We start from the raw sequence: 56,333 nt of genomic DNA on the forward strand, positions 1-56,333 counted from the left end.
ATTCTCTTCTTGAACCAAGGCTCTCAATTTTTTTAACGCGGCGTTCTCCATCTCGAGGTACTCCACCCGTTCCTTGAGCTTCTCGACCTCCGTCATCTCTTCAGGGTCCTTCTTCTTGCGTCTCGCCATCGGGGCACGTCCTTTCGGTCTGGCGGCCAGCCCCTCGATCCCTTCCCGTTCGTAAGCAGATCGCCATCTGGAGATCATGCCCGGGGAGGAAAGACGGTATTTCAGGGCCGCATCGATGCAGGACAGCCCGTTGGTCGCCATGTCGTTTAGTACCTCCAGTTTAAACGCCGGCGAGTGGGCTGTATAGGAACGATCGAAGATCGCCTCCCCCCAACGCTCATAGAGACGCGCCCAATTACGGACCTGTCCATGGGCCAACCCGAACTCTTTTCCTAACGCCTCGTACCCGTCTCGTCCCATCAGATAGCGCTCGGCGATCTGTATTTTGAACGCCTTCGTATGTTTGGCCATAAAAAACACCCCATAAAAGTTGGATTTTCATGTCCAACTTTTATGGGGCAGTTCAATCCCCTAGCCTTCTTTTTTTAGGATAATAAATTAGAAATTAATCCTTTTTTTAAAGGAAATTGGCATTGAGTTCGACCGCCTCGAAGAAGTATATTAGAGGTGGTGAATGCGCTTACATTCGCCGACCGTCTTGCAGAAGAAACAGTCATCCTAAGGAGGAAAAGAGCGTATGTACAAATCGAAGTCGTTCTACGCAGCAACCATCGCAACAGCACTAGCGGTCAGTGTCTTACCGGCAGGCATGTCAGCAGAAGCACATCAGCAGTCGAAGCATCAGCAGGTGAAAGAGAAGCACTATAAGCTGTCTGCGATCAAACTTGATGATCAGACGGTAGTGCTGAACGGAACGCTCGACCTCCCGAAGACGATCGAAGTCGAGGTGAAGAAGGGGCGCGTCGAGACGAAGAGCATCACTTGGGAAAAACCAGCGACGGACAAGGAAGGGACATTCGTCGTCAAAGGATATTACACACATGACAAGAAGAAATTCATGGTCATCCTGAAATACAAGGTCGTCAAGAAATCGGAGTTCAACCTGTCACTCATGCACACGAACGATACACACGCAAGTCTCGACAATGCACCGAGACGCGTCACGGCGATCGACGAGTATCGCGCAGCGCATCCTGGCGCGCTGTTGATCGACGCGGGTGACGTCTTCTCGGGCTCACTCTACTTCAACGAGTTCAAGGGACAGGCGGACCTCGCGCTGATGAACCTGATGGAGTATGATTTGATGACGTTCGGCAACCATGAGTTCGATCTCGGGGATAAGGACGGGCATGCGGCACTCGCGGCATTCGTCAAAGGGGCGAAGTTCCCGTTCATCACGGCGAACGTCGACTTCAGCGAAAATGATCTGTTCGACGGTCTGCAGAAGAAGGACGTCACGAAGAAGGCGGAAGACGGAAAGATCTACGAAGGCGTCATCAAGGAAATCGACGGGGAGAAGGTCGGCTTCTTCGGCTTGACGACGGAAGAGACGAAGGACATCTCGAGTCCGGGGACGATCGCGTTCAAGAACTACATCGACAGCGCGAAGCGGGCGGTCGCGAAGTTCGAACACCATGGCGTCAACAAGGTCGTCGCCGTCACGCATATCGGGTACGATGACAATCCGGCGGTCGACAACGACCAGCTCCTCGCCCAATATGTCGACGGAATCGATATCATCATCGGCGGCCATTCGCATACGCGGCTGGACGCACCGGTCGTCGTCGACAAGGAAGAACCGACGTTGATCGTGCAGGCATATCAGTACGGAGATTTCCTTGGTACGCTCGATGCGAAGTTCGACCGCACAGGCAAAATCATCGCACACTCGGGCAAGCTGATCGACGTCAAGACGAAAGCTCCTGACGCCGAGGCGGCAGCCCTCCTGAAACCGTACGCCGATAAGGTGAACGTACTCAAGAACGAACAAGTCGGGGCGACGGTCGTAAACGCGCTGCCGAACCCGCGGACGAGCGATGCTGGAAATACGGCTGGCGTCAGCGTCCGAAACAGCGAGACGGCGCTCGGGAATCTGATCACGGACGCGATGCTCGACAAGGCGAAAGAGTACAATGCCGAGACATCGATCGCCATGCAGAACGGCGGCGGAATCCGTGCAGCGATTCCGGCCGGTCAGCTGACGGTCGGACAGGTGTTGACGACGTTGCCGTTCGGCAACACACTCGCGACGGTCTCGCTGACGGGGGCTGAAGTGAAGGAACTGCTCGAACTCAGCGTCGGCGTCGCCCCGATCGAGAACGGCGGATTCCTCCACGTCTCTGGGTTGAAGTTCACGTATGACAGCTCGAAGGCGAAAGGTTCGCGCGTCGGGACGGTCCAAGTCAAGACGGGTGCCGCATACGTCGAGCTCGACTTGGCGAAGACATATGTCGTCGCGACGAACGCCTTCACGGCTAAGGGCGGAGACGGGCTGACGACGTTCGAGAAAGCTTACAAGGAAGGCCGCGTGACGGATCTCGGTCTCTCGGACTGGGAGAACCTGCGTGACTACGCTAAGAAGCTCGGCACGATCGATTACAAGATCGAAGGCCGGATCGTCGACGTGAAACAATAATTCAGTTGAACAAGACAGCCCTTCATCCCGGGAGACGTTTCTCTAAGGGTGAAGGGCTGTCTTTTCTTTTGTCAGACGTTCGTCCGAACGGAAGTCGTCTTGCGGGAGACGAGCTCGAACGGCAGGATGATCCGTTCCGTCTTATCGGACTCCGTGACGAGGCGAAACGCCTCGCCGCCGATCTCTTCGCAAGGGATGGAGATCGTCGTCAGTTCCATTACGGCAGACAGCGGGTGACCGTCGAAGCCGATCAGTGAAATGTCTTCCGGGACGCGTATCCCTGCTTTCCTCAGCGTCATGTATACGCCGGAAGCGACATAGTCGCTCGCGATCAGCAGGGCGGTCGGCCGTTCATTTGAAGCGAGCCAGCGCGACGCGATGCGTGCGCCGTCCTCGACCGTCAGCGCCGGGGTGTCAATCCATTCCTGCCTCGCATCCGGTACGAGATCGAAGTAGGCCTTTTTCCTGGCGATGCTGTTGACGCTGTGCTCACGGCTCAGGCAGATGCCGATTTTCTCATGCCCGAGCCGGATCAGCTCCTCGAGGCCGCTCCTGAATCCGGCATAATGGTCGACATAGACGGTCGAGACGTTCGGGTGGTTCTCGCAGAAGACGATTCGGCCATAGTCCTCGAACTTCAGGAATTCCTCGGGCGCAAGCGCGTGCGAGACGACGATCAGTCCTTCGACCTCACGTTGCGAGAGAGCTTGGAGCGCCAGGCGCTCTCGCTCCTCCTCATAGTTCGTCTGCCACATCAGAAAGCGGTACTCGGCGTCGAAGGCGCGGCGGGCGATACCTTGCAGGATGGCAGAATAATACGGATGGTCGACGTACGGCAACACGACGCCGATCGTCTTCGTCCGTCCGCGTGCGAGATGGACGGCAGTCTGGTTTCGAATGTAACCGAGTTCAAGAATCGCTTGCTGGACGGCTTGGCGCTTGTCGTCCGCGACGTAAGGATGATCGTTCAACACGCGCGACACAGTGCTGACGGATACGCCCGCAACACGTGCGAGGTCACGGATGTTCGTCATGAATCCGCCTCCTTGTTGATTAGTTGGCGCTGAGTGCGCGCTCGAGCTGAAGCCAGCCCTGCTTGGCGTCGGCATCACCCTCGAGTTCGGTCCGCTCGATCTGTTCAGCGATCTTCTCGAGCAGGCGTGTCTTCTCGATCGGTGTCAACTGGTCGTATTGCTCGACGATCGTATGCTTGCAGAGGTAATAGCCGACCGGGGAGTACATCTGTTCGATGGCGAGATCGTAGGCGACGTTCCGTTTAAAGAGATGATGCAGGCGTTCGTTCCAAGTCATGGTGATGACCTCCTTTTAATTGTATAGGACAACCGTAAAGTATGAAACGCGTTTCATCGCAAGAACAATTTTTTTGGTGAAAAAAGGGATTTTTTTCTAAGCAGTCATTCTGTTAAGATAGAGAAGGACAGATGGGGCGGGTATTGACATTCAGGGTCCCGCACTCCATCCTAAACATGACTTAGACAGAGAGAGGCGAGACGAGATGGAAACGACTGACTCGAAATTGGCGCTCAAACTGCTCGTTGTTCTCTCACGAACAATGCATGCTGTATCTGAACGGGTGAAGGCGGACATCAAGAGCTACGAATTGAACCCGTCGGAATTCGGAGTGCTGGAGTTGCTCTATCATAAGGGAGACACTCCGCTTCAGCAGATCGGGGATAAAATCCTGTTGACGAGCGGAAGCGTGACGTACGTGATCGATAAGCTCGAGAAACGCGGATTGATCGAACGGCGTTCATGCCCGACGGACCGTCGTGTCACGTTCGGGACATTGACTCCGGCCGGGGAACGGCTGATGGCAGAGATTTTCCCGAAGCACGAAGCGTTCCTGGCTGAGCTGTTCAGCGATCTGTCAGAAGGAGAGAAGCAACAATTGATCGATCAATTGAAGCGGGTAGGCTACAAGATGCTCACCCCGTGATCCGGTGAACCCGAATCGAGAAGGAAACGATGCCCTCCTGCCCTGCTGATGCCGGGTGGGGGGGCATTGGTGTATCGGGGAAGAACGGATGACAGAAAACATTTATCTTGAATTCAAAGTAATTGACATAGGAGAAAAACACTGGTATGTTTAGTTACATGAATTACTTTAAATAAAGGGGACTAACAAAAATGACTAAATTACTTTATGTAACTGCTAACCCGAAATCAACGGAACATTCATTCAGCCTGCAAGCCGGTGAAGCTTTCCTCGAGAGCTATAAGGCTGCGAACCCGAACGCGGAGATCGAAGTCGTCGATCTCTACAACGAGCAAGTGCAAGAAATCGACGCTGACGTCCTCAGCGCATGGGGCAAGTTCGCGACTGGCGAAGAGCTTTCAGAAGTCGAGCTCGCGAAAGTCGGGATCATGTCTGCGCACCTCGAAAAATACATGACGGCTGACGAGTACGTCTTCGTCACGCCGATGTGGAACTTCTCGTTCCCAGCACGTCTCAAAATGTTCCTCGACAGCGTCCTGCTCGCAGGCAAGACGTTCGCATACACGGCTGAAGGTCCGAAGGGTCTCATGGAAGGCAAGAAGGCTCTCCACATCCAGGCGACTGGCGGCGTATACACAGGAACAGGGCTCAACTTCGGAGACGACTATCTCCGCCAAGCGCTCGCTTTCACAGGAGTGACTGACTACGATGCGCTCTTCATCGAAGGTATGGCGATGTTCCCTGAAAAAGCTGAAGAGATCAAACAAGAAGGACTTGCGAAAGCACGTGAACTCGGTCGCGCTTTCGGAAAAGTCAACGCTTGATTTGAGAAAATGGTTCTTTAAGCCCGAATAAGACGAGTGCTCCGTTTCCGCAGGATGACTGCTGAACCGGAGCACTTTTTCGTCTGTCAAGTCGAATCAGTTTTGTCTTCTGCGGACGACCATCAGGGCGAAAGCCGCGAGGTCAAGCGCTTTCTCGAGACCACGCGGATGGGTCGATATCCGGTAGAGCCACTCGAGGCGCAACTTGCGGAACAGCTTCGGCGCACGTTTGCTGTGACCTGACCAGACATCGAACGAGCCGCCGACACCGATGAAGATGCCATGCGACACGAGCCCGTAGACGCGGGCGATCCATTCCTCCTGCTTCGGTGCGCCGAGAGCGACGAGGACGAGGTCGGCCCCTGATGAGGCAAGAGCCTTCGTCGCCTCTCCCTCCTGGCCATAGCCATGATAGGCACCGACGATCTGGAGGCGCGGGAAACGAATCGTCAATTCGTTGACGAGCGCCTTCATCACTTCTGGTTTCCCTCCATAAAGGAAGACGCTTTTCCCTGCCTTGTCGGCAGCGCGCAGCAGCTCCCGCGATGTCTCGATGCCGGGAAGCGTCGCCTGGAGTGGACGACCTAGTCTGCCGCTTGCGAGCGTGATGCCGATTCCGTCCGGCGTGATGTAGGTCGCATCGGTCAGTAGTTTCTTATAGCCCGGGTCCCGCAGTGAACGGAGCACGAGCTCGGGATTCGCCGTGACGAGGAACGCCTTTCCGTTTTGGCGCAGGATTGTTTTAATATGGGTATACCACTCAGTAGGAGTGGCGTTGACGAACGACAGTCCGAATAGATCTGTTTTGTTGACCATGTTTTCCACCTCTATCCCATCTTAGCAGAGTGGGACGGGTCGCGAACAGGGACGCAAGTCGGAAAAAGGGGGAATCGCAATGCAGGATTCATGGAAACCATTACTTACAGCAGAGAAGGAGAAGCCGTATTTCCAGTCGCTTTGGGCATTCGTCCAGACAGCTTACGCTGAAACGACGGTCTATCCGCCGAAAGAGCGGATCTTCCACGCCTTCGATGCCGTCGGACCGTCCGACGTCCGATGCGTCATCCTCGGACAGGATCCTTATCACGGACCGGACCAGGCGAACGGATTGAGCTTTTCGGTCAATGACGGTGTGATGTTTCCGCCGTCATTACGGAACATGTTCAAAGAGCTTGAATCGGATATCGGCTGTCCGCGACCGGAATCCGGCAACCTCGAGAAATGGGCGAAGCAGGGGGTCTTCCTCTTGAATGCCGTTCTGACCGTCGAGGCGGGGAAGGCCGGCTCACACGGCAAGAAGGGTTGGGAGACGTTCACGGACCGGGTGATCGAGATCCTGAGCGACCAGGATGAACCGATCGCCTTCATCCTGTGGGGCAATTATGCGAAGAGCAAGAAGGCGCTGATCGACACGGACAAGCACCTGGTCCTCGAATCGGTCCATCCGAGTCCGCTGTCGGCGAGCCGCGGCTTCTTCGGCAGCCGTCCGTATTCAAAGGTCAACGCATGGCTTGAGGAGACGGGGCGGAAACCGATCGATTGGTGTCTCTGAAAAAGAGGGTGACTCATAAGTCGCTCCACAATCAATCCTTGTGACGGGCAGTTCCGTCGCACTCGCTTTCCGCGGGCGGGACGCAAGCCGCGGCCGGACCGCACTCCCTGCGGCCGTGCCGGGTCTCGCCTGTCCCTGACTGAAGCGCTGGCCGCGCTTCATCTACCCGTCGGAGTCGAGCGGCGACTGTGTGTCTGCCCTGTCCGAGCAAAAAATCCGATCGGCCGATTTTTTCTCGGCTGATCGGATTTTTTCTATGAAGGGCCCACCCTGGAGTTCGGACTGGTAGCCACCGCACATAACCTCCGGAAATTAGTGGAAACATATCCTCCGATCAGGGGAATGGATTGAAAAAGAAGCAAGGCAAGGAAAAAGACAGCGAGGAGACCATTCTACTTTTGAGTCAACCTCTTTTTCGTTTCAATCCATCATGAAGCGTTCGACGACGAGCGCGATTCCATCCTCGTCGTTCGATGCCGTCATATGATCTGCCTTCCGTTTGACCTCGTCCTGCGCGTTCGCCATCGCGACGCCAAGACCGGCCCACTCGATCATCGTCAAGTCATTGTTGCCGTCACCGCACGCGATGACGTCACTTTGCGCGATGCCGAGCTTCTCGGCAAGAAAGGCGAGGCTCGTCCCTTTCGTCACGCCGGCTTCGGTGAATTCAAGGAAGAACGGCTTCGAACGGGCGACGGCGAGCTCGCCGGCCAGTTCGACACGGAGCTTCTCCTCGACCTGTGCGAGGCGTGCAGGGTCTGCGAGCATCAGACATTTGACGACGGGCTCCTTGATGCTCTCCTTGAAGTCGTCGACCTTTATGACCGGCATGCCGGTCAGCTCGCCTTCGATCGTCGTGTATTCGTTCGGCGTCTCCGTGAAGATTTCATGGCCGACGTACGTATGGATATAGACGTCCTCCCGGATGCTCAAGTCGTGGAGCATGTGCACCGTCTCGGGGGCGAGGGTGCTTGAGAACCAGTACTCGTTCGTCCGGCAATCGATGATCGACGCACCGTTGAAACTTAGGATGAAGCTGCCATACTTCGCGAGCTCCAGTTCCTCGGCAAGGGCGGTCATCGCATAGGTCGGACGGCCGCTTGCGAGGACGACCTTCTTGCCGCGTTCCTGCGCATCGAGAAGAGCCGCTTTCGTCTTCGGGGAAATCGTATGGTCGCTCGTCAGGAGCGTATCGTCAAGGTCGAGCACGATCATTTCATAAGGCATGGGGGAAAACTCCTTTCAGTTGTCCGTTCCATCGTACCAACTGCCGTGCATTTCGACAATATACTCTCCTTCGGGAGATTATGATACAGTTTGGGTAGCTTGTATGGAAAGGATTTTCGAGAATGAGATATATGTTAGTGGGGATCGCGGCCATCCTCTTTTTATCAGGATGCAGCACGGTGCTGCCGCATCCGGCCGAACTGCTTGAGCATCCGTCCCTGCCGAAACGGGAACGTTCGCTCAAGGAAAGGATCACGGCAGACCTTCCGAAAAAGGCGGAAATCGTCGCACCGGAGCGTCAGCACATATCGCGTCTTTACGAATCGATTGATTTGAATGGCGACGGGGAACGGGAGGCTGTCGCTTTCTATCGCGAAGTCGGGAAGGGTGACTTTTCAATCGGACTTCTTGTCTATGAGATGGAGGACGGACGCTGGAAGATGCGGGAAAGACGAAGTGTCGGTTCTGGAGAATCGCTTGATCAGGTGAATTTCATACCTCACGGCAAAGACGGCCATGTCGATATCCTCGTCGGTATAAGGAAGCAGGAAGACAGTACGCTCTACTCGATTTCAGGTGTCCTTAAGAAAATCGATATCAGCATGATCGATACATACCGCCGACTCGTCGTCGAGGACTTGGATCAAGACGGAAACAAGGATATCGCTGTCCTGCAGGAGGGAAGACCCTACCGGATCATCCTTCATGAAAGAAGCGGGGATCGATGGGGCAGACAGGAAGTAAAGCTGGACAGCAGGGAGAGCGACCTGTTCGCGGACAGTGACCTGTTCGAGGCGACGGGAGTCGATGCGAGCCGAACGCCTGGACTGCTCGTCTCGTACACACGTGCGGCGCAGATGCATCTTGCCGTCTTCCGGATGACGCGTGGGAAACTGGTTCCCCAATCGTTCGGGAAACAGAGGAAACTGGTCGAACCGATGTATACGTTTCCGAAGGACGTCGACCGCAACGGAACGATCGAATACGGCCACCAGTACACGCCGGACGGAAGCGAAGGGAATGACGGGGAGTTGCCCCGGATCACCGCCTACTATACGTGGAGCGGGAAGACGGTCGAGCCTTTCTTCGAGAGCGGCTGGGAGCTCCAGCAGGAACATTATATCGACCTCGAGTACAATTTCGTCATGCGTTTCCCGGCTCAATGGATGACACGGGAGACGATCAAGAAGAAGGAGAACCGGATCCGTTTCGTCAACCGCGAGACCGGACAGACAGACTTCGCGCTCGAGGTCATCCCGAAGGACAGCTATGTCGCAGTCAGCGGCAAGCGGAAGATCAAGGAAGGAACCGATTACGTCTACGTGATCGATGCGAAGAAACCCTATGAGAACTATGCGGCGAACGTCGCTCTCGTAGAATGAAAGAAGGAGTGGACGAAATGACTAAAATCCTAGTCGCTGAAGATGAGCATGCGATTCGCAGCTTCATCGTCATCAACTTGAAGCGGGCTGGATTCGAGGTGGTTGAGGCCGAGAACGGCCGGATCGCCCTCGAGCAGTTCAAACAACAGACATTCGACATTTTGTTGCTCGACATCATGATGCCGGAAGTAGACGGATTCCAGGTATGCGAACAGGCCCGGGCGGCCGATGAGGTCGTCGGCATCATCATGCTGACGGCACGGACGAGGGAAGAGGACAAGGTGATGGGGCTCAGCGTCGGTGCAGACGACTACATCGCGAAACCGTTCAGCCCTGCCGAACTCGTCGCAAGGATCCAGTCGCTCCTGCGCCGGGTCGAGACGTTGCGCGACCGGAAACAACCGAAGGAACTCCATTCAGGACCGTTCCGAATCGATCTCGGAGCGAAACGCGTCCAAAAGGACGGCCATCCGATCGAAGTCACGCCGACTGAATATGACCTGCTCTGTCACTTCATCCGCAACGAGGACCAGGTCATGTCGAGAGACGAGCTGCTTGACGCGGTATGGGGGGAGAACTACTTTGGCGACCGGAAGACGGTCGACGTCAACATTCGACGCCTCCGCCAAAAAATCGAGGACAACCCTGCCGAACCAAGGTACATCGAGACGTTATGGGGCCATGGCTATAAATGGCGCGGTGAACAATGAAACGGCAAATCATGATCCGTTTCATGACGATGATCACGCTGACGGTTCTTCTCGTCATCGGGATCCTCTCGTTCGTGACGTTCAATTACTACTACGTCACGGCGAGCGATGTCTTGAAACGGCATGCGAGCGCGAGCGCCGTCCTGTTCGCGAACAGCGGTCTCGCATACGACTATACGGATTCCGAGGCGACGATCAATCGTGTTCTCGCCTCCTATGCTTACGAAGGGGCTGAGATCGAGGTCATCGACGTCACCGGGAAGCCGCGTTATTCCTCGACCGGGTTCATCTCGAATCGTACGCTCTCGGGAGGCGAGGTCGAGGAGCTGAAAGCGGGAAAGACGATCACACAAAGATATGAGAGTGACGCGACCGGCGAACATCTGCTTGAGGTGACGGAGCCTGTCGTCTCGTTCGGAAGGACGACGGGAGCGCTCCGCTACACGACATCGCTCGAGCAGATCGACCGGACCGTCATCGAGATCTGTCTTGCGATCGTTCTGCTCGGTGCATTGATCTGGGCGTTGTCCTTCATCTATTCACTTCGGCTCGCGACATCGATCGTCCGTCCGATCCAGGAGGTCATCGATGCCTCTGACCAGATCGCGAAGCAACATTATGACGTCAAGGTCAGCGAGGAGCACACGTACGAACTCGGAGAGCTGGCCCGGACGATCAACTACATGGGACAGCAAATCAAGCAGCAGGAGACGCTGAAGGACGAGTTCATCTCCGGCATCTCGCATGAGCTCAGGACGCCGCTCACCTCGATCAAGGGCTGGAGCGAGACGCTGCTCATGGACAAGGAAGGACTGCCGGAAGAGGCATCACTTGGAATGGGCATCATCCACTCCGAGACGGAGCGGCTCATCTCGCTCGTCGAGCAATTGCTCGACTTCTCGAAACTCGAGACGAGCCGGCTCGTCCTCTATCGCCAGGAAGTGAACGTCACGGAGATCATTGAGACGGTGACGGCGCAGTTGCGTCAGAAACTCGAGGAGAAGCAAATCATGATCCGGCAAAAAGTACCTTCACAAGTCGTCGGTCTCTATGACGAGAACCGGCTCAAGCAGGTCTTCATCAACCTGCTCGATAATGCGATTCGCTTCTCGCCGCCCGGCGGCACGATCACGATTCGTCTCGTCCGCTCCGAGCGCGTTCTTTTCCTGTCGTTCAGCGACGAAGGACCGGGCATACCGAAGGAACATTTGCGCCACGTCACGGAGAAGTTCTACCAGGTCCAAAAGGGTAAAGGTGGAACGGGGCTCGGCCTGTCGATCTGCCGGGAACTCGTCGAAGCGCATGAAGGAAAGCTCTTCATCGACAATCAGCCGGAAGGAGGCGTCATCGCGACGATCCTTCTGCCGGTCGTCAAAGCATGAAAAGGCGCATTGTGTCCTTGCGCCTGCTAAAGTAAAAGGGACCGAATATTTCAAAGGGGGAACTAATCATGTACCTTGGTGTGAAGGATGGACAACTGGCTCCGCTCAAAGGGACGCCGAACGCAGTCTCGACACAGACGTATCAGATGGACAAGCGGATGCTGCCGATCGCCTTTTCAGGGACGAAGGCAGAAGCGATGGGGCGGATGAAGCGGATTCTCGCTGAGTCACCGCGTGTTCAAATCGAGTCGGAGACGGAGAACTATCTTCACGCCGTGTTCACCTCAGCCGTGTTCCGTTTCAAGGATGACGTCGAATTCTATTTCGATGAGCAGGCGGACGTCATCCACTTCCGTTCTGCTTCGCGCCTCGGACAATTCGACTTCGGGGTCAACCGGAAACGGATGAAGGAGCTGACGAAGCGATATGAGGAGGCGAGCCGATGAAACGGTATCAGTTGATCGTGATCGGCGGCGGTGCGGCAGGGATGACGATCGCAGCCGGGGCGGCGAGCCTCGGAGCACGTGTCGCTCTCGTCGAGCGGCATAAACATCTCGGCGGGGACTGCCTCCATTTCGGTTGTGTCCCATCGAAAGCATTGATCGAGGCGGCGTCAGAGGTCGAGACGATGAAGAGGACGGCAGACAAGTACGGCGTGACGTTGACGGGGGAAGCGGCGTATTCCGGCGCGAAACAGAGCGTCGACAAAGCGCGTGCCGTCATCCAGGCGCACGACGGGACAAAGCGTTTCGAGGACCTCGGCGTTGATGTCCATATCGGGGAAGCCGTCTTTCTGAGTGCACGTGAGCTTGAGGTGGGGGGACAGCTTCTCGTCGGCGAGAAGTTCGTCATCGCGACCGGATCCGAACCTGTCATCCCTAAGATCGAAGGGATTGACAGCGTCCCGTACGTGACGAATGAGACGATCTTCGAACTCGGGGAGCGTCCGAATCGTCTGCTCGTCATCGGAGGCGGAGCAATCGGGATGGAGCTCGCGCAAGCCTATGTCCGGCTCGGGACGAAGGTCACTGTCGTCGAAGGAAACGATCGCCTCCTGCCGAAGGAGGACGATAGCATCGTCCGTATCTTCAAGGAGCGGATCGAAAGAGAGGTCGATCTTCTACTGGGTACGACCGTCGAGCGACTCGAGCGGACAGAGGCTGGAATACGAGCTATCGTGAGTCGGGACGGCGATGCGCGCACGATCGAAGCGGACGCGGTCCTCGTCGCGACGGGGCGAAAGCCTCGAATCGATGCCCTCCGCCTCGACCGGGCTGGGGTGTTACTCAAAAACGGCTTCATCGAGGCCGACCGGACGCACCGGACGACACAGCGGCACATCTTCGCCGTCGGTGACACGATCGCTACCCTCCCGTTCACCCACGTCGCTGGCCTGGAGGGGAAGACGGTCGTCTCGAACGCCTTGTTCGGTTTGCGCTCGAAGACGGACTATCGTGCCGTCCCTTGGGTGACGTTCACGTCGCCTGAGATCTTCCACCTCGGTCTGACGGAAGAGGAGGCGCGCGAAAAGCACGAGCGTGTCCACGTCTACCAGGTTGCACTCGACGAGGTCGACCGGTTCATCATCAATGGCCGGACGGAAGGGCTCGTCAAGCTGATTGCCGACAAGCGGGGTGTCCTGATCGGTGCCCATGCGATCGGGGAGCATGCCGGGGAGTGGATGCAGGAGGTCGTCTATGCGATGGCGCGCAAGGACAAGGTCGGGCAACTGTCCCGAGTCGTGCATCCATATCCGACTCGGGCCGGGGCCGTCCAGCGCGCAGCTGATCTCTACTGGCGGGAACGCCTGTTCAACGGGCCGCTTCCAAAGTGGCTCAAACGATATTTCGACTGGAAGCAAGGAGAATAAAAAATGAATCAAACTGTCAAGAAGCGGAACTATATTCCGCTCGTCATCATTCTGACGCTCGTCGTCAACGTACTCGTCGCGGTCCTGTTCTTCGCACCGCCGCTCGAGGTCGGGACCGGCTTCGATTGGACGTTGTTGCCGTTCTTCAATGCGATCTTCAACAGCTTCACCTTCGTTCTGCTCCTCGGGGCATGGATATCGATCAAGCGGGGGAATCGCCTCGCCCACCGCCGTTTCATCGGCGGGGCACTCACGACGACGACGCTGTTCCTCATCTCGTACGTAACGTATCATTCGGTCAGCGCCTCGACGTCGTTCGGCGGTGAGGGGCTGATCCGACCGGTCTATTTCTTCATCTTGCTGACGCACATCGTCCTTGCCGCCATCATCGTCCCGCTCGTCTTGATGTCGCTCGCGCATGCGGTGAACCAGAACTTCGAGAAGCATAAGAAGTGGACACGCTTTACGATGCCGCTCTGGCTTTACGTCAGCCTGACGGGCGTCATCGTCTACATGATGATTCGTCCCTACTACTAAGACGCGCATCATGCTGAAACATGAAAAAAGCGGCAGCTTCCTCATACGGAGCTGCCGCTTTCGTTCGTTCTGATACCGTTCAATTCCCTGCCGGCGCCTTGATCAGGTTCTTCGCCTGGATATCGACGAGCGGTCGGACGATGACCTCGACCCGGCGATTCTGGCTCCGCCCGGCCTCAGTCGTGTTCGTCGCGAGCGGACGGTATTCACCGTAGCCGCTGACCGTGAACTGGCGCGGAGAGAGGGATTTATTCTCGAGCAGAGTGCGCATGAAGCTGATGGCGCGGTCCGTGCTGAGCTCCCAGTTGGACGGATATTTCGCCGTCCGGATCGGGATGTTGTCCGTATGTCCGGATACCTGGATCTGCCGTTCCCCCGCCTCCGCGAGCAGACGGCTCATCCCGGCGGCGATTTCACGTGATTGCCCGGTCACGGTCGCTTGTCCGGGAGAGAAGAGGGCGCGGTCACGAATCGTGAAGACAAGCCCTTCTTCCGTGATCTCCGCCTTGATGTCCTTCTCGAGCTTGTTCTTCTTGATATAGGCAGTCGCCTTCGCCTTCAATTCTTCGAGCTCTGCGATTTCATAGCTTTGCGCCTTCGTTCGTGCGGAGACGTCTTCCTTCTCTTCCTGCTTCTCCGGCGAAATCGCGCTGTTCGTGATCATGCCGGAACCGCCGTTGAAGACGGAGCTGAACGACTGCGACATCGCCTTCAGCTTGCTGACGTCGACCGTGCTTGACGCGAACAAGACGATGAAGAGGGCGAGCAGGAGTGTCAGTAAGTCGGCGTAGGGGATCAGCCAACCTTCGCTGATATGTTCATCATGCGGCTTCTTTTTCCGCTTCATATGCGGCACGCTCCTTCGGTGTCAGGTAAACGAGCAGCTTGTCCTCCAGGTTTTTCGGGGATTCCCCGTTTTGGATCGAAAGGATGCCCTCGATCATCATCTCGTACAGTTGAACTTCGATTGAGGATTTTTGCTTCAGTTTCGTCGCGAACGGGAACCAAAGGACATATCCGGAGAAGATACCGAACAGCGTCGCGATGAAGGCGGCCGAGATGGCATGCCCCAGTTTATCGATGTCGTTCAGGTCGGACAGTGCCGCGACCAGCCCGACGACGGCCCCGAGGACACCGAGCGTCGGTGCGTATGTACCTGCCTGCGTGAAGATCGATGCGTTCGTGTGATGGCGTTCCGTCATGTTGTCGAGGTCGCGCGTCATGACGTCCTCGACATACTCGGACGGCTGGCCGTCGATGACCATCATGACACCGCGTTTCATGAACGGGTTGTCTACCTGCTCGAGGCTCGTCTCGAGCGAGAGCAGTCCTTCCTTCCGTGCCTGCGTCGACAAAACGACGAATTGATTGAGCAGTTCCTGCTTCGTCATCAGGTTCTGCTCCGTGAAGATGATCTTGAGCAGGGAAGGGATGAGTTTCAAGCGCTCCTTCGGGAAGGAAATCATGACTGCAGCTGCCGTCCCGACGAAGATGATGACGAGTGCAGCTCCGTTAAGTAGGGCGACGGGATTTGCTCCTTTAAGGATCATACCGCCGACTAGGGTGATGAAACCGAGAATGATCCCGATGATCGTCACGATATCCATTATGTGTGCCACCTTTCAATATGTTGTTAGTTTCGTGAACGAAATTGAACTACCTCCACCTACGCTTTGCTTAGAGGAGGAGGATTCCTGAGTTATCCGGCCGATCGGCCAGAACCGGATCAGGCTAGCCCCGTCGTCCCGACGGTTGAAGAAGCGAGGAGGCGTTCCGCTTCTCGTTTGAGGTTCAGTCCTGCGTTCACGTCACGGTCGTGGTGGATCCCGCAACTCGGGCACGTCCATTCACGCAGTGCGAGACGCTTCACGTCTTTGTGCTGATGGCCGCAACTCGAACAGAGCTGGCTCGAGGCGAACGTCTTGCCGACCTTGACGACGGCCTTCCCGTACCAGTCGGCCTTATACTCGAGCATCCGGTGGAATGCGGACCAGCCCACGTCCGAGATGGCCTTGCTCAGCTGGCGGTCCTGCTGCATGTCCTTCACCTGAAGGGTCTCGATCCCGATGACGTCGTGGTTCTTGACGATCTCGGTCGAGACCTTGTGCAGGAGGTCGTTCCGCTTGTTCGCGATCTTCTCGTGGATGCGCGCGACCTTGTGCTTCTGCTTCTGGTAGTTCCTCCCCTCGGACAGCTTCACCTTCCTGTCCAGGGCGATGCGCTGACGGCGGGAGAGCTTGCGCTGTTCGCGCGCCAGTTTCTTCTCGAGCGTGCGGAAGTAGCGGTCGTTCTTGTACACGGTGCCGTCGGACAGGACGGCGAAGTGCTTGAGCCCGACGTCGACGCCGACGGATGAGCCGGTCTTTGGCATTTCGTCGATCTCCTGCTCTGCGAGCAGGGAGACGAAGTACTTCCCTGCGGCGTTGCGTCGGATCGTCGCGTTCAGGATCCGCCCCTCGACCTGTCTCGACTGGGCGAAGCGGACCCACTTCAGCTTCGGAAGTTTGAGGCGGTTTCCGACGATCGAGACTTCAGGAAGCTGAGACTTGCCTTGGATGTTCGTCTTATACGACTGGACGGGGTTGCGCTTCGACTTGAATCGAGGCCGTTCGTTCTGCTTCTTGAAGAAGCGGTCGAACGCGTCGGCAAGATGTTTCACGCTGGCTTGAACAGAAGTACTATCGACCTCCTTCAACCAGTCGAATTCTTGTTTGAGCATCGGCAACTCCTTCGCGCACGCGCCGTACGACAGCCCTTTTCCAGTCGTTTGATAGGATTCATCCCATTTCGCGAGGAAATGGTTGAAGACGAAGCGTGAACATCCGATCGTCTTGGCGATCAGGATTTCCTGCTCTTTCGTAGGATACAACCTGAATTTGTACGCCCTATGCTTCAACATGGTTCTCACCTCCTTAGAAGGGAATATACCCTGAAGGAGAGCTGGCGATTCATCTCCCACTTTCATCAGGGCCTCGCCCTCAAGGTTTAGAAGTGGGAGTATTCTCGCCTAATTTTGATAAAAAAGAGCAGAAGAGGGCGTCTTCTGCTCGGAAATCCAAAAACCGAGAATCACGCGCCGTTTTCGTCGATCAGCATCTGAATGCTTTCGTTTCGTTCGTCACGCTCTATATCGGTCAGAATGTCATATTTTTTTAACGCAATGTACAGCTCATTGATAATCGACTGTTCCAATGGAAGGGACAATAGCTCCTCGAATTGATAATAAAGCTGTGCAGGCATGCACTGTGATTGTCTCTCTAGCCTTCGCCAAACATCTTCAATGGAACGATCGATCGTACTGGGATCCACGGTCTCATTCAACTCCTTCGTATTTTCGGGTGACCTGTATTTCATTTTACCAAAAAAAACGAAAAAGGTTTAGCGTTGAATCGATCCATTCTCAATTTTTCTTCGGGCGGGAGCAGGGCGAAGGGATTCCTGAAAAAATTGATTGTCGATTCAGCTTGCGGGGAGTATGATAAAGGCACTTTTGAAAGCTCTAATTCACAGGAGGAAGACATATGGTTTTCGCAAAGAAGAGGCACCGGACGCACGGTCCGTTGCTCGACTTCGGCAGCAATGTATATCATCAACTGTTCGATAAGCCGGCACGCTTCATCGCCTTCGGATTCACGCTGACCATCCTGATCGGCGGTTTCCTGCTGTGGCTCCCGGCCTCCCAAAATGCAGAACAGGACGTGTCGTTCCTCGACTGCCTGTTCGTCGCTACGTCGGCCGGGACCGTGACTGGACTCTCGCCGGTCAATATACCGGAATCGTTCAATCTGCTCGGACAGATCATCTTGATGTTCCTCATCCAGATCGGCGGTCTCGGATTCATGACGGTCGCACTCGTCATGCTGAGCGTCACGGGTCGGAAAATCGGAATCCGGCAGCGGATCATCATCCAGGAGATGTTCAACCTCGACAGTCCGGGCGGAACGATCCGTCTCGTCCGGCACATCATCCTGTCGACGCTCGTTCTCGAATTCCTCGGAATGACGCTGATCGCGCTCGACCTCTACATCCAGTATGGCTATAAAGGGATGAAATCGATCTATTATGGGCTGTTCCATGCGGTGTCCGCTTTCAATAACGCTGGATTTTCGCTCTGGGGCGACAACTTGATCTCCTTCCAGCAGGATACGACGTTCATCCTGACGATTTCCGCCCTCCTGATGATCGGCGGTCTCGGTTTCACGGTGCTCGCGGACATCACGGAGAATCGGAGATTCAAGAAAATCTCGCTCCATTCGAAGCTGATGCTCCTCTCACTGCTCGTCATCAACGGAATCGGGACGGTCCTCATGATGGGGTACGAATGGTTGTCGCACCTCGGGACTTTGCAGGATAAGACGTTTTTCGAAGCGCTCCACATCACGTTCTTCCAGGTCGTCACGACGCGGACGGCCGGTTTCCAGACGATCGACCTGACGACGATGGTTCCTCTGTCGGTCGGCTTGATGATGGTCCTGATGTACATCGGAGCAGGTTCCGCGTCGACTGGTTCCGGCATCAAGGTCACGACGGCGGCGGTCATCCTCAAGAACGTCTGGACGTACCTGCGCGGCCAGCGCGAGACCGTCCTGATGCGCCGGACGGTCATGCCGCAAGCGATCCAGAAGGCTTATGCGATCGCCGTCTTCAGCCTCCTCTTCATCGCAGTCGTCACGACGCTCCTCGCCTTGACGCAACCGAACGTATCGTTCATCGGCCTGTTCTTCGAGACGGTATCGGCATTCGGGACGGTCGGTTTGTCACTGAACGTCACGCCGGAGCTCAACAGCATCGGCAAAGGGCTGATCATGTTCATGATGCTGCTTGGTCGTGTCGGTTCCTTGACGATCCTGTTCATGTTCGCGACGCAGCATGACCGGGCGATCCGCTACCCGAAGGAGAACATGCTGATCGGCTGATGACCAGCCGTTTGGAAATCATGCCTTCAAAAAAAGGAATGGATCTGCGATCACGTCCACACGTGAATCACGGGTCCATTCCTTTTCGTTTGCTCAGCGGACTTCCTGAGGGATTCGCTGCTTCGATGGGTGCTGCTCTTTATAGTAGGAGACGATTCGTGGAATCACTTCCTTGAAATCCGGACAGACGATGCCTGAACCGTGAAGGTCGCGGACGGTGTTCGTACAGTCGAAGTGAGCCGGATGAACGAAATAATCGAGCGTCTCGCGCTGCATCTGGACGAGCTTCGCGACACGCGGCGTCAACAGGGACGACACGAGGCGGAACGGGACCATGCCGCGGGGCGGGCGGGCGAAGTAGGCTTCGTGGAGCATCCGGTACAAGGCACGGGCCCCGTGAGGGAATGGGTCGGTCAGATGATAGGTCTGGCATATCCCTTTTGAATCATGGCTCAAATAGGCTGTCGCGCGGACGACGAAGTCGTACGGGACGAGGTTGACCTCGGCATTGACGGCCCCGGCGTAAGGGAGCGGTGCGAATCGCTCGAGCATCCGCATCGCGTTGAGGACGAAGTAGACGCCATCCCATTTCGGTGTCTCGCCGCTCTCGGAGTGGCCGACGACGATACCGGGACGGATGATCGTATATGGAAGCGACCCGATTTCTTCGTGGAAACGCTGCTCCGCGAGAAACTTCGTCTCCTCGTATGCATTCTTGAAATCACACGGGATGAGCTCGTTCTCCCGGATGATGCCTTGCCGCAGTCCTGCGACATATGCCGTGCTGAAGTAGACGTATCTTTCGAGGGAGGAGCACCCGTGTGCGAATCGCGTGACGTGAGACGTCCCTTCGACATTGATCCGGTAAGCCGGCGCGTATTCGGTCGAGAGATCGTAGAGCGCTGCGAGGTGGAAGAGATGCGTGACCTCCAAGCGGATGGCCTCGGCATCCTCCGCCTTGAGGCCGAGGCCCGGCATCGTGATATCGCCTGTGACGAGGACGAGCTGGTCTGCCTTGAGCGGTGTTGCGGCGATCAACGCGTCCCTGCGCGCTGACGCCTGCTCCTCCTCCTGCTTGAGATGGAGCAGGTAGAAGCGTTCGATCTGGTCCGGGAAGAGCGCGAGGTGTTCGATCAGCTTCGTTGCGAGGAATCCTGGGAAACCTGTCATCAGATAGGTGCGTTTCATGATATTCGTTCCTTTCGAGGATGGAGTTCGAGCATGACGGAGAAGAGGGAGCCTTTTCCGACTTCCGATTCGACGGAAATCGAGCCGCCATGTGATTCGATGATTTCCTTGCAGATGGCGAGACCGAGTCCGGTCCCGCCGATTTTTCGAACGTCCGAGTTGTCCACCCGGTAGAACTTCGTGAACAGCTTGTCGAAGGAGTTGTGCGGTATGCCGATACCGTAGTCCTTGACCTCGATCACGGCATGGTCCTCTTGGCGCGTAAGCGTCAGGTCGACCTGGTTCGCGTGCGGCGAGTATTTGATCGCATTCGACATGAGGTTGATCAGCACCTGTTTGATCTTGTTGCGGTCGGCCTGGATGAACAGCGGATCGTCTTCCGAATGGAGGCTGATCGTGTGCCTCGCGGTTTCGGAAAACGTCTCCACCGTCTCGATGACGAGATCATGCAGTGAGAACTCCTCGAACTCATACTGCTGCCGTCCGTCCTCCATGCGCTGTATGTCAAGGAAGTCGTTCAACAGCGAAGTCAGGCGGTTCGCCTCGTTATGGACGGTCTCGATGTAGCGGCGCGTCTTCTCGGGCGAGACTTGGCGGTGCAGCAGGAGCTCCATGTAGCCGAGAATCGAGGAGAGGGGCGTTCGAAGCTCGTGAGAGACGGTGCTGACGAGTTCGTTTTTCACCTGGTCCATCTTCTCCTCCTCCGTCCGGTCCCGGAAGGCGAACAGGAATCCGTGCTTGCCGATCCTGCTCTTCTCCTTCGTCACCGGAGTGCCGTACAGTTCATAGTAGAGATCCGTCGTCTCGTTCGGACGCTGGATCGCGAAGCGGAAGGAGACCTCATGGATCCGTCCCGCGAGCAGGCCCTCGACCTCCTCAAGCATGAAGTGTTTCGTCTGGGCATCGATGTGCGGAATCAGACTGATCCGTTCCTGGATCTTGCTCGGGGCGATTCCCGGTATGTCGAGCAGCTTCCGCGCGCGGATGTTCATGAAGATGAAGCTCCCGTCCTCCTCGGTCAGCAGGAATCCTTCGTTCGATGCCTGAAGGATCGATTGGATGATGTCGCGTTGACGCATGATAGCGTTCTTCTCGCGCTCGAGCATCCGCTCGATGCGTTTGCGCTCCGTGATGTCGCGGACGACGGCAACCCGCATCCGCTGCTTCTCGTGGAAAATCTCCCGCGGAAAGACCTCGATCTCGACCAGCGTCCCGTCCGCTCGCCGTCCGACGACCTCGTAAGGCTCCTCCTGGTGCGACTCGATCCGCTTCAGGACGTCTTCCCGGTAAGGTTCTGCGATGAATTCGCTCGTCTGATGTCCTTTCATCAACTCGAGCGTCGTCCGGAAGATGATCTCGGCGGCCCGGTTCGCATCGAGGATGATGCCGTTCTCATGGAAGATGACGGCCTCGACGACAGATTCCGAGAAGAGGCGGAAGCGGCGCTCGCTCTGCGTCAGATGCCGTTCGAGCTGTTTTTGTCCCGTGATATCGAGGATGATCAGGAAATAACCGGATTGTCCGTCGTCGAGCGGCGTCATGAAGAGGCGTCCGTTCAGGATTGAGCCGTTCTTTCGGCGATACGTCCATTCATTCTCCGTATCCCGTCCGTGCACGAGGAGTGTCTCCTCATAGCTGAGTGGGCGGAGGTTGATTTTCTCGAGCCGGAGCTTACGGGCATCCAGTTCCTGGCGATCATGCAGGTCGACCGGCGTCATCCGGCCGATCGCGTCAGAAGCGGAATAGCCGAACAGTGCAGCTGCTCCTTCGTTGTAGCGTGTGATTTTGAACGATCCATCCGTGACGATCATTGCTGCATCGATCGGAGCGTCAAGGACGGTCTCGACGACCGGCGGCACCGCAAGCGACAGAAGATGATAGACGGATCCTTCGACCTGCGAGATCGTACAGTGATGAGGGAGGAAGAACGAGACGTCTTCCGGGAGCGTCTCCCGCGAATCGAGAGACCAGAGCTCATAGATGGTGGTTTTCGCTTCTTCCGTGCGTGGGAATAGTTCAATGAACGCGGGATTGGCATAGTGGATCGTCCCATCCCTGGAAAGCAGTGCCATGCCATTGGGAGAGGCGGAGAGCACAGCCTGAATCGAGAGCACGGGTGGAGTGGAATCATTCGCCATGACGGTCAATCCTCCTTTTGTGGAACGGATGGAAAAAAATATGTAGGATAAGAAATAGGATTCTTAATTGAGCGAGAGTGGGCGACGAGATGCGAGTGATGAGAATGGTTGAAAGGATACGCTATGTCGTGAGCAGGCATCGTCTGTGGGCCCGGTTGATTTTCATGGTCTTCTTACTATTCTCCATCCTGCTCGTCGGTTCCTTTGGTATTTTGTGGATCGAGGGACTTTCGCTGCTCGATGCAGTCTGGTTCACGGTCGTGACGGTGCTGACGGTCGGATACGGGGACATCGTGCCGCATACGACGCAAGGCCGGATATTCGCGCTCAGCCTGCTCCCGCTCGGCGTGTCGGTCGCGACCTACAGCCTTGCGACACTTTCCGTGCTGCTGATCGAGGAGACGACTTCAGATGAAGCGAGGAGAAAGAGAATGTTGAAACAGATACAGCGGCTGGAGAATCATTTCATCGTCTGCGGATACGGACGTGTCGGACGCAGGATCGTTGAAGAGTTGCGGGAGCGGGATGCGAACGTCGTCGTCATCGACCGGGACACGAGCCGGTTCGAGGCGATGGAGCGGGTCTATTTCCTCGAGGGGGAGGCGACGGACGATTCGATTTTGCTCGGGGCGCACGTCAAGAAGGCGAAGGGGATCGTCGCTGCGACGCCGGACGACGCGGTCAACGTCTTCGTCGTGATCTCGGCGCGTGCACTCTGCCCGGACATCCATATCGTCGGGCGGGCCGAGGCGCCAGGCGTCGAGGCGAAGCTCCTGCAGGCGGGGGCGGACCAGGTCATCAATCCGTCGAGCCTCAGCGGGACGAAGATGGCGATGGCATTGCTGCGTCCGCGCAGCGTCGACTACATCGATTCGATTCTGAAAGGGTACAAAGGGGATTTCCGGATCGACGAGGTCACGCTCAAGCACGGCAATCCGCTGATCGGGAAGCGCTACGCGGACGTCGAGCAGTTTCGGGCGCATCAGCTCGCCTTGATCGCCGTCGGGCGGAGAAATGAATTGATGCACGCCCCTGACCGTGATTTCATCTTTGCGGAAGACGATACACTCGTTCTCTTCGGTGAACGGGAGAAGATGATCCAACTCGAGCGGATTTTCTCGTGAGCAAGAAAGTTGATAAGGAGAGGACAGGGGAATATCATATGGGACTAAGGAAGAGACGCCTGACGATGGCATTGCTATTTGCAGTGCTCGCGGGCGCTGGATTTTACTTTTTTTCAGGTTCATGGGAACTTTTTGTTGGATGGGGAAGTATAGTAGGGTGTACCCTCTTTTTGATTCTCGCATTCTTGACTCCGAGTCTTGCACTGCGGATAGATCGGATGGAGGGGCGCGAGTTCGAGGAGTTTCTCGGAGAGGTTTTCGACCGGGCAGGCTATAAGGTGGAAGTGACGCAGGCATCCGGAGATTTCGGAGCAGATCTCTTGATCGAGGACGAATCCGGCTACAGAATCGCGGTCCAGGCAAAGCGCTACAACGGAAAAGTCGGTCTCGAGGCCGTCCAGCAGGTGGCTGCTGCCGTGCCGTTCTATGGGGTCGATGAAGGCTGGGTCGTGACGAATTCGGTCTACACGGAAGCTGCCTATCAACTGGCGGAACCGAATCGGGTCCGTTTGATCGCACGTGAGGAGCTGTTCGCTTTCGCGAAGGAAATTGGAGTCCGCTGAGTTTGTCGATTGATTGTCGACAAAAGGGGGTTGTCAATTTGATGAATCGGTGCAATAATCATTTTCGTTAACGAAATATCATAGAGATAAAGAACAGATAAATTATAAGAATGTCTAAATATACTGGGGACGAAACACCAGAACGTTTAAGCAGTGAGAGGAGAATTTTCGTTGCGCAAAGTTGTCTATGTACAGGGTTGCGTTTTTTCGCAGGGCCAGGCAGCGATCTATGATGAATCGCATCAAGTGATCGGTACGGTCCAGCACGAAGCGGATGGTCGTGTACAAGTAATGAATGGTCAAGGCAGAGGGGTCGCGTTTGGTAAGTTCATCCCGACTTGCAAGAAGTGGGTCGTCATGAACCATGATGGTCAAGAGGTAGGTCAGATGAAAGAGAAGTTTTCACTCTTCTCGAAGAAGTGCGAGTACAATGTCTATGAGCGTGGAACATACACGATCTCATTCGACCTAGCGAAAGGAAAGTTCTCCGTCCGCGGTTCGAACGGGGACGTCGTGGCGGAATTGATCCAGGACGGGGACGAGTACCGTCTCGTCAAGGACGCGGATAAGCTGTCGATGTATGAACTGCTGTCTGTCTTGAAGAGTTTGACGAACAGTGTGCTGAAGCCGCTCGCGGCTGTCTAAAGTGATTTGAGGGAGCCTCCCTGAGCGGAGGCTCCCTTTTTTCTGCTCATATGAGGGTTCTGTTGAAAAAAGCCGAGTATCCGTCTGCACCGACTTTCAGGAAGAAAGGGGGCATTTCGGATATTCGGCTTGTTCGCTTTCCGGCATGTCATTGATCGAGCATCTGATGCAGACGAACCTTCGCCTCGTGCGTCAGCTGCGAGATACGGCGTGCGTAGAGGCAGAGCTGCAACACTTGGACTGTCTCGGCCCGATAGGCATGGAGACGCTCCAGCGAGCGTTTAAGACGCTTCTCCGTCAATTCGATCGGACCGCTCGTGTCTGCATGCTGGGCATAGATGATATAGAAGTCGAGCGGACTGATCAGGTCGTCCTCGTCGATGTTCGGATTCTGGAAGACGATCGAGAGGATTTCACGCGTCTCCTCGAGTGAGAACAGGTGTTTCAAGTCGTCGAGGAGATAGATGATCGCTGCCTGATTGATCGAGTACTTCTTTCCACGACGCGGAACGCCGATGATGTCCCGTACCTCGCGCTTCGTCCAGTTCTGGATCGTCGTCGCCGACATATGCTCGCCGATCAGGACGTTCGCGAGATGGACGATCTCATTGATCGAGAGACCGTTCTTGGCAGCATCGAAATGCTGGAGGCGCTTGACGACCTTAGGCGTCTCCTCCCCGTCTGTGCCGAGTGCCATCGTACCTATTCCTTCGCCTTCCTTCAAACGAAGAAGGCAGTTGGACAGGGTTTGTACAGCTTGAGCATCGTACATGCGATTACTTCCTCTCTAGGACGTCATTTGAACTTATATTACCAAATCGGAGCGGGAACAAGCAAACGCCCGGAACAAAAGAAATCCCGAGCCGCCGGGACGGACTCGGGATTTCTTGAGGTCATGCGTGAAGGTGGAGGACATCCTCGACCGACTTATACGTGTAGCCGAGGTCGCGTGCGACGGCTTCGTAAGTGACGAATCCTTCTGCGACGTTCAGTCCCTTCTCGAGCGACGCGTTCTCGGCAAGCGCGCGGTGCGTGCCTTTGTTCGCCAGTTCGAGGACGTACGGGAGGGTCGCATTCGTGAGCGCAAGCGTTGACGTGCGCGGTACTGCGCCAGGCATGTTCGCGACGGCATAGTGGACGACACCGTACTTCTCGTATGTCGGTGCGTCGTGCGTCGAGATACGGTCGACCGTCTCGAAGATACCGCCCTGATCGATCGCGACGTCGACGATGACCGATCCTGGTGTCATCTGCTCGACCATCTCTTTCGTGACGAGCTTTGGAGCCTTTGCGCCCGGGATGAGCACGGCACCGATCACGAGATCGCTCTCCGCCACTGCTTCCGCGATCGTGTACGGGTTCGAGATGAGTGTGTTGATGCTGTTGCCGAAGATGTCGTCGAGTTGACGGAGACGCTCCGGACTGACGTCGATGATCGTCACGTCAGCGCCGAGGCCGACTGCGAGTTTCGCAGCGTTCGTCCCGACGACACCTCCGCCGATGACTGTCACTTTCGCGCGGCGGACGCCTGGTACGCCGGCAAGCAGGATTCCTTTTCCGCCATGCGGCTTCTCAAGGAATTGTGCGCCGATCTGGGACGCCATCCGACCTGCGACTTCACTCATCGGAGTGAGAAGCGGGAGCGTGCGGTTCTTCTCGACCGTCTCGTATGCGATCGCCGTGATCTTCGAATCGACGAGTGCGCGCGTCAACTCCGGCTCTGCTGCAAGGTGGAGGTACGTGAAGAGCGTCAGATCCTGACGGAAGTATTGATACTCGGAAGCGAGCGGCTCCTTTACTTTGAGCGCGAGCTCCGCTTGACCCCATACCTCTGCTGCTGTCCCGAGGATTTGAGCGCCTGCTTTCAAATACTCGCTGTCGGTGAAGCCGGACCCCATTCCGGCTGCCGTCTCGATCAATACCGTGTGACCTTTCGCCGTCAGTGCTGCTGCCCCTGCAGGTGTCAGTGCGACGCGGTTCTCATTGTTCTTGATTTCCTTTAGTACTCCGATGATCATGTTGCGATCCCCTTTCGCGAATAAACGTTTCTACCCTTTCAGTATACGAAAAATGAAAGCGTTTCACTTTATCGGCGAATTCAAAAATATCTTGTCTGATTTGTGACGAAACACAAAACAATCAGAGCGGATAACGCTCAGCCTTCAGATAGAGATAAAGGTGTGCCCGTTCCGGCAGCGACTCCATCCGGATGCCTGCCTCCTCCTCGATCCGGCGCATCCGGTAAAGGATCGTGTTCGGATGGACATGGAGATGGGCAGCGACCTGCTTGACGTTGCCGTCGAAGTGGAGGAACCATTCGAGCGTCTCGCAGAGCGATGCGTCATGACTCGTGTCGTAGGCCCGCAGCCGTTCGATTTCCTCGAGACGCACGGTCTTGCGGCGGATGCGTTCCGAGAACACGGGCAAGAGCTGGAAGAGTCCGAGCCGCTCGTAACGCGTGACCGGACCGAGTTCGAACGGATAGGCTTCCTTCAGGCGCAGGACGACCTCCGCCTCTTCGTATCTCTCCAGGACGGACAGGACGCCCGTGAACACCTCGCTGCTCGCGCAGACGAAGTCCGTATAATCGAACCGTTCGGCGAGGAGTTGGCGGAAGGATTGGATGAACGAGTCGAATTGGAGACGCTCCCCTTGTGCACCGTCCTCGTTTGTGCTGATCCACAAGATGAAATCCTGCCCGTCATAAGCATGAAGAAGCGGACGAACGGTCTGCTGGATCGTCAACAAATACCGGAGACGATCCGCGAGCCGCGGCGTGATCGCCTCCTTGAAACGGATGAGCAGCAGGCGGCTGATCCCGGGTGGGGCGATGTGGAGCTCCGAGAACATGCGAAGGATGTCAGCTTCGGCCATCTCCTCGTGGAGCAGTTCCCAAAAGAACTGCTCACTCTTCTCCTCCTGGCGTTTCTTCTGCATATCGAGCGCAAGCAACTGGCGCTGCGCGAGCATCGCCCCTTTTTTCAGAAGGGCGAGCTCTTCGGCGGTGAAGGGTGTGGCCCGGGCGATCGACCAGATATAGCCGAGCACATCACCGTCCTGCTTGATCGCGATGGCGACCCGGTCGTTCAGTCCGACGTCCGTCCGGGCCGAGATGACGAGCGGCTCGTCCTGTTCGGCCAGGCTCTGAATGACCTCGCCGCGCCAAAGTTGATCGATGACGGATTCAGGGACGCGTCGTCCGATGATCGTCGCGATCCGCGCCGGATCGGTATCGATCGTATGCGTACTGTACGCGAGCAGGCGATGGGCCCGGTCTTCGATCGTGATCGGGGCGTTCAGGGCGCTCCCGATTGCTTCGGCAAGCTCATCGAGTGAGTGATAGGTGGCATTCAACATAGTAGTATCTCCTTCTAGTACGAGGCTTATACGTTTACTATACTCCTGTTTGTGAAAAATCACAAAAAGATTTCCAAGCTATTGTACCTGTTCACAATATTGTGTTACTGTGAGCGGCATACACAGAAAAGAGAGAGAAAGAGGCGAAGAGTTGTATGGAGGCATTGCGAATCATTTCAGGATGGATTTGGGGAATACCGAGCATGGTGTTGCTCGTCGGGACAGGGCTCTATTTCACGATCCGGATGCGTGGATTGCAGTTCCGAAGGCTCGGGCAGGCGTTCCGGCTCGCGTTCAGGAAGACGGAGAACGGAGACGGGGAGATCGGCAGCTTCCAGATGCTGATGACGTCGCTCGCTGCGACGATCGGGAACGGGAACATCGCCGGGATCGCCGTCGCACTTACGATGGGAGGACCGGGAGCGGTCTTCTGGATGTGGGTGATCGGCCTCGTCGGTATGGCGACGAAATATGCGGAGAGCCTGCTGGCCGTCCTCTATCGCCGCAAAAGCGACAAAGGTGAGATGGTCAGCGGTCCGATGTACTACATAGAACACGGACTTGGGAAGGCGTTCAAACCGCTTGCACTCGCGTTCGGCCTGTTCGGCCTGATCGCCTCGTTCGGTGTCGGGAACACGATCCAGGCGAACGCGATGTCGACCGTGCTCGAGAAGACGTTCGGCATCCCGCTGCTCGGGTTCGGCATCGTCCTTGCGATCGCCGTCTACTTCTCGATTCGTGGCGGTCTCGAACGGATCAGCACGATCTCAACGATTTTCGTGCCGATCATGAGCGTCTTCTATATCGTCGCTTCGCTGATCGTCCTTGCCCTCAAGGCGGATATGATCCTGCCGGCACTCGGTCTGATCTTCAGCTATGCGTTCCAGCCGCTTGCGCCGGCCGGGGCGTTCACGGGTGTCGCTGTCATGACGGCGCTCCAGGTCGGGGTCGCACGCGGAATTTTCACGAACGAGGCGGGTCTCGGGACGGCTGCGCTCGTCGCGGGATCAGCAAAGACGGAACGACCGGTCGAGCAAGGATTGATCTCGATGACGAGTACGTTCATCGTCACGCTCGTCGTCTGTACGATGACGGCGCTCGTCCTCTTGACGACAGGGTTCTGGGATCCGACTGGCGGTGCGATCTCTGGCGTCGCGCATGACGCCTCGATGTCCGGCGCGGCACTGACGTCAGCAGCGTTCGGCAGCGTGCTCGGAGGGACAGGGGAATGGGTCGTCGCCTTCTCGGTCTTCTTTTTCGGCTATTCGACGATCATCGGGTGGTACGTCTACGGGGAGAAGTGTCTCGAGTACATGGCGGGAACGACGCGGCTTAACTTCGCCTACCAGCTCATCTTCTCAGCCGCCGCCTGTTATGGAGCCGTCGCGAATCTCGATGCGCTTTGGCTCGTCGCTGACATCGCGAACGGCTTGATGATGATCCCGAACCTGATCGGGATGCTGTTGCTCTCGAAGATCGTCATCGATCATACGAAGCGCTACGAAATCGGGCGTCCGCTCAAAGAAACGGCATGAACGAACGACAGGCTCTCCTCCCGCGACGGGAAGAGAGCCTGTTTCAGGTCGCGCGCTTGAATCCGCGGACGACGAGCATGATCAAGAAGACGGCACTCAATCCGATCAACAGGATGAGCGAGGCCGTATTGAACGAGAGAACCTCGAGCAAAACGCTCGTCGCCACGGTCAGATAGAAGATACCGAGGTACTTCTTGACGAAGGACTGCTTGAAGTGAGTCAGTTGCTTCGCCCCGATCGGCGCACCGAGGAGTGCTCCGAGAATCAGCATGGCTCCGACGAGGAGGTCGACATCCGTGTTCGCCGCCGAATAGTTGACGAGACCTGACACGACGATCAGAAGCGCTGAGGCGATGCTCGTTCCGACTGCCCGTTTCAGCTCGTATCCGGCGAGGCTGACGAGGAGAGGCGTGATGATGAATCCTCCGCTGACACCGAGCAGCGAGGAGACGAAGCCGGCGAAGATGCCCGTGAAGGCGAGGGCGACATATCGATTCTTCATCCCCTTCGTATCATCGCTCTTCTGGCCGGGCCTTAGGAACTTCCATGCGAAGTAGAGCAGCAGACCCATATAGACGATCGAGATGACGAGGTGGGCGCCGTTCGCAGCCTCGAGGCGAAGGACGATCGGCGTGGCGATCGTCGAGCCGATGATGCCGACACCCCCGACGATGAGACTGTCCTTCCAGACGACGTTCTTCAGGCGAAGATGGGAGAGCGTCCCGGAAACGGTCGAACCGAGCGTCAGCATGAGGCTCGTCGCGATAGCGATGCTCGGTGAGAAGCCGAGGATCAGCAAAAGTGGGGTCAGGATGATCCCGCCGCCGATTCCAAAGAAGCCTGAAATGATGCCGATGAAGAATCCGAGCGGTAAGAAGTAGTAGAAGTCCATGATCCAGTTCCTTTCCTGCTGTTTGCTTCCTTTAGTATGCCGACTTCACGCACACAAGTAAAACAAGAAGGAACGGGAGCGGCGCCTTCAAGGGGGTTGAAGGCGCCGCTAGGGGGATTATTCTTTTGACGCGGCGGCTTCCGTCGCTGCATCGATGCCGGTGTTGGCCTTGACGAGAATCCGTTCGAAGTTACCGGCGACTTCGTCCGATTTAGTAAGATACGTCCCGATGATTGCCCCAAGGAAGCCAAGTGGAATCGAGACGATCCCCGGATTCGCGAGTGGGAAGAGGGCTTCCCCGACGAATACGGCTGAACCGTCGACTGCCCAAAGGTTCGGGCTGAGTGCGACGAGGATCAGTGAAGACAGTAGACCGACCAGCATTCCGAAGACGGCTCCGCCAGTATTGAAACGGCGCCAGAAAATCGTGAACAGAATGACCGGGAGGTTTGCGCTCGCTGCGACCGCGAAGGCGAGCGAGACGAGGAAGGCGACGTTCATCGACTGGGCGAAGAGCGCGAGTGCCATCGACAGCAGCGCCACGACGACCGATGCGATTCGTGCCGCAGTCATCTGTTCGCGTTCCGTCGCAGTTCCTTTGCGCAGGATATGACCGTAGAAGTCATGCGCGAAGGCTGATGCCGCTGACAGGACGAGTCCCGCCACGACGGCGAGGATCGTCGCGAAGGCGACGGCTGCGACGAAAGCGAACAGCAAGTCTCCGCCAAGTGCCTGCGCGAGAAGCGGCGCTGCCATGTTGCCGGCTGCGTTCGCTGCGATGATCTTATCCGAACCGACGAATGCCGCGGCACCGAAGCCGAGGAAGATTGTCAGGATGTAGAAGGCGCCGATGATCCAAGTGGCGATGACGACGGACTGGCGGGCAGTCGGTGCATCCTTGACCGTGAAGAAACGGATCAGGATATGTGGAAGACCTGCCGTACCGAGGACGAGCGCCAGGTTGAGCGAGATCGTATCGAGCGGGAGCTTGAACTTGTTGCCCGGGTTCAGGAAATCTGCTCCGAGCGGTGTCGCCGTGCTGACCTCAGAGAACATCTTCATGACCGAGAAATCGAACTTCGCGAACACGAGGAAGGAGATGACAGCAGTGCCGGCCATCAAGAGGACGGCTTTCGTGATCTGGACCCACGATGTCGCCGTCATGCCGCCGAAGACGACATAGACCGTCATCAGGATCCCGACGACGATGACGCTCGTCGTATACGGGATGCCGAGCAGGAGTTCAATCAAGGCACCGGCTCCGACGAGCTGGGCGATCATGTAGAAGATCGAGATGACGATCGAGTTGAGTGCGGCGACGCCGCGGACACGTGGTTTGTTGAAGCGTGCCGCGATCATGTCAGCCATCGTGTATTTCCCGAGGTTACGGAGCGGCTCCGCGACGAGGTACAGGACGACGAGATAGGCGACGAGGAAACCGATCGAGTAGAAGAACCCGTCGAATCCTGCGAGCGCGATCATCCCGGCGATTCCGAGGAACGATGCGGCCGACATGTAGTCGCCGGCGATCGCGAGACCGTTCTGCGTCCCCGTCAGACCGCCGTCTGCCGTATAGAAATCACTTGCCGTCTTCGTCTTGCGGGCAGCGAAGTATGTAATGACAAGCGTCAATCCGACGATTGCCGCAAAAAGTGCTACAGCAGTATAGTTCATCGTGTCTCCTCCTTGATACGCTCGACCAGCTCGTCGAAGCGTTTCGCGCGTTTGCTGTAAAGGATGCAAAACGTCCACGTCATGATGAATTGAGCGAATGCGAACATCCAGGCCCAGGAGACGTCGCCGACCGCCTTCTCATTGAGGAAGGTCGCATAGCTCGTCAGAATCGGCAGAGTGAAGTAGAAGATCATGGAAAAAAGGATGGCGGGCAGGATGAAGCCGTTCTTTTGGCGCATCAACTGATGAAAGGCAGGACTTGCTACGATTTCCTCGGCAGATTTCGTAGAGGTCGATCGGACCGTGTTCGCTACATCATGCATCGAGTTACCTCCTAAAATGAAATGAATTTAGATTCATTATAGAAAGAACACGATTGGAAAAGCTATCCTAATTTTTATGACCTGATACCAAATATTATACTGATATTGGTCATACCAATTTATTGTAAGCGTTTTCAATAGTGACAAACATGTGAACGATATATTAAAATAATTAATTGGCTAAAAAAAAGTTCTAAAGACCTAGTACTGATCTAAAGAAAAAACGCTTCATTCCGAAGCGTTCTTCTCGATTTCATCTGCGACATGCCGCAGGTTCTCGTTGCGTTTGACGAGCGCGCGACGTTTGATGAATTCCTCGAGTCCGCGGCTGATTCCCCAGAGGGCGCCGAGCAGCATGAGGAGGAAGAGCAAACGGACAGGTTTTTCGAGGAACGAGTCCCACTGATTGCCGATCGATGAGAAGATCAAGACGACGATCAGCTTGCCGATGCCTGCCGCGATCACGTATGTTCGGATCGGCAGCTGGATCAGTGCCGTTATCGACGTGATGACGAAGGCCGGCATGAACGGAAGCGAGAACAAAAAACCGAGCGAGATCGGACTCATATGACGGACCCGTTCGATCCACGTTTGAGCGGTCTGGTGTTTCGCAAGCCAGCGCGTCATCGGACGGCGGAACAGGTATCTGATACAGACGAACAGGAAGATCGAACCGAGCATACTTCCGATCCAGGAGACGAGGACACCCATCCAGAATCCGTAGGTCGCGGCGTTCGCCGAGATGATCAGGACGAGCGGCAGGAACGGGAAAATCGATTCGAGGAACGGCGCAGCGAGCCCGGCCCACGGCCCCCCCGGTATGCCTTGAAGAAACAGGATCATCTGCTCGATCCAGTGGCGTAAAGTCTGGAGCATGCCAAATCCCCTTTCAAAAAATTCTCTAGCTTCAGTGTAACTCTTTCCGTAGGAAAAAGGGGGACTTTCGCTCGTCTGCCTTCCTCGAATTCGCGATTGTGAAACGCGTGCGCTCTTGGTATCATATCTAAATGGGTGCGTTTTGCAGGCGTTCCCAAGCTGAATTAGCTACGACGCTTCGTTCGCCAACGTTCGTTTTCCTGCAAAAAACTGACATGGGGGCCAATGAGGATTATGAAACCTTATCGCGTATTACTGTTTTACAAGTATGTACCAATCGAAAATGCGGAACAATTGACGAAGGAGCATCTTGCGTACTGCAAGGAGCTCGGAATCAAGGGCCGCATCCTGATCGCTCCGGAAGGCATCAACGGGACGCTTTCAGGGACGGTCGAACAGACGGAACAATACATGAAGGATCTGACAGCTGACGAGCGCTTCCGCGACATCGAGTTCAAAATCGATGAAGTGGACGAGCACGCCTTCAAGAAGATGTTCGTCCGTTACAAGAAGGAGCTCGTCACGTGGCGTTTCGAAGAGGACTACAACGTCCCGCAAGACCACGCGGCGTACCTCGAACCGGCTGAATGGAAAGAAATGATGAATCGTGACGACGTCGTCATCCTCGACGTCCGCAACAACTACGAGTACGACCTCGGGCATTTCAAGAACGCCGTCAAGGTCGATGTCGAAGCATCACGCTACTTCCCGGAATGGCTCGACGAGAACGAGCATCTCTTCGAAGGGAAGAAGGTCCTGACATATTGCACGGGCGGCGTCCGCTGCGAGAAGTTCACGGCCTATTTCCGTAAACGCCAAAACAGCGACGATATCTTCCACCTGAAGGGCGGCGTCGTCATGTATGGCAAGGACGAGGCGACGAAGGGCGAGGACTGGGAAGGTGAATTGTATGTGTTCGACGAGCGCATCCAAGTACCTGTCAACACGGTCAACCCGACGGTCGTATCGGAATGCTACTACTGCGGCAAGCACGAGACGAGATATGTTAATTGTGCGAATCCCGAATGTAACCGCCAGCACTTCTGCTGTGAGGAATGCGAACCGAAAGTTCAGCGTTCTTGTTCGGATGAATGCCGCGAGCATCCACGGAACCGTTATGTGAAGGAGAAAAACGAAGAATTGGTCGGATGAGCACAGACAGGCAGCCTCGCTGAGGCCGCCTGTTTTTTTTGTTCAATCATAGGAAGGACTCTTCGCGAACAGGTAGCGAAGCACGTCAGGCATGCGTTCGGCCCAGGCCGTCTCATGGTGGATCGCCTCGGGGACGATCCGGTACTCGAATTGAGACACTTTCTTCGCGACGGCTTTCGAGATGATTTCGTTCGTATGCAGGTAGTCGTTCTCGTTCATCGGGCCGGACACCTCTTTCGTCCCGACGTCCATGTAGCAACGGTGGAAGCGCGAGAGCGGCGGGCTGTCCTCGATCAGGCGCAGGAGCGAGGCGAAGTTCGCCCAACCGGCCGTCGAGAGGGCTGCGACGCGCTGGACCTTGTCCGGGTAAGTGAACAGGGTATAGAGGGAGATGACGCCGCCCATCGAGCTGCCGATCATCGTCGTGTCGTCCGGGAAGGTCGCGTAACGCGCATCGATGAGCGGTTTCAAGTCTTCGATCAGCCACTTGGCATACGCTCCGCCTTTTCCGCCGACGGATTTGCGCTGTGACGGATAGGCGGTCCGCATGACGAGGGCGCCGTCCGACCAGGGGGCATATTCGTCGTAGCGGTCGAGCGGGTCGTCCGGGCTGTCGATTGCTACGACCATCGCATCGAGGCCGATCCGGTGGAGCGCGCGATGGACTTCCCATCCGGTCCCGAACGAGGCTGTCTCTCCGCTGAACACATTTTGTCCGTCATGCATGTAGATGACAGGAAGCGGACGGGCATCGTCGACGTCGGTCGGCCGGAAGACGCGGACGATTCGTTCCTTCTGTTCGGACGGGACGTGGAGATGGAGTTCCGTGATCGACATGGCACCCATCCTTTCTGGAGTGGAGGATTTTTGCTTCATTCCTTCTTTACCCTCAAATGCGTATTTTCGGCAAAGGCAGAGACAGATATTTAGGTTGAGACTTGCAGGACGATTGCGTATAATGGGTAAGATATAATATGAGTCTATGATGAAGAGAGTAGAGATTTCGGAAGTCCGAACAAGCGAGTCGGGGACGGTGCGAGCCCGGTGGACGAGAATTCTTGAAACGCACTTCGGAGACGCTGTCCGACGTCAAGGAGGCACAGCCGGGGGACCCCCGTTATCCCCGTCAAGGTGGGCGCACAGGTGAAGCGCCAAGAAGAGTGGTACCGCGGTCAACCCGTCTCTTTGCGTATAGGCAAAGGGCGTTTTTTATTTGTCAAAATTTTCATCCTTGGAGGGATACGATATGAGTTACAAACAGCAATATGCGGAGATCTTGCACGGCGTCATCGGCGAGGAACTTACACTTGAGCAAATCGAACAGTTGATCGAGCAACCGAAACACGAAGATCACGGCGATCTCGCCTTCCCGTGCTTCATGCTCGCGAAGGCATTCCGGAAGGCACCGGTCATGATCGCGTCAGACCTTGCGGAGAAGCTTGAGAACCCGCTCTTCTCGAAGGTCCAGGCAGCTGGTCCGTACGTGAACGTCTTCCTGAACCGCTCCGTCGTCTCGCGTGAGATCGTCGGCGAGGTACTCGCGAAGGGCGGCGAATTCGGAACGAGCGAAGCGAACGGCAAGACGATCGTGACCGACTTCTCGTCCCCGAACATCGCGAAGCCTTTCTCGATGGGACATTTGCGCTCGACGGTGATCGGGAACGCGCTCAACCAGATTTCACGTAAAAAGGGATACGACGTCGTCGGCATCAATCACCTCGGCGACTGGGGGACACAGTTCGGCAAGCTGATGGTCGCCTACAAGATGTGGGGCGAGGAAGAGGCGGTCCGGGCGCATCCGATCGAGGAGCTGCTCAAGCTGTACGTCCGTTTCCATGAGGAAGCGGAAACGAACCCGTCACTCGAGGACGAAGGACGTGCCTGGTTCAAGAAGCTCGAACAAGGCGACGCGGAAGCGACAGAACTCTGGACATGGTTCCGTGAGGTCTCGCTCGTCGAGTTCCAGCGCGTCTACGATTTGCTCGGCGTCCAGTTCGACAGCCTGAACGGGGAAGCGTTCTACAATGACAAGATGCAGCACGTCGTCGACCTGCTCGAGGAGAAGAATCTGCTCATCGAGTCGGAAGGTGCGATGGTCGTCGACCTCGAGGTAGAAGGCATGCCGCCTTGCCTGATCAAGAAGAAGGACGGCGCGACGCTCTATGCGACGCGTGACCTTGCGGCAGCGGTCTACCGTCACGAGACATATCACTTCGAGCAGGCGTTCTACGTCGTCGGCGGCGAGCAGGCGCTCCACTTCAAGCAACTCTTCGCCGTCTTGAAGAAGCTCGGATTCGATCATGTCGACGGGATGCACCACGTCCCGTTCGGCCTGATCATGAAGGACGGCAAGAAGATGTCGACGCGTAAAGGCCGAATCGTCCTGCTTGAAGAGGTCCTCAAGGAAGCGATCGACGTCGCGAAGCAGAACATCGCCGAGAAGAACCCGAACCTCGCGAACGCGGAGCAGACGGCTCGCCAGGTCGGCGTCGGCGCCGTCATCTTCCATGACTTGAAGAACGAGCGGATGAACAACATCGAGTTCGACCTCGAACAGATGCTGAAGTTCGAAGGGGAGACGGGCCCTTACGTGCAGTACACGAACGCCCGCGCGAACTCGCTCCTGCGCAAAGGGAACTATGACGGTTCCGCCTTCGAAGGAAACGACGACGATTACACATGGGGTGTCGTCTCGATGCTCAACCAGTTCCCGGTCGTCATCGACCGTGCGTTCGCACGCCGCGAGCCGTCGATCATCAGCCGCTACGTCCTCGACCTCGCGCAGAGCTTCAATAAGTACTACGGCCAAGTCCGTGTGCTCGAGGAGGACGCAGGCAAGCAGTCGCGCCTCGCGCTCGTCAAGTCGGTCACGGTCGTCCTGACGGAAGGTCTCCGTCTGCTCGGCGTCGGCGCTCCGGAAGAAATGTAAGCCAAATTCAAAGAAACCAATGAGGTAACAAGATGAATGAAACGATGAACGACCGCTTGACAGCGGCAATCGATACAGCACGAAGCAATGAATCAGCAGCAGGGAAGGCGCACGTCTCCTCCCTTCATGAGAAGGCATCGGCCTGGTTGCCGGGCGATCCGGTCGACTTCCTGCTCGACTTCGCACTCGGGGAAGGAGCGGATGCCGTCGCTCTGCTCGAGACGGACGCCGTGACGGAAGATAATTTCGTCTTCTACATGAAAAAGAAGCAGACGAAGAAGAAGCTCGCGGATCTGCTCAAGCTCTGGAAACAAGAACCGTCCGAGGAGCGTCTCGCCGCGATCGACGCCATCGGCCTGAAGAAATGGCTCGCGCGCGTCGACTTCCGCGAAGGTTCGAAGCCGTGGGATCTGTTGAACCGCCTCCACGTCATGCTGTTCATCTCAGACATGACCACGCTCGTCGACGACAAGCAGCTGACTGAGCTCTACAAGGCACTGATTGCTAGCGAACAGACACCGACGAGCTTCGTCCGGCGCCAAGTCGCGGTCCGTCAGGCCATCGATTCCGAAATCGCGGAACGCGAACTCGAACTCGATCCGTTTGCCCAGGCTTCGATCGCACGTTTCATCTGAAGGACGAATAAGGCAAGTCCCATTCACGGGGCTTGCCTTATTTTGCTTTTCGGAAAGTGATCGTCCGTCTTTCTGGATCGTAGAGTAGCCATTCCCGCTCGAAGACGACGGGTCCGACGTTGACGGCATAGTGCTTCTTGAGTGAGATCGGCAAGTCGAGCGGTGCCTCGAGTTTCTTTCCTTTCCGGTAGAGGCCGCGCATATGGCTGTGGCCGAAGAACAGGATCGGCGCGTCGTAACGCGACGTGTCCGGATACCAGTCATATCCCCACTCGAGTTCGTCCCCGTGGATCAACAGAGCGTCCCCGATCCGCTTCTCGCGCGGGAAGAGGCGAAGGCGGTCAAGATAAGGCGACGCACCGGGCGGGACGATCGAGAGGATCCGCTCCTCCTGGTTGCCGAGGAGTGAAGGGAAGGTCAGGAGCGCGAGGAAGTCCGGATCGAGTGTGACGATACGCTCGAGCTCGTCGAAGGCGTATCTCCGGGCACGCTTCTTTCCGATATGGCATTCATGGAGATCGCCAAGTCCGACGATCTCCGCGTCCGGAGCGATTTCCTTGATGTTTTTCAACACGGCGAGCGTGTCCGCATAGGAACTGTGCAGGTCGGCCAGCAATGCGTATCGCATCTCGATTCCCCCCTTTCTTTTCCTATACCCCGCAGGCTGCAGGAAGAGACAATGGATCGTTTCTGGATGCGAAAAGAGACCGCATGGGCGGTCTCTTCCGGATTAACGATAGTTGATGAACTGGACGTCGACGGACAGCGGGAGTTCCCGGATGATCTGCATCACTTGCTGGAGATCGTCACGCGACTTGCCGGTGACGCGGATCTGGTCGTCCTGGATCTGTGATTTCACCTTCAGCTTCGACTCCTTGATCGCGTTGTTGATCTTCTTCGCGTCATCCTTATCGATGCCGCTCTTCAAGATGACACGCTGGCGGACCGTGTTGCCGGCCGCCTGCTCGATCTTCTGATAATCGAGGTTCTTCGTCGGGACCGCGCGCTTGATCAGCTTCGCCGTCAGGACGTCCTTGACCTGGTCGAGCTTGAACTCGTCATCCGAGATGAGGATCAAGTCGTCCTTCTCGAGCTTCATGTCGCTCTTCGATCCCTTGAAGTCGAACCGGTTCGTGATTTCCTTCAAGGCGACCTGGACGGCGTTCTTCACTTCCTCGAGGTTGATCTGTGAGACGACGTCGAATGAATTATCCTTTGCTGCCATGTGTATCTCTCCTTTCGATTCCACCTTCCATTCTAATAGGGAAGGCGATGAGCGTCCACTACTCTGAAATTTGGTATAATATATCGTATGAATTGAAAGGGGTGCATGGCTTTGAAACAGACGGCTGACATGTTGACGCTCTCGCCGCAGGAAATCGATGAGCGGTATACATATACGGGGACGGATTTAGGTGTGACATTCACGGAGACGACGATCCGGTTGCGGCTTTGGGCGCCGACGGCAGAACGGGTCATCGTTCGTCTTTTCCGGACGCTCAAGGCGCGGAAGGTCGAGGAGTTCGAGATGCGTTCAAGCGAGCAGGGGACATGGGTGACGGAAGTCGACCGGATTCCGTATGAAGGCTACTTCTACACGTTTCAAGCCATGATCGGCGGAGCGAAGGTCGAAGCAGTCGATCCTTACGCGAAAGCGGTCGGTACGAACGGAAGACGAGGAGCGCTGATCGATCCTTCAGCGATCAATCCGGACCGCTGGGTCATGGAGCGTCCGCTGTTCCATTCCTCACAGGATGCGGTCATCTACGAACTGCACGTCCGGGACGCGACGAGCCATCCGGCGAGCGGCGTCAAGGCGAGAGGGACGTTCCTCGGCCTGACAGAGGCGGGGACACAGACGGAGACGGGGATGCCGACAGGACTCGACTATCTCGCGGACCTTGGTGTCACACACGTCCAGCTCTTGCCGATCTATGACTACGCCACGGTGAACGAATCGAATCCCGGGGAAGAGAGCAACTACAACTGGGGTTATGATCCCCAGAACTATTTCGCTCCGGAAGGCTCATACTCTTCGAACCCGGATGATCCATCGGTGCGGATCCGTGAACTCAAGACGCTGATCCAGGCGCTGCACGACCGGGGGATCCGCGTCATCATGGACGTCGTCTTCAACCATACGTTCGACGCGGAGAAGATGCCGCTCGGCCAGTTCGTACCCGGCTACTTCTATCGCCAGAACGCGGACGGAACGCTTTCGAACGGCAGTTTCTGCGGAAACGACACGGCTTCGGAACGGGCGATGATGCGGAAGTTCATCGTCGACTGCACGACGTACTGGGCGCGCGAATATCATCTCGACGGCTTCCGCTTCGATCTGATGGGGGTGCACGACGTCGAGACGATGAACCAGGTCCGGAGTGCGCTCGACCGGGTCGACCCGTCGATCCTCCTCATCGGGGAAGGATGGGACATGGATACGCCGCTTCCGCTCGACGAGAAGGCGAACTACCATAATGCGACGAAGATGCCGCGCATCGCGCACTTCAACAATGGCATCCGGGACGGCATCAAGGGGGATGTCCAGGAAGCGGAGGACCGCGGATATGTCGGCGGCGCGTTCGAACGGACGAGTGAGGTCAAGCGGGGAATCGCAGGAAACGTCTCGTCGCAAGGATTCGCCGATGAACCGAACCAGGTCGTCACATATTGCGAGGCCCATGACGATCTGACGACGTGGGACAAGCTTGCGGTGACGAATCCGGACGATACGGAAGAAATGCGGAAGAAGCGCCAGATGCTCGCGACGGCGATCGTCCTGACGAGCCAGGGCATCCCGTTCCTTCATGCAGGACAGGAGTTCTTCCGGACGAAGAACGGGAACAGGAACACCTTCAATGCGGGTGAGGCAATCAACCGGCTCGACTATGAGCGGGCCGATGAGAACAGGGGAGCAGTCGCCTATGTCAAAGGCCTGATCGCGCTTCGCCGACAGTACCCGATGTTCCGGCTCGAGAACGCGGCGCTGATCAAGAAACATCTTCGTTTCCTCGAAGAGGAGGAAGGCGTCATCGCCTACGAGTTGAAGCGGACGTACGAAGGGTATATTGAGCGTCAGCGCGTCTACCACAACGCGACGGAGGAGGACATCACTGTCACACTCCCGCACGGCGACTTCGAGGCGCTCGTCGAGGAGAACGTCGTCAAGCTCCATGCGCCGCGTCTCGTCGAAGGACGCGAGCTCACCGTTCCGGCACTCTCGACGACGGTCATCGCGGAGCGGAGACCGGACTATAAGAAATACGCGGTCGCAGGAGGCACGGCGATGGCGATCCTCGGATTGCTCTACGCAGCGAACAAGCGTCGGAAGAATAAGAAATGAGCGAATTGGAAGCAGACGAATGTTTGCTTCCTTTTTTTGTTTGTTTCAAAGGGGTGGTGGCGGGAAAACCTTTCTCATGTTAGGCTTTGATATTCAGAAAGGTGAGGTACTCTTTATGTTTGGTTTTAATGATCTATGGAAGTTCTTCTTTTCGTTCTTCTTGATACTCCCAGTCGTGACGCTCATCCATGAGATGGGACACTACTTCTTCACCCGCATCTTCGGCGGACGGATGGAAATCAACATCGGGACGGGTAAGCCCCTGATGAAGGTCGGACCCTTCCGGCTGAACCGGATCTATTTCTGGGACGGCTGGTGTGAATATGAATCGCTTCGCGTCGAGAACAGATTGACGAACATCCTCGTCTACGCGGGTGGATCGATTTTCAATCTGATGGGCATCCTGCTGGTCAATGCGCTGATCTATGCCGGAGTGTTCGAGGCGAGCATCTTCACGTATCAGTTCGCCTATTTCTCGTTCTATTTCGTCTTCTTCTCGCTGTTCCCGATCGATCACCCGAACGGTTATCCGAGCGACGGCAAGGCGATCTTGAACGTCCTGCGAGAAGGGGAATCCGAGAGAAATCCGCAAGATTGATAAAAAAAGACACCTCCTCAAGAGATGTCGTTCAAGGCGATGGCCATTCGGTCCATCGCTTTTATTTTTCGTTTTTTTCGTCTTGCTCCTTCTCTTTCTCAAGCTCGACGAGTTTCTGGATGAGAATGTGGCGCGGCATATGCATCAGCTGCTCGAGCGGAACGTTCAGGCGTTTCGACAGCTCGACGGCGGTGTCGGCGGAGATTTGCAAAGGTCCCATCGTGATCCCTCCTTTTTTCTTTCAGTATACAGGAGGCGTACGCAGAGCGCATCGACGGTGGCGGAAGTTTGAAAGACTTGTTACCGTAGGGGGTAGGAAGTGATGCATATGTATGATTCGATCCGGGAGCTGATCCTGCATGAATCGGTCGTGCGTTTCGAACGAATCGGCCAGTCCCTTTTGCTGTTCGCGGAGGGTCGCGGCTTTCTCGCGTGCGACACGGATTTGAATATAAAGTGGGAGACAGCCTGTGATGCTGAGCCTTTCGCAATCTATACCGATGAAGAACGTGCCGTCTTGCTGTTCGACGGCGGAGACTACGGTCTGCTCGATCTCAGGACGGGCGGATTGACGCGCGGAAGACGGTCGTCCCCGTTCGCGGACGCCTGGTTCTGCCAGCTGTATCGATTCGAAGGGGACCGCCTCTTTCTCTATTCGGCTGAGACGGACATCGCAGTCCTCGACCTCACAACAGGAGACTTCAGTTATGCAGACTACGGACAATCACCTGAGTTCGGCCGGCTGATCGAACGGGCGTACGATGAACATCTCGTCTTCGAGCGCTTCATTGCCCCTTCGACGGTCGTCTCCTATGATCCGGAACGTTCCGGTTATGCCGTTTTCGAACTGGGACAGCCCGAGCGCTTCATTTCGTTCCCTGAATACCGTGAGACGCTACTCGTCGATCTGTACGGGAGTGCGATGACCGTCGTCGATGAGAAGACATTCCACCTGTTCGAGGGCGGGGCGCCGGTTTTCCGCTTCGATGGTTGTGCGACGTCCGTTCTGCTAAAGGCCGCTCTTCTCGACGACAAAGGACGGCGAGTCATGATCTTGTCGGAATCCCCGACATTCCAAACGACTTGGATCCAGCTGTTCGAGGCTGTCTGAATCCCCTGTTTCCATGGAAGCAGGGGATTTTTCGCGCCGGGTCGAATGTTTCAGAAACAGAAGAAGATAGAGGAGGGGAACATCGTGGAACGATTCGCGAAAGGTGTCGTTCGTTTTCGGGCCGTGATCCTCGGCATGTGGCTCATCGCCCTCGTCGTGCTCGGTTATTTCGCCTTGCAGCTGCCGGACGAATTGCGCGGGAACGGATTCTCGAGGGACGGGGAGTACCAGGCAGTCGAGGAAGTGCTCAAACAGGATTTCGGACAGGATGCCTTCCAGATCATCGTCCTGTTCGAAGGTGCGGACGCGGACGTCAAGGCGGCGATTGACAAGAACGTCACGGCACTCGGGTCCGTGACGGAAGGAAAGGTGATCGGTCCGGCTCAGAACCCGGAAGCCCTCAAGGACGGGAAGGGCTATGTGCTCGTCGGAGTACCGAGCGAGGATAAAGTCCACCAGGAAGCTGTTCGCGAGGCGATCATCGGACAGGATGGCGTCTCGATCCGCTTGACGGGTGAGCCGATCATCGTCGAGGACTTGAATGAGGCATCTAAGAATGACCTGATCCGGGCTGAGTTGATCGGGATCCCGGCCGCGCTTCTCGTCCTGTTGCTCGTATTTGGGACACCCCTCGCGGCTATCATGCCGCTCGTGATGGGATTGATCACATTCGTCTTCGGCGCAGGGGTGCTCTATTTCGTCACGTTCGGCACGGATTTGTCGATTTTCGTCCTGAACGCCGTCGCGATGATTTCGCTCGCTCTCGGGATCGATTTCTCGCTTCTCTACGTCAACCGCTTCCGCGAGGAGCAGGCGAACGGTCGCGACGTCCTTGCGGCGGCTGCCGTCTCGATCGCGACGGCAGGGCGTTCGATCCTTTTCTCGGGATTGTGCGTATTCGTCGGGCTCGCTGGGCTCCTGTTCATCGATGTCGACGTCTTCCAGGCCGTCGCGCTCGGGACGCTCGTCTCGGTCCTTGGAGCAGTGCTCGGGGCCTTGACGCTCCTGCCTGCCTTGTTGTCCTATACCGGCCGCGCGCTCGACCGTTTCCGCATCTTCCGTTTCTCGGAAGAACGTGGCGAGACGAGATGGCGTGCGCTCGCCCGCTTCGTCATGAAACGTCCGGTCGCCTTGACCGTCTTGTCGCTCGCCCTGTTGCTCCCTTGTCTGCTTCCGTTGCGCGACCTTGAGCTGAACATCCCGCAGGCGAGCGCGTTGCCGGACGATTATCCGTCGCGCCTCGCATTCGAGTCGTTCGATGAGACGTTCGGTGACGACGGGACGGACGCGCTCGTCCTGCTGAGCGGGGATTTCGGGACACGTGAGGGCCTCGAAGAACTCGAACGGACGGCTGACGCGTTCAAGGAGACCGAGGAAGTGCGTGACGTGACAACTGCGCTGTCAGCGACATCGCTGACGCCGGAACAGTTCGAGCAGGCGCTCCGGTTGAACGGAGAGCTCGAGTCGCAAGTGTCGTCCCTGCTCGCTTTGAATGACGGGGAGGAGGATAAGGCGCTTCTCAACGTCCAGCTGTCCGGGAAACCGGGAGACGAAAGTGCGCAGGACTGGGTGAGGCAACAACGGGACGCAGGTTTCGTCGTCGGCGGACCGGCAGCCTTCAATCAGGAGATCTACGACGAAATCTACGCAAAGATGCCGCTCGCGGTCGGAGTCGTCGTGCTCGCGACGTTCTTGATCCTGATGTGGGCGTTCCGTTCCATCCTCATTCCGATCAAGGCGATCTTGATGAATATTCTGAGCCTCGGCGCGACATTCGGCCTGCTCGTCATCCTCTTCGAATCCGGCTGGGTCCTCCCTGCCGAGACGATCGGCATCTTGACGCCTGTCTTCATCTTCTCGCTCGTCTTCGGACTCTCGATGGACTATGAGGTGTTCCTCGTCTCACGGATGGAGGAATATTATGATGCGACCGGGGATAACGACATCGCGACGGAGATGGGGCTTGCGAAGACGAGCAAGATCATCACGTCCGCCGCGCTCATCATGATCGTCGTCACCGGATCGTTCGCCTTCACCGGCGTCAGTCCGATCAAGCAGCTCGGCGTCGGGATCGCGCTCGCCATCTTCATCGACGCGACGATCGTCCGGATGCTTCTCGTGCCGGCGCTGATGAAGCTGTTCGGCGACTGGAACTGGTGGTGGCCGGGAGGTCGTCCGAAGAAAAAGTCCTATCACTGAAAACGGGCTTTACAACCGGCCGAGGATTTCGTATAGTGAGGGCGAAGTCAAAATCTTGTATATAGGAAGGATGCATCTTGATGAGTGGGGTCGTATCTGCGTAAGCAACCGTGAAAAGACGAAGAAAAAGAACCGTTAAGGCTTTTTCGGCATGGTCTTTTCCGCTTGGCAGATATCGCCTCGCCCCTCACGATGAATTTCTTCGTGCAGTGGCGCAGGGTCTGTGGACCTGCGCCTTTCGTGTGCCCATCGGTATCTCCATCTGTCGGATTCCAGTGACAAGAGGAGAAAAAACATGAACGAAAATACATTCAACACACTCGAATACGGACAACTCGTCGCACAGATCGAACGCCATTGCATCAGCGCGTTCGGGCGGGAGCGACTAGCGGCGCAACGGCCGGTCATGAACATCAAGACGGTCGAGAAACGGCTTGCCGAGACGACGGAGGCGAGACGGATCCTTGACGCGAACAGCCACGTCCCGTTCATCGGCGTCTCGGCGATGGAACCGGTCATCATGAAGCTCGAGAAGGAGATGATGCTCGACGCAGACGAACTGACCATCGTCGCGGAGTTCCTGCGCGGTTCGCGCAAACTGCGGCGCTTCATGGAGGAGCAATCCTTCTTCGCGCCTCTCCTGTCGAGCTATGCGGCAGGAATGTCGGAGCACCGGGGAATCGAGGAGTCGATCACGTCGGCGATCCAGTCCGGCCGAATCGTCACGGAAGCGAGCAAGGAGCTGAAGCGGATCCGCAAGCAGCTCGCGATCCTCGAGACCCGGATCGATGAACGCCTGCAGAAGTTCATCCGTAACCCGCATCACAAGGAGATGTTGCAGGAGACGTATGTGACGAAGAAGAACGATCGTTTCACGGTCCCGATCAAGGCTAGCTACAAATCGAAGGTCGCAGGGACGATCATCGACACGTCGAGTAAAGGGACGACCTTGTTCGTCGAACCGGACACGGTCTCGAAGCAGACGGACGAATGGATGATCACACGGACGGAGGAGCAGGTGGAGGAGTATCAGATCCTCGCGACGCTGACCGGGAGCGTCTTCGACGTACTCCCGTCGCTTCGGGCGAACATCGACCTGATCGCCCATTACGACCTCGTCATCGCGAAAGGGAAGCACAGTCAGCGCACGGATGGCGTCGCACCGAAGATAAACGATGAAGGACGGATCCATCTGAAGCGTGCCATCCATCCGCTTCTTGCGAACGGTGTGCCGCTCGACCTGACACTTGGCGAAAGCTACCGCGGACTCGTCATCACGGGACCGAATGCAGGCGGAAAGACGGTCGTCATGAAGACGGTCGGCCTGCTGACGCTCGCCGTCATGAGCGGATTCCATATCCAGGCGGATCGGGACAGCGAGATCGCCCTGTTCGAGAAGGTGTTCGTCGACATGGGCGATCAGCAGAGCATCGGGCAGGCGCTCAGCACGTTTTCCGGACATATGCAAAATGTCTCGAACATCGTCAGACAGATGAATCAGCGGACGCTCCTGCTGTTCGACGAGCTCGGCAGCGGGACGGAGCCGAACGAAGGGGCGGCGCTTGCGATCGCCATCCTCGAGGCCTGCTACAAGCGCGGGGCGCTGACGATCGTCTCGACCCATTACGGGGAGATCAAGGACTATTCGGAGCGGCATCCTGAGATGATGAACGCGGCGATGCAGTTCGACCCGGAGACGCTCGAGCCGAAGTACCGTCTGTTGATCGGGCAGTCGGGCGAGAGCAACGCCCTCTTCATCGCCCGCCGCATGAATTTGCCGGAGTCCGTGCTGAAGGCGGCCGGTTCCTACATGCGGGAGAAGGAATATGACTTCACGCCTGTCGACCCGCGCTATCTTCCTCAGCCGAAAGTCGAGAAGGAAGAGAAGCTGACGGATTTCAAAAAAGGAGACCGCGTCCGCCTGCTCGAAACGGGGGAGGTGGGACTCGTCCGGCAGGAGATCGATCGTCAGCAACGCGTCGAGGTCTATCTCGACGGGAAGAGCGAGAGCGTGAGCGCGAGGCGCCTCGTGCGCGAAGCAAAAGCTGAGGATCTGTATCCGGCAGGGTACGATATCGACAGCCTGTTCACGACGTACCGCGAGCGCAAGGACGCCCACGATTTCGCGCGCGGTTCGAAGAAGGCGCTGCGCCGCGTCGAGAAGGAAATCAGAAGTCGGAATCGCTGATAGCACGCAGAAAGGACCTGATCCATTGGACAGGTCCTTTCGTTTCGTCAGTAGGCGACGCGTCCGAGCTTGACGCCGCAGTAGCGGTGGAGCTCGACCGGGTCATCGATGTCCGTCTTTCGCATCATGTCGGCAAGCAGGAGCGCGCAGACATAGGCGTCCTCTTTTGCGTCGTGATGCTTGAACGAGACGCCGAGATGTTCGGCCATCGTGTTCAGCTTGTGGTTCTCAAGAAGCGGGTAAAGCTTCCGCGACAGCTTGACCGTGCAGCCATAACGAATCTCCGGCATCTGGTACAGGTCGTACTTCCGGATCGCCTTCGAGAGCGCGTTCATGTCGAACGAGGCATTGTGGGCGACGACGAGCTCTGCCCCGCCGAGCAGATCGAACAGGCCGCGCGACTCCATTGCTTCAGGGAGGGCGGGGGCGTCGCGGACGTCATCCGGGTGAATGCCGTGGACACGGATGTTACCATAGTCGAACGCTTCTTCCGGGTCGATCAGTACCTGGTCGGACGAGACGACGATCCCGTTCGCCAGGACGGACCAGCCGAAGGCGCAGATGCTGCGGCTGTCCCGGTTCGCCGTCTCGAAGTCGATGGCGACGGTATACGTATTCATCGGCTTCCTCCGATTTCACGGTCTGCTTGCGATTCTTCCTCGACGTATTCCTCCGGCTTGAACAGCATCACCCGATCTCGGTAAGCGAACAGGAAGGCTGTCGAGACAGCCATGACGTCGGCAAGCGGGAAGGCGATCCAGACGCCGGTCACACCAAGAAAAGAAGGCAGCAGCAACACGAGCGGGATCGTGTAGAGCGTTTGACGGGACAACGACAGGAACAGGGCGGCCTTCGCCTTGCCGAGCGACTGATACATTCCATTGATGATCATCTGCGCGCCGTAGACGAACGAGATGGCGAACAGGATTCGCATCGCTGTCACGCCTTGGTCGAGCAGCTCCTGATCCCGTGTGAACATGCCGATCCAGAAGTCCGGGAAGAGCTGAAGCAGCAGCCAAAGCGTCAAGGAGACGGTCAGTCCATAGCGGAGCGCGAGTTTGATCGCGTCCGACATCCGGTCGAACTGCCTTGAACCGAAGTTGAAGCCGACGATCGGCTGCATGCCTTGGACGATACCCATGATCGGCATGCCGACGAGCGCCATGAACTTGTTGATGATGGCGAATGTCGCGATCTCGGTCGTCCCGCCGTGACGGACGAGCATATGGTTGACGAGGATGAACAGGACCGATTGCGACACCTGCATGATGAAGGAGGACGAACCGATCTGCATCATCCGAGAGACGAGCGCCGGTTCGAAACGGAATGCGTTAGTTCCGAGTTCGAGCGTCGTCTTTCTTTTCTTCGTAAAGAAGAACCGGAAGATGAGGATGGCTCCGATGACCTGGGCGAGCGCCGTCCCGAGCGCGGCACCCTTGATGCCTAGGCCGAACACGAAGATGAAGAGCGGCGTCGAGACGAGGTTGATCAGGACGGTCGTCAGCATGACCTTCATCTGGAAACTTGCCTGTCCTTCCGCCCGGATCATGGCGCTCGACGCCATCGTCAGCATGAAGAAAGGGGCACTGAGCAGCGTGATGCTGAGAAAGTCCTTCGCGTAAGGCATGATGGCGTCGGTCGCTCCGAACAGGAGCAAAAGCGGCTCGAGGAACGCGAGAGCCGACAGGATGGCGAGCGTGCTGATCAAAAAGACAGCGATCAGGACGTTCGCGTAGGCACGGCTTGCGCCTAAGAGATCTTTTCGGCCGAGACGCTGTGAGGCGAGGGCGGCGCCTCCGATGCCGATCGAGTTCGAGATCGCCATCAGGATCAGCTGGACGGGGAAGGCGATTCCGACGGCCGCGACGGCAGCCGTACTGATCTGGGCGACGAAGATCGTATCGATGATGTTATAGAGCGCCGTGACGAGCATTCCGATCATCGCAGGCATCGACAATCCGATGAGCAGCTTCTTGACCGGTTCCTCTCCGAGACGAGCAGTTTTTCGGTTCATCGCAGGGAACCTCCTTATAAGTAATGGATGATTCAAGCGTATGCTGACGACCCGCATGATGCAACTGATGCGACCCGGCCGATATGCGCAAAAAGAAAACGCCGGAAAAAGCGCTCCCCTGAATGGACAGGGAAGCGCTCCAAAAGTCACATCGGCACGTCGGGCAATCCGTTCTTCGTCCACTCGAAGATGGCGAAGAGGGCGGCCCCGAGTGCGAGGTAAGCGGTCAACGTGACTGCCTGCTGCTTGCGCGGCATCGCGTGGTAGAGAACAGATTTCTCAGCTTCGAGCAACGGTTCGATCCGCTGGTCGATTCGGCGGATGATCGCATCATAGTCGTCCGCGGCGTCGTTTTGGAAACGCAGGACGTCATAACCCGCCGACTGCGCGTCGGATGGACTCGCTGCCTTCAACTGTTGCAGGTCCTGACGGAGGGACCAGGCGACCGGATCGAACGTTCCATATGTTTCTTCCGGTGTCTCGGCCGCTGCCGCCTCCTGATCAGCGAGTTCCTGTTCATGCTTCGCCTGCAGGACACGGCTTCGCGCCGCACGATACAGCATCAGATCGTTCGCGTGGGCGGCGTATGTCTTCGCGAGCTTATAACGATTCCAGACGGCGCTCCCGCCGAAGAAGGCGACCAGCAGCAGGATGAAGCTGAAGTGCGTGATCCCGTACGCGACGAGCGCCGCGAGGCCGGCGATCCAGACGACGATCGGGAGGCCGGCGAGAATCCGTCCGCCGTCAAGCGGGGAGACAGGCATCAGGTTGAACAGATTGATCAGCGCACCTAGGTGCAGGATGACGATCCAGAAGGAATCGCCAGTCACGGCGTATCCGACTGCGAGCGGCGCGAGCGAAAGGAGCCCAGCGAGCGGGCCTCCATATCCGACGATCGCCTCGGCCTTCGGGGTCTTGATTTCATCCTTGATCCCGATGACAGCACCCATGAACGGGATGAAGATGGCGGGACCGGTCTTGATCCCGAGCCGTTTCGCCGCGACGAGGTGACCCATCTCGTGGATGAAGAGCAAATACAGCAGACCGACGGCGAACCAGACTCCGAAGAGTTGCGCGTAGAAGAAGAGCGAGATGCCGAACGAGATCAACGTACCGCCGAACTTCGAGAGCTTAAGGAACGCGAGAAGAAACTTCGCTTTCGAAAGGAGGAACGCTATGATGACGGCGAAGCCGCCCCATTTCTTTTTATCCAATGTAACAGCCTTCTTTCTGAATGAATGTCTTGTTCTCATTCTACGCTATATCAGCGAAAAAAGTTCCATTGCAAGCGTCCGGATGACTTGCGGGCACGAAAAAAGGAAACCGGCGGACCGGTTCCCTTGGAATCACTTCACGAGTTTGACGAGCAGGCTTGCGAGCGACTTGCGCTCTGATTCGTCGCCTGCCTTCCACAGTTCCTGGAGCAGGTATTCTTCACGGTTGCGTGGTTCTTCGTGCTTCGCGAGGTAGTCCGCGACCTTCTCCGCGACTTTCGCCAGCTGGTTGTCGTTCAAGCCGAGGCTCTCGCCTTTTGACACCTTGTCACCGAGGTAGGATTTGAACTGTTCGAAGTTCGACAGGATCTGCTCCTTCGATTCCTCGTCCATCTGACTGAGTTTCTGTTCCACTTTTCCTGATACTTGTGATTCTTCCATCTGAACGTCCTCCTTTGGGTTATCAAGCTGTTTAGTTAATAGCCGAAGGAGAGGGTGTTAAAACAACTTCAGAAAAAATAAAGAGGTTTATTTTTTTCTGAAGCAAGCGCTTTAGCAAGAACTACCATCCCTCAAATTATTTGCTTGTCTTAAGGGTAGAATAGCCCGCTTCGATGAAAGCGGGCTGAGGAACAGATTAGAATTCGATGAGAGTCAGAGATGTTTGATGATACGGGCGGGATTCCCTCCGACGACGACGTTGTCCGGTACATCCTTGACGACGACGCTTCCTGAGGCGACGACGACGTTATCGCCAATCGTCACGCCCGGGTTGATGACGGCACGTCCGCCGATCCAGACGTTGTCACCGATCGTGACGGGCTTGCCGAACTCGGCGCCGGAGTTCCGTTCGACCGGGTCGAGCGGATGGGCCGCGGTATAGATATGTACGCCTGGTGCCAGCATGCAATTGTTGCCGATCACGACCGGACAGATGTCGAGGATGACGCAGTCGTAGTTGGCGTAAAATCTTTCCCCGAGCGTGATGTTGTAGCCGTAGTCGCATTTGAAGCTCGGCTCGATATAGAGTGACTCACCGGTCCGCCCGATCAGTTCCCGCAGGATGTCCTTGCGTTCCGGGACGAAGTCGACGCTCAGCTGGTTGAACTGATGACAGAGGCGTTGCGCCCGTTTGCGGTCCGCGACGAGCTCCGCGTCTCCTGCGAGATAGAGTTCTCCCCGGATCATCTTCTCTTTTTCGGTGATGCTCATGTTCGTTCCCTCCTCTTTTTTTCCATTAGACCATGAAACAGCAAAAAAAGCCTGTCCGAAGGAGGACAGGCTGATGTGTCATTGAAGGGTGCGTGCTTTCTGTGCACCGAGCGCCTGAAGCGCTGCCTGGTTCAACAGGTTCCACGGCTTGTTGTAGTGCGGCTGGAAGAAGAAGTCGACGAAAGCGAGTTCCTCGAGCGTCATGTCATTCTGGATCGCGACGGAGAGCGTGTTCATCGACTGCGTCATGTCGATCTTCGAGATGATCTGTGCACCGACGACGCGGTTCGTCTCCTGTTCGAAGACGATCTTCAACTGGACGTCCTCAGCGGTCGGCATGAACTCCGGACGGTAGGCGTCGACGACGGTCACGCTGTCGACCGACAGGCCGAAGAACGGTGCGGCATCTTCCGTAAGTCCGGTCGAAGCGATGTTCAAATCATATAGACGGAGACCTGAAGTCCCTTGCGTCCCTTGATAGCGGACGCTCGGTGTGAGCAGGTTCTTCCCGACGAGCGTACCCATCCGGACGGCGTTCGTCGCGAGCGGGATATAGGCGTGCGTGCGGGCCGGGTTGTAGTAGACGGCACAGCTGTCGCCGGCAGAGAATATGTCCTTGTTGCTCGTGCGCATGTATTCGTCGACGATGATCGCCCCGTTCGGCAGCATGTCGATCTGTCCTTTCAGCAATTCCGTGCTCGGGCGGAATCCGACGCAGAGGATGACGAGATCCGTCTCGAACGTCCCTTTGTCAGTGACGACTTCCGTGACTGATCCGTTCTCGCCGCGGAATGCTTGGACGGTCTGACCGAGTTCGAGCTTGATGCCGCGGTCTGTCAGTGCATCTTCGATGATATCGGTGAACGAGCGGTCGAGATATTTATTCAGGATGCGGTCTGCGCTGTCGATGAACGTGACGTCCTTGCCGTACGATTCGAACGCTTCGACGAGTTCAGCGCCGATGTAGCCTGCTCCGACGACCGTGATCTTCGATGCGTCAGCCGCCTTCTCGATGATCGCCTGGGCGTGAGCGTAGTTCTTGCAGAGCTCGATCTGGTTGAGTTCGATTCCAGGGAGCGTCGGGATGATCGGCCAAGATCCGGTCGTCATGATCAAGCGGTCATACGAGTCGTACACCGTCTCGCCGGTCAACAGGTTCTTCGCGACGAGCGTCTTGTGCTCCGTATCGATTTCAAGGACGTCATGTTTGAGGCGCATCGTCGCACCGAGGCGTGCGAGTTCGTCCGGCGATGAATAGAACAAGGATTCTGCGTGCTCGACGACGCCGCCGACATGAAGTGCGATGCCGCATGAGAGGAAGGAGACGTTGTCATTTCGCTCATAGACCGTGATATCGAGGTCGGGATGGGCTTGCGTGAGTTCCTTGACTGCTGCTGTTCCTGCGTGTGTACAACCGATGACTGCTACTTTCATGTTGGTTTCGCTCCTTATATGAATGAGTTGGATGTTTGTGAGTTAAATCACATTCTTTCGATAAACTTAGTATATTTTTTCACAAAGTCTTTTGCAAGTCTTCTTTGTGCAAAAATGAGCATATTTTTGTCTAAAATGTGAATTCAATCACAATAAGTATTTGCTCGTTGTTTTTAGTTTAAGAAGAGCAGGATTAGGGAATATCAATTTTGTTGGATTCTGGACGAAGGGATGGGACACGATGGATACCGAGAGGACAATGCATCTATTCGCTTTACCGGATTTCTAGCATCGCCTGTCTGACGATCAGTCGGTAACGATCTAGAAATCGGGGAGAGAATAGATGAATACCCAAACGGAATATAGACCTCTCCGATGCACAGGAACGGAGAGGGAACTAAACTATGAAACGTATCGCAACCATTCTAGCCGGGACGCTGTTGATGGCGTTCGGCTACTATACCTTGAATGAACAATTCGGACTGGCTGAAGGAGGCTTCATCGGGCTATCGCTCCTTGGACGCTATTTCTTCGACATCAATCCGGCCATCACGATGCTCGCGCTCGACCTGCCATTCTTCATCGGCGCCTTCTTTTTGAAGGGCAGGCGCTTCGTGATGGAGGCACTTCTTTCGGCAGGCGCACTGTCGGTTTTCTACGAGATGTGGCACAGATTCGACCTGTTCCACTTTCCGGAGCAGGCGTGGCCGGCGACATTGATCGCTGCGCTCGCAAGCGGTGTCGTCACCGGATACGGACTCGGTCTCGTTCTTAAGAGCGGAGGGGCGACAGGAGGCGACGACCTGCTGTCGATGGCGCTCAGCAAGATGACCGGTGTCTCGATCGGGACGATCCTGTTCGCTCTCGACGCGCTCGTCTTGATGATCTCGCTCGTCTACTTGCCGCTCAGCTTGACGCTCTATACGCTGCTCGCGGTCGGCGTCGCCGGACGAATCGTCACGGTGATGACGCGGGAGCCGAAGAGCGTTCGAAACGTCAAACCGATACCAGTCAACGTCAAATGACGATGCTCCTTCCTGTCACCAGGAAGGAGTTTTTTCATGCAGCCTTGAAATAGGGTAGGGGGAGGGATTAGATGATCAGAACTGCACGGCCAGACGACGCGGAGGCGATCGCCCCGCTCATCCATCATGCCATCCATGAAATCGCGGAGACCTTGACCGGTGCGTCAGAGGAGACGCTTGTCCGCATGCGTCTCGAAGCGCTCGTCCGCCTGCGAGGCAACCGCCTCAGCTATGAGAACACGCTCGTCGCGGAACATGAAGGCGAGGTCGCCGGAATCGTCATCGCCTATCCGGGATACGAGGCGGAGAAACTCGATGCGAGCTTGAGCGCCTATATCGCGACCTGCACAGGGACCGTTCCGGTGATCGACGTGGAGACGGAAGGGGACGTCTACTACATCGACACGCTGTCGGTCGCGCCGGAATACGGGGGAAAAGGAATCGGGACGCGCCTGCTCGAAGCAGCTTCGACAAGGGGCGAGAAGCTCGGATGCGGCTCGGTGACGCTGAACGCCGATCAGTCGAACGCAGGAGCGCAGCGGCTCTACCGGCGGCTCGGGTTCGAGAGGACCAAGACGGTCCAGATCAGCGGCAGCCAGTTCGACTATATGGAGAGAAGGTTCGACCGTGAAGAAGGACAGCAACATGATTGAACGGCTCGATGAGGGACTCGCGCCTTATCGTGATGAGGAGAAGGCACGTCAGATGTCGGCCTACATGCGCAACCAGTATCCGTTCCTCGGCATCCAGACGCCGGCCCGGCGAAGCGTGACGAAACCGCTGTTCAAGGCGTCGACGCTCGACTGGGACTTCGTTGATGCATTGTACGAAAAGCCGGAGCGCGAGTACCAGGTGATCGCGGTCGATTACTTGGCGCACCACGCGTCGTCACTCGGGTGGGAAGACCTTGGACGGCTGAAGCGCTTGATCGAGACGAAATCCTGGTGGGACACCGTCGACGCCATCGCGAGTACGCTCGTCGGCAGCATCGTCCGGCGTTATCCCGAGACGAATTCTGTCATGGACGAGTGGATCGAGGACGAGAACCTGTGGGTCCGGCGGACGGCGATCCTCCATCAGCTCAGCTTCAAAGGAGAGACGGACGAGGAGCGTCTGTTTGCGTACTGCAGGCGTTGCGCGGACGAGAAGGAATTCTTCATCGCGAAGGCGATCGGCTGGGCGCTGCGTCAATATGCGCGAACCGCGCCGGACCGGGTGGAAGATTTTCTTGTGAAGGAGAAGCTCCAGGCGCTGAGCGTCCGGGAAGCATCAAAACATTTGGAGATGAAAAAGAAGTCGGGGGACCTTGAATGAATGAAGAACAGGTAAGTTTGATTGAACTGACGGAAGAGAATTGGTACGACTGCTGTCAGCTTGAGGTCACTTCGGAACAAGCCGGCTTCATCGAGCCGAACGCGGTTTCGATCGCACAGTCGAAGTTCACGCCGTCGCTCGTCACTCGGGCGATCGTCCATCAGGGCGAGACGGCCGGATTCCTGATGGACAATTCGGAACCGGAAGAGCTCGACGGCCACTGGGTCTACCGGATCATGGTCGATCGCAAGCATCAGGGAAAAGGGATCGGGAAAGCAGCGACACGTCTGATGATCGCTGAGATGGAGCAGCTGCCAAAAATCCGGAAGATCGTCGTCGGCTATCATCCGGACAACACGGGGGCGCATCAATTGTACGCAAGTCTCGGTTTCAAGGACGAAGGGGACCGCTTCGGCAAGGAGATGGCCGTCGTCAAAAAAATCAAATGAGCTACGAAACGAGAAGAGGATGGCTCAAAAGTCCATCTGTAAAAGAGATACGGGAGCGGATTCCAAATCCGCTCCCGTATCTCTTCGTCTAGATGAAACCACTCGCTTCACGCGACTCCTGCAGGGAAAAGCGCGATGCGTCGCGCTGTGAGAGACGAAAAAGACCCGCTTCCCTGTCCGAAAATGGAAAGGGAGGCGCGGCTTGTGTCTCGCCTGAGGAAAGCGATTGAAGATCGAGT

Annotated in this window: 55 protein-coding genes and 1 other annotated feature; of the genes, 27 read left to right on the top strand and 28 right to left on the bottom strand. The window is 56.5% G+C overall.

The genetic code is table 11. From position 1 onward, the window contains the following. The coding region (locus DFG60_RS11795; RefSeq protein WP_114571979.1) for a helix-turn-helix domain-containing protein at positions 1-480 on the bottom strand (480 nt) is incomplete at its 3' end. A gap of 226 nt (positions 481-706) precedes the next feature. On the opposite strand from DFG60_RS11795, the gene DFG60_RS11800 reads away from it, so the two are divergent. Beyond that, complete coding sequence (locus DFG60_RS11800; protein WP_114571980.1) at positions 707-2,605, top strand: bifunctional metallophosphatase/5'-nucleotidase; 1,899 nt, start codon at positions 707-709, stop codon at positions 2,603-2,605. Between the two features lie 71 nt (positions 2,606-2,676). Here DFG60_RS11800 and DFG60_RS11805 read toward each other — a convergent pair whose 3' ends face one another. Further along, on the bottom strand, positions 2,677-3,639 hold the full coding sequence (locus DFG60_RS11805) for a LacI family DNA-binding transcriptional regulator (protein ID WP_198661592.1): 963 nt from the start codon (positions 3,637-3,639) through the stop codon (positions 2,677-2,679). 19 nt (positions 3,640-3,658) lie between these two features. After that, positions 3,659-3,916 (bottom strand): hypothetical protein, encoded by a 258-nt coding sequence (locus DFG60_RS11810; RefSeq protein WP_114571982.1) that lies wholly within the window; start codon positions 3,914-3,916, stop codon positions 3,659-3,661. 205 nt (positions 3,917-4,121) lie between these two features. Between DFG60_RS11810 and DFG60_RS11815 the strand changes: the two genes are divergently transcribed. Continuing rightward, positions 4,122-4,562: a MarR family winged helix-turn-helix transcriptional regulator gene (locus DFG60_RS11815; protein WP_114571983.1), complete on the top strand. Its 441-nt coding sequence runs from the start codon at positions 4,122-4,124 to the stop codon at positions 4,560-4,562. 191 nt (positions 4,563-4,753) lie between these two features. Next, on the top strand, positions 4,754-5,386 hold the full coding sequence (locus DFG60_RS11820; protein ID WP_114571984.1) for an NAD(P)H-dependent oxidoreductase: 633 nt from the start codon (positions 4,754-4,756) through the stop codon (positions 5,384-5,386). A 96-nt stretch (positions 5,387-5,482) separates the two neighbouring features. Here DFG60_RS11820 and DFG60_RS11825 read toward each other — a convergent pair whose 3' ends face one another. Then, on the bottom strand, positions 5,483-6,202 hold the full coding sequence (locus tag DFG60_RS11825) for a WecB/TagA/CpsF family glycosyltransferase (RefSeq protein WP_114571985.1): 720 nt from the start codon (positions 6,200-6,202) through the stop codon (positions 5,483-5,485). 79 nt (positions 6,203-6,281) lie between these two features. Between DFG60_RS11825 and DFG60_RS11830 the strand changes: the two genes are divergently transcribed. Further along, complete coding sequence (locus tag DFG60_RS11830; protein ID WP_114571986.1) at positions 6,282-6,938, top strand: uracil-DNA glycosylase; 657 nt, start codon at positions 6,282-6,284, stop codon at positions 6,936-6,938. A 420-nt stretch (positions 6,939-7,358) separates the two neighbouring features. On the opposite strand, the gene DFG60_RS11835 is transcribed toward DFG60_RS11830, so the two are convergent. Next, the gene (locus DFG60_RS11835; RefSeq protein WP_114571987.1) at positions 7,359-8,165 is read right to left on the bottom strand and encodes a Cof-type HAD-IIB family hydrolase; all 807 of its coding nucleotides are present in this window, start codon (positions 8,163-8,165) and stop codon (positions 7,359-7,361) included. 122 nt (positions 8,166-8,287) lie between these two features. Between DFG60_RS11835 and DFG60_RS11840 the strand changes: the two genes are divergently transcribed. The 6 genes from DFG60_RS11840 to DFG60_RS11865 all read left to right on the top strand — a co-directional run bounded on the left by DFG60_RS11840 (position 8,288) and on the right by DFG60_RS11865 (position 14,046). Continuing rightward, positions 8,288-9,547, top strand: a complete 1,260-nt coding sequence (locus tag DFG60_RS11840) for a hypothetical protein (protein WP_114571988.1) — start codon at positions 8,288-8,290, stop codon at positions 9,545-9,547. A gap of 17 nt (positions 9,548-9,564) precedes the next feature. After that, positions 9,565-10,257 (top strand): response regulator transcription factor, encoded by a 693-nt coding sequence (locus DFG60_RS11845; RefSeq protein WP_114571989.1) that lies wholly within the window; start codon positions 9,565-9,567, stop codon positions 10,255-10,257. After that, positions 10,254-11,639, top strand: a complete 1,386-nt coding sequence (locus DFG60_RS11850; protein WP_114571990.1) for a sensor histidine kinase — start codon at positions 10,254-10,256, stop codon at positions 11,637-11,639. The genes DFG60_RS11845 and DFG60_RS11850 overlap by 4 nt, the downstream gene beginning before the upstream one ends. A 68-nt stretch (positions 11,640-11,707) precedes the next feature. Next, positions 11,708-12,085, top strand: a complete 378-nt coding sequence (locus DFG60_RS11855; RefSeq protein ID WP_114571991.1) for a DUF1499 domain-containing protein — start codon at positions 11,708-11,710, stop codon at positions 12,083-12,085. Further along, positions 12,082-13,509: a dihydrolipoyl dehydrogenase family protein gene (locus DFG60_RS11860; protein WP_114571992.1), complete on the top strand. Its 1,428-nt coding sequence runs from the start codon at positions 12,082-12,084 to the stop codon at positions 13,507-13,509. Before DFG60_RS11855 ends, DFG60_RS11860 begins: the two co-directional genes overlap by 4 nt. A 3-nt stretch (positions 13,510-13,512) precedes the next feature. Beyond that, positions 13,513-14,046 (top strand): DUF420 domain-containing protein, encoded by a 534-nt coding sequence (locus tag DFG60_RS11865; RefSeq protein ID WP_114571993.1) that lies wholly within the window; start codon positions 13,513-13,515, stop codon positions 14,044-14,046. A 79-nt stretch (positions 14,047-14,125) separates the two neighbouring features. Here the strand turns inward: DFG60_RS11865 and DFG60_RS11870 are convergent, their stop codons facing one another. The 4 genes from DFG60_RS11870 to DFG60_RS11885 form a co-directional block, all read right to left on the bottom strand. After that, the gene (locus DFG60_RS11870) at positions 14,126-14,893 is read right to left on the bottom strand and encodes a flagellar motor protein MotB (RefSeq protein WP_114571994.1); all 768 of its coding nucleotides are present in this window, start codon (positions 14,891-14,893) and stop codon (positions 14,126-14,128) included. Continuing rightward, entirely contained in the window at positions 14,868-15,653 is a 786-nt protein-coding gene (motA, locus tag DFG60_RS11875) for a flagellar motor stator protein MotA (protein ID WP_114571995.1), read from the bottom strand. The genes DFG60_RS11870 and motA overlap by 26 nt, the downstream gene beginning before the upstream one ends. Positions 15,654-15,772: 119 nt before the next feature. Then, positions 15,773-16,945 carry an IS200/IS605 family element RNA-guided endonuclease TnpB gene (gene tnpB / locus DFG60_RS11880; RefSeq protein WP_114571996.1) on the bottom strand — a complete coding sequence of 391 codons (1,173 nt, stop codon included), beginning with the start codon at positions 16,943-16,945 and terminating at the stop codon, positions 15,773-15,775. 170 nt (positions 16,946-17,115) lie between these two features. Beyond that, a complete protein-coding gene (locus DFG60_RS11885; RefSeq protein ID WP_114571997.1) occupies positions 17,116-17,355 on the bottom strand; it encodes a hypothetical protein in 240 nt (79 codons plus the stop codon). 212 nt (positions 17,356-17,567) lie between these two features. Here DFG60_RS11885 and DFG60_RS11890 point away from each other — a divergent pair, with 212 nt between their 5' ends. Further along, entirely contained in the window at positions 17,568-18,962 is a 1,395-nt protein-coding gene (locus tag DFG60_RS11890) for a TrkH family potassium uptake protein (RefSeq protein ID WP_114571998.1), read from the top strand. A 93-nt stretch (positions 18,963-19,055) separates the two neighbouring features. Here DFG60_RS11890 and DFG60_RS11895 read toward each other — a convergent pair whose 3' ends face one another. Next, positions 19,056-20,150 (bottom strand): SDR family oxidoreductase, encoded by a 1,095-nt coding sequence (locus DFG60_RS11895; protein WP_114571999.1) that lies wholly within the window; start codon positions 20,148-20,150, stop codon positions 19,056-19,058. Further along, a complete protein-coding gene (locus DFG60_RS11900) occupies positions 20,147-22,288 on the bottom strand; it encodes a PAS domain S-box protein (protein ID WP_114572000.1) in 2,142 nt (713 codons plus the stop codon). Before DFG60_RS11900 ends, DFG60_RS11895 begins: the two co-directional genes overlap by 4 nt. A 164-nt stretch (positions 22,289-22,452) precedes the next feature. Between DFG60_RS11900 and DFG60_RS11905 the strand changes: the two genes are divergently transcribed. The 3 genes from DFG60_RS11905 to DFG60_RS11915 all read left to right on the top strand — a co-directional run bounded on the left by DFG60_RS11905 (position 22,453) and on the right by DFG60_RS11915 (position 24,620). Then, positions 22,453-23,412, top strand: coding sequence for a potassium channel family protein (locus DFG60_RS11905; RefSeq protein ID WP_198661593.1), 960 nt, complete (start codon positions 22,453-22,455; stop codon positions 23,410-23,412). A 170-nt stretch (positions 23,413-23,582) separates the two neighbouring features. After that, positions 23,583-23,975, top strand: coding sequence for a restriction endonuclease (locus DFG60_RS11910; protein WP_232818705.1), 393 nt, complete (start codon positions 23,583-23,585; stop codon positions 23,973-23,975). A gap of 171 nt (positions 23,976-24,146) precedes the next feature. Further along, positions 24,147-24,620, top strand: coding sequence for a hypothetical protein (locus DFG60_RS11915; RefSeq protein WP_114572003.1), 474 nt, complete (start codon positions 24,147-24,149; stop codon positions 24,618-24,620). A gap of 148 nt (positions 24,621-24,768) precedes the next feature. On the opposite strand, the gene DFG60_RS11920 is transcribed toward DFG60_RS11915, so the two are convergent. From DFG60_RS11920 to DFG60_RS11930, 3 genes are all read right to left on the bottom strand, one after another. Continuing rightward, a complete protein-coding gene (locus DFG60_RS11920) occupies positions 24,769-25,317 on the bottom strand; it encodes a DUF1836 domain-containing protein (protein ID WP_232818706.1) in 549 nt (182 codons plus the stop codon). A gap of 196 nt (positions 25,318-25,513) precedes the next feature. Further along, on the bottom strand, positions 25,514-26,638 hold the full coding sequence (gene ald, locus DFG60_RS11925) for an alanine dehydrogenase (protein WP_114572005.1): 1,125 nt from the start codon (positions 26,636-26,638) through the stop codon (positions 25,514-25,516). A 121-nt stretch (positions 26,639-26,759) separates the two neighbouring features. Continuing rightward, positions 26,760-27,977, bottom strand: a complete 1,218-nt coding sequence (locus tag DFG60_RS11930) for a PucR family transcriptional regulator (RefSeq protein ID WP_114572006.1) — start codon at positions 27,975-27,977, stop codon at positions 26,760-26,762. Positions 27,978-28,132: 155 nt separating this feature from the next. Between DFG60_RS11930 and DFG60_RS11935 the strand changes: the two genes are divergently transcribed. After that, the gene (locus tag DFG60_RS11935; protein WP_114572007.1) at positions 28,133-29,512 is read left to right on the top strand and encodes an alanine/glycine:cation symporter family protein; all 1,380 of its coding nucleotides are present in this window, start codon (positions 28,133-28,135) and stop codon (positions 29,510-29,512) included. Positions 29,513-29,555: 43 nt separating this feature from the next. On the opposite strand, the gene DFG60_RS11940 is transcribed toward DFG60_RS11935, so the two are convergent. From DFG60_RS11940 to DFG60_RS11955, 4 genes are all read right to left on the bottom strand, one after another. After that, entirely contained in the window at positions 29,556-30,404 is an 849-nt protein-coding gene (locus DFG60_RS11940; protein ID WP_114572008.1) for a sulfite exporter TauE/SafE family protein, read from the bottom strand. 117 nt (positions 30,405-30,521) lie between these two features. Next, positions 30,522-32,078 carry a solute symporter family protein gene (locus DFG60_RS11945; RefSeq protein WP_114572009.1) on the bottom strand — a complete coding sequence of 519 codons (1,557 nt, stop codon included), beginning with the start codon at positions 32,076-32,078 and terminating at the stop codon, positions 30,522-30,524. Continuing rightward, complete coding sequence (locus tag DFG60_RS11950) at positions 32,075-32,401, bottom strand: DUF485 domain-containing protein (protein ID WP_114572010.1); 327 nt, start codon at positions 32,399-32,401, stop codon at positions 32,075-32,077. Before DFG60_RS11950 ends, DFG60_RS11945 begins: the two co-directional genes overlap by 4 nt. Before the next feature lie 228 nt (positions 32,402-32,629). Continuing rightward, entirely contained in the window at positions 32,630-33,277 is a 648-nt protein-coding gene (locus DFG60_RS11955; protein WP_114572011.1) for a TVP38/TMEM64 family protein, read from the bottom strand. 234 nt (positions 33,278-33,511) lie between these two features. Between DFG60_RS11955 and trhO the strand changes: the two genes are divergently transcribed. Then, on the top strand, positions 33,512-34,429 hold the full coding sequence (gene trhO, locus DFG60_RS11960; protein WP_114572012.1) for an oxygen-dependent tRNA uridine(34) hydroxylase TrhO: 918 nt from the start codon (positions 33,512-33,514) through the stop codon (positions 34,427-34,429). Between the two features lie 42 nt (positions 34,430-34,471). Here trhO and DFG60_RS11965 read toward each other — a convergent pair whose 3' ends face one another. Then, positions 34,472-35,266: an alpha/beta hydrolase gene (locus DFG60_RS11965; RefSeq protein WP_114572013.1), complete on the bottom strand. Its 795-nt coding sequence runs from the start codon at positions 35,264-35,266 to the stop codon at positions 34,472-34,474. Positions 35,267-35,402: 136 nt separating this feature from the next. Next, positions 35,403-35,617 (top strand) — a binding site (T-box leader). Positions 35,618-35,675: 58 nt separating this feature from the next. Here DFG60_RS11965 and argS point away from each other — a divergent pair. Beyond that, on the top strand, positions 35,676-37,358 hold the full coding sequence (argS, locus tag DFG60_RS11970; RefSeq protein WP_114572014.1) for an arginine--tRNA ligase: 1,683 nt from the start codon (positions 35,676-35,678) through the stop codon (positions 37,356-37,358). A 32-nt stretch (positions 37,359-37,390) separates the two neighbouring features. Further along, positions 37,391-37,993 carry a hypothetical protein gene (locus tag DFG60_RS11975; protein ID WP_114572015.1) on the top strand — a complete coding sequence of 201 codons (603 nt, stop codon included), beginning with the start codon at positions 37,391-37,393 and terminating at the stop codon, positions 37,991-37,993. A gap of 37 nt (positions 37,994-38,030) precedes the next feature. Here the strand turns inward: DFG60_RS11975 and DFG60_RS11980 are convergent, their stop codons facing one another. Beyond that, positions 38,031-38,621: a metallophosphoesterase family protein gene (locus DFG60_RS11980; protein WP_114572016.1), complete on the bottom strand. Its 591-nt coding sequence runs from the start codon at positions 38,619-38,621 to the stop codon at positions 38,031-38,033. A gap of 102 nt (positions 38,622-38,723) precedes the next feature. Further along, positions 38,724-39,218 carry a YajQ family cyclic di-GMP-binding protein gene (locus DFG60_RS11985; protein ID WP_114572017.1) on the bottom strand — a complete coding sequence of 165 codons (495 nt, stop codon included), beginning with the start codon at positions 39,216-39,218 and terminating at the stop codon, positions 38,724-38,726. Between the two features lie 105 nt (positions 39,219-39,323). Here DFG60_RS11985 and pulA point away from each other — a divergent pair, with 105 nt between their 5' ends. Beyond that, positions 39,324-41,336 (top strand): type I pullulanase, encoded by a 2,013-nt coding sequence (pulA, locus tag DFG60_RS11990; protein WP_114572018.1) that lies wholly within the window; start codon positions 39,324-39,326, stop codon positions 41,334-41,336. Positions 41,337-41,451: 115 nt separating this feature from the next. After that, on the top strand, positions 41,452-41,934 hold the full coding sequence (locus DFG60_RS11995; RefSeq protein ID WP_114572019.1) for a site-2 protease family protein: 483 nt from the start codon (positions 41,452-41,454) through the stop codon (positions 41,932-41,934). Positions 41,935-41,995: 61 nt separating this feature from the next. Here the strand turns inward: DFG60_RS11995 and DFG60_RS12000 are convergent, their stop codons facing one another. Beyond that, positions 41,996-42,154 (bottom strand): YycC family protein, encoded by a 159-nt coding sequence (locus DFG60_RS12000; protein ID WP_114572020.1) that lies wholly within the window; start codon positions 42,152-42,154, stop codon positions 41,996-41,998. A gap of 102 nt (positions 42,155-42,256) precedes the next feature. Here DFG60_RS12000 and DFG60_RS12005 point away from each other — a divergent pair, with 102 nt between their 5' ends. The 3 genes from DFG60_RS12005 to DFG60_RS12015 all read left to right on the top strand — a co-directional run bounded on the left by DFG60_RS12005 (position 42,257) and on the right by DFG60_RS12015 (position 47,432). Continuing rightward, positions 42,257-43,045: a hypothetical protein gene (locus DFG60_RS12005; RefSeq protein WP_157964545.1), complete on the top strand. Its 789-nt coding sequence runs from the start codon at positions 42,257-42,259 to the stop codon at positions 43,043-43,045. Positions 43,046-43,129: 84 nt separating this feature from the next. Then, positions 43,130-45,244: an MMPL family transporter gene (locus DFG60_RS12010; RefSeq protein ID WP_114572065.1), complete on the top strand. Its 2,115-nt coding sequence runs from the start codon at positions 43,130-43,132 to the stop codon at positions 45,242-45,244. A gap of 295 nt (positions 45,245-45,539) precedes the next feature. Beyond that, complete coding sequence (locus DFG60_RS12015; RefSeq protein WP_114572022.1) at positions 45,540-47,432, top strand: endonuclease MutS2; 1,893 nt, start codon at positions 45,540-45,542, stop codon at positions 47,430-47,432. Between the two features lie 47 nt (positions 47,433-47,479). Here DFG60_RS12015 and DFG60_RS12020 read toward each other — a convergent pair whose 3' ends face one another. From DFG60_RS12020 to DFG60_RS12045, 6 genes are all read right to left on the bottom strand, one after another. Further along, a complete protein-coding gene (locus DFG60_RS12020; protein ID WP_114572023.1) occupies positions 47,480-48,052 on the bottom strand; it encodes a 3'-5' exonuclease in 573 nt (190 codons plus the stop codon). Continuing rightward, entirely contained in the window at positions 48,049-49,446 is a 1,398-nt protein-coding gene (locus tag DFG60_RS12025) for an MATE family efflux transporter (protein WP_114572024.1), read from the bottom strand. The genes DFG60_RS12020 and DFG60_RS12025 overlap by 4 nt, the downstream gene beginning before the upstream one ends. A 146-nt stretch (positions 49,447-49,592) precedes the next feature. Continuing rightward, positions 49,593-50,660, bottom strand: a complete 1,068-nt coding sequence (locus tag DFG60_RS12030; protein ID WP_114572025.1) for a site-2 protease family protein — start codon at positions 50,658-50,660, stop codon at positions 49,593-49,595. A 132-nt stretch (positions 50,661-50,792) separates the two neighbouring features. Next, on the bottom strand, positions 50,793-51,101 hold the full coding sequence (locus DFG60_RS12035) for a DUF3243 domain-containing protein (protein ID WP_114572026.1): 309 nt from the start codon (positions 51,099-51,101) through the stop codon (positions 50,793-50,795). Between the two features lie 213 nt (positions 51,102-51,314). Further along, positions 51,315-51,872, bottom strand: a complete 558-nt coding sequence (gene maa / locus DFG60_RS12040) for a maltose O-acetyltransferase (protein WP_114572027.1) — start codon at positions 51,870-51,872, stop codon at positions 51,315-51,317. A gap of 78 nt (positions 51,873-51,950) precedes the next feature. After that, positions 51,951-53,306: an FAD-dependent oxidoreductase gene (locus DFG60_RS12045; protein WP_114572028.1), complete on the bottom strand. Its 1,356-nt coding sequence runs from the start codon at positions 53,304-53,306 to the stop codon at positions 51,951-51,953. Positions 53,307-53,710: 404 nt separating this feature from the next. On the opposite strand from DFG60_RS12045, the gene DFG60_RS12050 reads away from it, so the two are divergent. The 4 genes from DFG60_RS12050 to DFG60_RS12065 all read left to right on the top strand — a co-directional run bounded on the left by DFG60_RS12050 (position 53,711) and on the right by DFG60_RS12065 (position 56,094). Further along, the gene (locus DFG60_RS12050) at positions 53,711-54,331 is read left to right on the top strand and encodes a YitT family protein (RefSeq protein ID WP_114572029.1); all 621 of its coding nucleotides are present in this window, start codon (positions 53,711-53,713) and stop codon (positions 54,329-54,331) included. Between the two features lie 71 nt (positions 54,332-54,402). Continuing rightward, positions 54,403-54,984, top strand: a complete 582-nt coding sequence (locus DFG60_RS12055; RefSeq protein WP_114572030.1) for a GNAT family N-acetyltransferase — start codon at positions 54,403-54,405, stop codon at positions 54,982-54,984. Further along, entirely contained in the window at positions 54,959-55,645 is a 687-nt protein-coding gene (locus DFG60_RS12060; protein WP_232818707.1) for a DNA alkylation repair protein, read from the top strand. Before DFG60_RS12055 ends, DFG60_RS12060 begins: the two co-directional genes overlap by 26 nt. Then, complete coding sequence (locus DFG60_RS12065; protein ID WP_114572032.1) at positions 55,642-56,094, top strand: GNAT family N-acetyltransferase; 453 nt, start codon at positions 55,642-55,644, stop codon at positions 56,092-56,094. Before DFG60_RS12060 ends, DFG60_RS12065 begins: the two co-directional genes overlap by 4 nt. Positions 56,095-56,333: the final 239 nt, after the last annotated feature.

Source organism: Exiguobacterium flavidum (genome assembly GCF_003344535.1).
Lineage (GTDB): Bacteria > Bacillota > Bacilli > Exiguobacteriales > Exiguobacteriaceae > Exiguobacterium_A > Exiguobacterium_A flavidum.

Excerpts from the sequence above, each read along its gene's own strand:
- DFG60_RS11800 (WP_114571980.1), top strand. The coding sequence starts at position 707 with ATGTACAAATCGAAGTCGTTCTACGCAGCAACCATCGCAACAGCACTA.
- DFG60_RS11805 (WP_198661592.1), bottom strand. The coding sequence starts at position 3,639 with ATGACGAACATCCGTGACCTCGCACGTGTTGCGGGCGTATCCGTCAGC.
- DFG60_RS11810 (WP_114571982.1), bottom strand. The coding sequence starts at position 3,916 with ATGACTTGGAACGAACGCCTGCATCATCTCTTTAAACGGAACGTCGCC.
- DFG60_RS11815 (WP_114571983.1), top strand. The coding sequence starts at position 4,122 with ATGGAAACGACTGACTCGAAATTGGCGCTCAAACTGCTCGTTGTTCTC.
- DFG60_RS11820 (WP_114571984.1), top strand. The coding sequence starts at position 4,754 with ATGACTAAATTACTTTATGTAACTGCTAACCCGAAATCAACGGAACAT.
- DFG60_RS11825 (WP_114571985.1), bottom strand. The coding sequence starts at position 6,202 with ATGGTCAACAAAACAGATCTATTCGGACTGTCGTTCGTCAACGCCACT.
- DFG60_RS11830 (WP_114571986.1), top strand. The coding sequence starts at position 6,282 with ATGCAGGATTCATGGAAACCATTACTTACAGCAGAGAAGGAGAAGCCG.
- DFG60_RS11835 (WP_114571987.1), bottom strand. The coding sequence starts at position 8,165 with ATGCCTTATGAAATGATCGTGCTCGACCTTGACGATACGCTCCTGACG.
- DFG60_RS11840 (WP_114571988.1), top strand. The coding sequence starts at position 8,288 with ATGAGATATATGTTAGTGGGGATCGCGGCCATCCTCTTTTTATCAGGA.
- DFG60_RS11845 (WP_114571989.1), top strand. The coding sequence starts at position 9,565 with ATGACTAAAATCCTAGTCGCTGAAGATGAGCATGCGATTCGCAGCTTC.
- DFG60_RS11850 (WP_114571990.1), top strand. The coding sequence starts at position 10,254 with ATGAAACGGCAAATCATGATCCGTTTCATGACGATGATCACGCTGACG.
- DFG60_RS11855 (WP_114571991.1), top strand. The coding sequence starts at position 11,708 with ATGTACCTTGGTGTGAAGGATGGACAACTGGCTCCGCTCAAAGGGACG.
- DFG60_RS11860 (WP_114571992.1), top strand. The coding sequence starts at position 12,082 with ATGAAACGGTATCAGTTGATCGTGATCGGCGGCGGTGCGGCAGGGATG.
- DFG60_RS11865 (WP_114571993.1), top strand. The coding sequence starts at position 13,513 with ATGAATCAAACTGTCAAGAAGCGGAACTATATTCCGCTCGTCATCATT.
- DFG60_RS11870 (WP_114571994.1), bottom strand. The coding sequence starts at position 14,893 with ATGAAGCGGAAAAAGAAGCCGCATGATGAACATATCAGCGAAGGTTGG.
- motA (WP_114571995.1), bottom strand. The coding sequence starts at position 15,653 with ATGGATATCGTGACGATCATCGGGATCATTCTCGGTTTCATCACCCTA.
- tnpB (WP_114571996.1), bottom strand. The coding sequence starts at position 16,945 with ATGTTGAAGCATAGGGCGTACAAATTCAGGTTGTATCCTACGAAAGAG.
- DFG60_RS11890 (WP_114571998.1), top strand. The coding sequence starts at position 17,568 with ATGGTTTTCGCAAAGAAGAGGCACCGGACGCACGGTCCGTTGCTCGAC.
- DFG60_RS11895 (WP_114571999.1), bottom strand. The coding sequence starts at position 20,150 with ATGAAACGCACCTATCTGATGACAGGTTTCCCAGGATTCCTCGCAACG.
- DFG60_RS11900 (WP_114572000.1), bottom strand. The coding sequence starts at position 22,288 with ATGGCGAATGATTCCACTCCACCCGTGCTCTCGATTCAGGCTGTGCTC.
- DFG60_RS11905 (WP_198661593.1), top strand. The coding sequence starts at position 22,453 with ATGGTCTTCTTACTATTCTCCATCCTGCTCGTCGGTTCCTTTGGTATT.
- DFG60_RS11920 (WP_232818706.1), bottom strand. The coding sequence starts at position 25,317 with ATGGCACTCGGCACAGACGGGGAGGAGACGCCTAAGGTCGTCAAGCGC.
- ald (WP_114572005.1), bottom strand. The coding sequence starts at position 26,638 with ATGATCATCGGAGTACTAAAGGAAATCAAGAACAATGAGAACCGCGTC.
- DFG60_RS11930 (WP_114572006.1), bottom strand. The coding sequence starts at position 27,977 with ATGTTGAATGCCACCTATCACTCACTCGATGAGCTTGCCGAAGCAATC.
- DFG60_RS11935 (WP_114572007.1), top strand. The coding sequence starts at position 28,133 with ATGGAGGCATTGCGAATCATTTCAGGATGGATTTGGGGAATACCGAGC.
- DFG60_RS11940 (WP_114572008.1), bottom strand. The coding sequence starts at position 30,404 with ATGGACTTCTACTACTTCTTACCGCTCGGATTCTTCATCGGCATCATT.
- DFG60_RS11945 (WP_114572009.1), bottom strand. The coding sequence starts at position 32,078 with ATGAACTATACTGCTGTAGCACTTTTTGCGGCAATCGTCGGATTGACG.
- DFG60_RS11950 (WP_114572010.1), bottom strand. The coding sequence starts at position 32,401 with ATGCATGATGTAGCGAACACGGTCCGATCGACCTCTACGAAATCTGCC.
- DFG60_RS11955 (WP_114572011.1), bottom strand. The coding sequence starts at position 33,277 with ATGCTCCAGACTTTACGCCACTGGATCGAGCAGATGATCCTGTTTCTT.
- trhO (WP_114572012.1), top strand. The coding sequence starts at position 33,512 with ATGAAACCTTATCGCGTATTACTGTTTTACAAGTATGTACCAATCGAA.
- DFG60_RS11965 (WP_114572013.1), bottom strand. The coding sequence starts at position 35,266 with ATGTCGATCACGGAACTCCATCTCCACGTCCCGTCCGAACAGAAGGAA.
- argS (WP_114572014.1), top strand. The coding sequence starts at position 35,676 with ATGAGTTACAAACAGCAATATGCGGAGATCTTGCACGGCGTCATCGGC.
- DFG60_RS11975 (WP_114572015.1), top strand. The coding sequence starts at position 37,391 with ATGAATGAAACGATGAACGACCGCTTGACAGCGGCAATCGATACAGCA.
- DFG60_RS11980 (WP_114572016.1), bottom strand. The coding sequence starts at position 38,621 with ATGCGATACGCATTGCTGGCCGACCTGCACAGTTCCTATGCGGACACG.
- DFG60_RS11985 (WP_114572017.1), bottom strand. The coding sequence starts at position 39,218 with ATGGCAGCAAAGGATAATTCATTCGACGTCGTCTCACAGATCAACCTC.
- pulA (WP_114572018.1), top strand. The coding sequence starts at position 39,324 with ATGGCTTTGAAACAGACGGCTGACATGTTGACGCTCTCGCCGCAGGAA.
- DFG60_RS11995 (WP_114572019.1), top strand. The coding sequence starts at position 41,452 with ATGTTTGGTTTTAATGATCTATGGAAGTTCTTCTTTTCGTTCTTCTTG.
- DFG60_RS12000 (WP_114572020.1), bottom strand. The coding sequence starts at position 42,154 with ATGGGACCTTTGCAAATCTCCGCCGACACCGCCGTCGAGCTGTCGAAA.
- DFG60_RS12005 (WP_157964545.1), top strand. The coding sequence starts at position 42,257 with ATGCATATGTATGATTCGATCCGGGAGCTGATCCTGCATGAATCGGTC.
- DFG60_RS12015 (WP_114572022.1), top strand. The coding sequence starts at position 45,540 with ATGAACGAAAATACATTCAACACACTCGAATACGGACAACTCGTCGCA.
- DFG60_RS12020 (WP_114572023.1), bottom strand. The coding sequence starts at position 48,052 with ATGAATACGTATACCGTCGCCATCGACTTCGAGACGGCGAACCGGGAC.
- DFG60_RS12025 (WP_114572024.1), bottom strand. The coding sequence starts at position 49,446 with ATGAACCGAAAAACTGCTCGTCTCGGAGAGGAACCGGTCAAGAAGCTG.
- DFG60_RS12035 (WP_114572026.1), bottom strand. The coding sequence starts at position 51,101 with ATGGAAGAATCACAAGTATCAGGAAAAGTGGAACAGAAACTCAGTCAG.
- maa (WP_114572027.1), bottom strand. The coding sequence starts at position 51,872 with ATGAGCATCACCGAAAAAGAGAAGATGATCCGGGGAGAACTCTATCTC.
- DFG60_RS12045 (WP_114572028.1), bottom strand. The coding sequence starts at position 53,306 with ATGAAAGTAGCAGTCATCGGTTGTACACACGCAGGAACAGCAGCAGTC.
- DFG60_RS12050 (WP_114572029.1), top strand. The coding sequence starts at position 53,711 with ATGAAACGTATCGCAACCATTCTAGCCGGGACGCTGTTGATGGCGTTC.
- DFG60_RS12055 (WP_114572030.1), top strand. The coding sequence starts at position 54,403 with ATGATCAGAACTGCACGGCCAGACGACGCGGAGGCGATCGCCCCGCTC.
- DFG60_RS12065 (WP_114572032.1), top strand. The coding sequence starts at position 55,642 with ATGAATGAAGAACAGGTAAGTTTGATTGAACTGACGGAAGAGAATTGG.